Source organism: Cytobacillus depressus (assembly GCF_008923245.1).
Taxonomy (GTDB): Bacteria; Bacillota; Bacilli; order Bacillales; family Cytobacillaceae; genus Cytobacillus; species Cytobacillus depressus.
The window spans coordinates 57,672-115,342 of sequence record NZ_WBOS01000014.1; the positions used below are offsets into that span (position 1 = coordinate 57,672).

55 protein-coding genes and 2 pseudogenes (2 of these 57 cut by a window edge) are annotated in these 57,671 nt (G+C 37.1%); 49 read left to right on the forward strand and 8 right to left on the reverse strand.

Features of this window, described 5'->3' with window-relative positions; genetic code table 11:
* Nucleotides 1–153 carry the beginning of a GntR family transcriptional regulator gene (locus F7731_RS20000; protein ID WP_151536565.1) on the reverse strand. It extends 540 nt beyond the left edge of the window, so the window shows 153 of its 693 coding nt (coding positions 1–153); it begins with the start codon at nucleotides 151–153; its stop codon lies off the left edge, out of view.
* Between the two features lie 860 nt (nucleotides 154–1,013).
* Here F7731_RS20000 and F7731_RS20010 point away from each other — a divergent pair.
* The 4 genes from F7731_RS20010 (at nucleotide 1,014) to F7731_RS20025 (ending at nucleotide 5,240) form a co-directional block, all read left to right on the forward strand.
* Nucleotides 1,014–2,147 (forward strand): mandelate racemase/muconate lactonizing enzyme family protein, encoded by a 1,134-nt coding sequence (locus tag F7731_RS20010; protein WP_170289758.1) that lies wholly within the window; start codon nucleotides 1,014–1,016, stop codon nucleotides 2,145–2,147.
* 31 nt (nucleotides 2,148–2,178) lie between these two features.
* A complete protein-coding gene (locus F7731_RS20015; RefSeq protein ID WP_151536567.1) occupies nucleotides 2,179–3,204 on the forward strand; it encodes a tripartite tricarboxylate transporter substrate binding protein in 1,026 nt (341 codons plus the stop codon).
* Between the two features lie 75 nt (nucleotides 3,205–3,279).
* Nucleotides 3,280–3,699 (forward strand): tripartite tricarboxylate transporter TctB family protein, encoded by a 420-nt coding sequence (locus tag F7731_RS20020; protein WP_151536568.1) that lies wholly within the window; start codon nucleotides 3,280–3,282, stop codon nucleotides 3,697–3,699.
* A gap of 17 nt (nucleotides 3,700–3,716) precedes the next feature.
* Nucleotides 3,717–5,240, forward strand: a complete 1,524-nt coding sequence (locus tag F7731_RS20025; protein WP_151536569.1) for a tripartite tricarboxylate transporter permease — start codon at nucleotides 3,717–3,719, stop codon at nucleotides 5,238–5,240.
* 19 nt (nucleotides 5,241–5,259) lie between these two features.
* Here F7731_RS20025 and F7731_RS20030 read toward each other — a convergent pair whose 3' ends face one another.
* Together F7731_RS20030 and F7731_RS20035 are read right to left on the reverse strand one after the other, a co-directional pair.
* Nucleotides 5,260–5,928 (reverse strand): response regulator, encoded by a 669-nt coding sequence (locus F7731_RS20030; protein WP_151536570.1) that lies wholly within the window; start codon nucleotides 5,926–5,928, stop codon nucleotides 5,260–5,262.
* The gene (locus F7731_RS20035; RefSeq protein WP_151536571.1) at nucleotides 5,925–7,532 is read right to left on the reverse strand and encodes an ATP-binding protein; all 1,608 of its coding nucleotides are present in this window, start codon (nucleotides 7,530–7,532) and stop codon (nucleotides 5,925–5,927) included. The genes F7731_RS20030 and F7731_RS20035 overlap by 4 nt, the downstream gene beginning before the upstream one ends.
* A 441-nt stretch (nucleotides 7,533–7,973) precedes the next feature.
* On the opposite strand from F7731_RS20035, the gene F7731_RS20040 reads away from it, so the two are divergent.
* From F7731_RS20040 to lpdA, 12 genes are all read left to right on the forward strand, one after another.
* The gene (locus tag F7731_RS20040; RefSeq protein ID WP_151536572.1) at nucleotides 7,974–8,747 is read left to right on the forward strand and encodes an IclR family transcriptional regulator; all 774 of its coding nucleotides are present in this window, start codon (nucleotides 7,974–7,976) and stop codon (nucleotides 8,745–8,747) included.
* 97 nt (nucleotides 8,748–8,844) lie between these two features.
* Nucleotides 8,845–9,912 carry a pyruvate dehydrogenase (acetyl-transferring) E1 component subunit alpha gene (pdhA, locus tag F7731_RS20045; protein ID WP_151536573.1) on the forward strand — a complete coding sequence of 356 codons (1,068 nt, stop codon included), beginning with the start codon at nucleotides 8,845–8,847 and terminating at the stop codon, nucleotides 9,910–9,912.
* Between the two features lie 13 nt (nucleotides 9,913–9,925).
* On the forward strand, nucleotides 9,926–10,906 hold the full coding sequence (locus tag F7731_RS20050; protein WP_151536574.1) for an alpha-ketoacid dehydrogenase subunit beta: 981 nt from the start codon (nucleotides 9,926–9,928) through the stop codon (nucleotides 10,904–10,906).
* A gap of 21 nt (nucleotides 10,907–10,927) precedes the next feature.
* On the forward strand, nucleotides 10,928–12,217 hold the full coding sequence (locus F7731_RS20055; RefSeq protein ID WP_151536575.1) for a dihydrolipoamide acetyltransferase family protein: 1,290 nt from the start codon (nucleotides 10,928–10,930) through the stop codon (nucleotides 12,215–12,217).
* A gap of 40 nt (nucleotides 12,218–12,257) precedes the next feature.
* A complete protein-coding gene (locus F7731_RS20060) occupies nucleotides 12,258–13,460 on the forward strand; it encodes an ABC transporter substrate-binding protein (protein WP_151536576.1) in 1,203 nt (400 codons plus the stop codon).
* A 72-nt stretch (nucleotides 13,461–13,532) separates the two neighbouring features.
* Nucleotides 13,533–14,414, forward strand: a complete 882-nt coding sequence (locus F7731_RS20065; RefSeq protein ID WP_151536577.1) for a branched-chain amino acid ABC transporter permease — start codon at nucleotides 13,533–13,535, stop codon at nucleotides 14,412–14,414.
* A 16-nt stretch (nucleotides 14,415–14,430) separates the two neighbouring features.
* On the forward strand, nucleotides 14,431–15,468 hold the full coding sequence (locus F7731_RS20070) for a branched-chain amino acid ABC transporter permease (RefSeq protein ID WP_212031225.1): 1,038 nt from the start codon (nucleotides 14,431–14,433) through the stop codon (nucleotides 15,466–15,468).
* Nucleotides 15,449–16,228 carry an ABC transporter ATP-binding protein gene (locus tag F7731_RS20075; RefSeq protein ID WP_151536578.1) on the forward strand — a complete coding sequence of 260 codons (780 nt, stop codon included), beginning with the start codon at nucleotides 15,449–15,451 and terminating at the stop codon, nucleotides 16,226–16,228. The genes F7731_RS20070 and F7731_RS20075 overlap by 20 nt, the downstream gene beginning before the upstream one ends.
* Nucleotides 16,221–16,985, forward strand: coding sequence for an ABC transporter ATP-binding protein (locus F7731_RS20080; RefSeq protein WP_151536579.1), 765 nt, complete (start codon nucleotides 16,221–16,223; stop codon nucleotides 16,983–16,985). Before F7731_RS20075 ends, F7731_RS20080 begins: the two co-directional genes overlap by 8 nt.
* A gap of 44 nt (nucleotides 16,986–17,029) precedes the next feature.
* On the forward strand, nucleotides 17,030–17,947 hold the full coding sequence (locus tag F7731_RS20085; RefSeq protein WP_151536580.1) for a malate dehydrogenase: 918 nt from the start codon (nucleotides 17,030–17,032) through the stop codon (nucleotides 17,945–17,947).
* Nucleotides 17,944–18,915, forward strand: coding sequence for a ketopantoate reductase family protein (locus F7731_RS20090; protein ID WP_151536581.1), 972 nt, complete (start codon nucleotides 17,944–17,946; stop codon nucleotides 18,913–18,915). Before F7731_RS20085 ends, F7731_RS20090 begins: the two co-directional genes overlap by 4 nt.
* Nucleotides 18,916–18,924: 9 nt before the next feature.
* Complete coding sequence (lpdA, locus tag F7731_RS20095; protein ID WP_151536582.1) at nucleotides 18,925–20,373, forward strand: dihydrolipoyl dehydrogenase; 1,449 nt, start codon at nucleotides 18,925–18,927, stop codon at nucleotides 20,371–20,373.
* A 436-nt stretch (nucleotides 20,374–20,809) separates the two neighbouring features.
* On the opposite strand, the gene F7731_RS20100 is transcribed toward lpdA, so the two are convergent.
* Nucleotides 20,810–21,781: an MBL fold metallo-hydrolase gene (locus tag F7731_RS20100; protein ID WP_151536583.1), complete on the reverse strand. Its 972-nt coding sequence runs from the start codon at nucleotides 21,779–21,781 to the stop codon at nucleotides 20,810–20,812.
* Nucleotides 21,782–22,219: 438 nt separating this feature from the next.
* Here F7731_RS20100 and F7731_RS20105 point away from each other — a divergent pair, with 438 nt between their 5' ends.
* From F7731_RS20105 to F7731_RS20225, 26 genes and pseudogenes are all read left to right on the forward strand, one after another.
* Entirely contained in the window at nucleotides 22,220–23,014 is a 795-nt protein-coding gene (locus F7731_RS20105) for an enoyl-CoA hydratase/isomerase family protein (protein WP_151536584.1), read from the forward strand.
* A gap of 149 nt (nucleotides 23,015–23,163) precedes the next feature.
* Nucleotides 23,164–23,613: an acyl-CoA thioesterase gene (locus tag F7731_RS20110; RefSeq protein ID WP_151536585.1), complete on the forward strand. Its 450-nt coding sequence runs from the start codon at nucleotides 23,164–23,166 to the stop codon at nucleotides 23,611–23,613.
* A 69-nt stretch (nucleotides 23,614–23,682) separates the two neighbouring features.
* Nucleotides 23,683–24,561 carry a PaaX family transcriptional regulator gene (locus F7731_RS20115; protein WP_151536586.1) on the forward strand — a complete coding sequence of 293 codons (879 nt, stop codon included), beginning with the start codon at nucleotides 23,683–23,685 and terminating at the stop codon, nucleotides 24,559–24,561.
* A gap of 151 nt (nucleotides 24,562–24,712) precedes the next feature.
* Nucleotides 24,713–25,489, forward strand: a complete 777-nt coding sequence (locus F7731_RS20120) for an enoyl-CoA hydratase-related protein (RefSeq protein ID WP_151536587.1) — start codon at nucleotides 24,713–24,715, stop codon at nucleotides 25,487–25,489.
* A 76-nt stretch (nucleotides 25,490–25,565) separates the two neighbouring features.
* A complete protein-coding gene (locus F7731_RS20125) occupies nucleotides 25,566–26,519 on the forward strand; it encodes an MBL fold metallo-hydrolase (RefSeq protein WP_151536588.1) in 954 nt (317 codons plus the stop codon).
* A 223-nt stretch (nucleotides 26,520–26,742) separates the two neighbouring features.
* Nucleotides 26,743–27,681, forward strand: coding sequence for a Phenylacetic acid catabolic protein (locus tag F7731_RS20130; RefSeq protein WP_151536589.1), 939 nt, complete (start codon nucleotides 26,743–26,745; stop codon nucleotides 27,679–27,681).
* Nucleotides 27,682–27,683: 2 nt separating this feature from the next.
* A complete protein-coding gene (locus tag F7731_RS20135) occupies nucleotides 27,684–28,013 on the forward strand; it encodes a metal-sulfur cluster assembly factor (RefSeq protein WP_151536590.1) in 330 nt (109 codons plus the stop codon).
* On the forward strand, nucleotides 28,010–28,243 hold the full coding sequence (locus tag F7731_RS20140) for a hypothetical protein (protein WP_151536591.1): 234 nt from the start codon (nucleotides 28,010–28,012) through the stop codon (nucleotides 28,241–28,243). Before F7731_RS20135 ends, F7731_RS20140 begins: the two co-directional genes overlap by 4 nt.
* On the forward strand, nucleotides 28,244–28,873 hold the full coding sequence (locus F7731_RS20145) for a Phenylacetic acid catabolic protein (protein ID WP_151536592.1): 630 nt from the start codon (nucleotides 28,244–28,246) through the stop codon (nucleotides 28,871–28,873). It abuts the gene before it with no gap.
* The gene (locus F7731_RS27350) at nucleotides 28,866–29,030 is read left to right on the forward strand and encodes a PaaD-like zinc ribbon domain-containing protein (RefSeq protein WP_425482030.1); all 165 of its coding nucleotides are present in this window, start codon (nucleotides 28,866–28,868) and stop codon (nucleotides 29,028–29,030) included. The genes F7731_RS20145 and F7731_RS27350 overlap by 8 nt, the downstream gene beginning before the upstream one ends.
* Nucleotides 29,031–29,053: 23 nt before the next feature.
* Complete coding sequence (locus F7731_RS20150) at nucleotides 29,054–29,914, forward strand: 3-hydroxyacyl-CoA dehydrogenase NAD-binding domain-containing protein (protein WP_151536593.1); 861 nt, start codon at nucleotides 29,054–29,056, stop codon at nucleotides 29,912–29,914.
* A pseudogene (locus F7731_RS20155) lies at nucleotides 29,904–30,611 on the forward strand (3-hydroxyacyl-CoA dehydrogenase family protein); the annotation flags it as partial. The gene F7731_RS20150 and the pseudogene F7731_RS20155, both read left to right, overlap by 11 nt.
* A 45-nt stretch (nucleotides 30,612–30,656) precedes the next feature.
* Nucleotides 30,657–30,776 (forward strand): annotated as a pseudogene (locus tag F7731_RS20160) (hypothetical protein); the annotation flags it as partial.
* A gap of 12 nt (nucleotides 30,777–30,788) precedes the next feature.
* Entirely contained in the window at nucleotides 30,789–32,267 is a 1,479-nt protein-coding gene (locus F7731_RS20165; protein ID WP_151536595.1) for an aldehyde dehydrogenase family protein, read from the forward strand.
* 58 nt (nucleotides 32,268–32,325) lie between these two features.
* Nucleotides 32,326–33,123: an enoyl-CoA hydratase/isomerase family protein gene (locus F7731_RS20170; protein ID WP_151536596.1), complete on the forward strand. Its 798-nt coding sequence runs from the start codon at nucleotides 32,326–32,328 to the stop codon at nucleotides 33,121–33,123.
* A gap of 68 nt (nucleotides 33,124–33,191) precedes the next feature.
* Complete coding sequence (locus tag F7731_RS20175; RefSeq protein ID WP_151536597.1) at nucleotides 33,192–34,769, forward strand: benzoate-CoA ligase family protein; 1,578 nt, start codon at nucleotides 33,192–33,194, stop codon at nucleotides 34,767–34,769.
* Between the two features lie 470 nt (nucleotides 34,770–35,239).
* Nucleotides 35,240–36,463 carry an ABC transporter substrate-binding protein gene (locus F7731_RS20180; protein WP_151536598.1) on the forward strand — a complete coding sequence of 408 codons (1,224 nt, stop codon included), beginning with the start codon at nucleotides 35,240–35,242 and terminating at the stop codon, nucleotides 36,461–36,463.
* An 85-nt stretch (nucleotides 36,464–36,548) separates the two neighbouring features.
* Nucleotides 36,549–37,412: a branched-chain amino acid ABC transporter permease gene (locus F7731_RS20185; RefSeq protein ID WP_151536599.1), complete on the forward strand. Its 864-nt coding sequence runs from the start codon at nucleotides 36,549–36,551 to the stop codon at nucleotides 37,410–37,412.
* Nucleotides 37,413–38,414: a branched-chain amino acid ABC transporter permease gene (locus F7731_RS20190; protein WP_151536600.1), complete on the forward strand. Its 1,002-nt coding sequence runs from the start codon at nucleotides 37,413–37,415 to the stop codon at nucleotides 38,412–38,414.
* Nucleotides 38,415–38,424: 10 nt separating this feature from the next.
* Nucleotides 38,425–39,195, forward strand: a complete 771-nt coding sequence (locus F7731_RS20195) for an ABC transporter ATP-binding protein (protein WP_151536601.1) — start codon at nucleotides 38,425–38,427, stop codon at nucleotides 39,193–39,195.
* The gene (locus tag F7731_RS20200) at nucleotides 39,188–39,886 is read left to right on the forward strand and encodes an ABC transporter ATP-binding protein (protein ID WP_151536602.1); all 699 of its coding nucleotides are present in this window, start codon (nucleotides 39,188–39,190) and stop codon (nucleotides 39,884–39,886) included. The genes F7731_RS20195 and F7731_RS20200 overlap by 8 nt, the downstream gene beginning before the upstream one ends.
* A gap of 211 nt (nucleotides 39,887–40,097) precedes the next feature.
* Nucleotides 40,098–41,324 (forward strand): benzoate/H(+) symporter BenE family transporter, encoded by a 1,227-nt coding sequence (locus F7731_RS20205; protein WP_151536603.1) that lies wholly within the window; start codon nucleotides 40,098–40,100, stop codon nucleotides 41,322–41,324.
* Nucleotides 41,325–41,522: 198 nt separating this feature from the next.
* Nucleotides 41,523–42,203, forward strand: a complete 681-nt coding sequence (locus F7731_RS20210) for a response regulator transcription factor (protein WP_151536604.1) — start codon at nucleotides 41,523–41,525, stop codon at nucleotides 42,201–42,203.
* The gene (locus F7731_RS20215; protein ID WP_151536605.1) at nucleotides 42,187–43,608 is read left to right on the forward strand and encodes a HAMP domain-containing sensor histidine kinase; all 1,422 of its coding nucleotides are present in this window, start codon (nucleotides 42,187–42,189) and stop codon (nucleotides 43,606–43,608) included. Before F7731_RS20210 ends, F7731_RS20215 begins: the two co-directional genes overlap by 17 nt.
* Nucleotides 43,609–43,902: 294 nt before the next feature.
* Nucleotides 43,903–45,177 carry a S1C family serine protease gene (locus tag F7731_RS20220; RefSeq protein ID WP_151536606.1) on the forward strand — a complete coding sequence of 425 codons (1,275 nt, stop codon included), beginning with the start codon at nucleotides 43,903–43,905 and terminating at the stop codon, nucleotides 45,175–45,177.
* A gap of 16 nt (nucleotides 45,178–45,193) precedes the next feature.
* On the forward strand, nucleotides 45,194–46,060 hold the full coding sequence (locus F7731_RS20225; RefSeq protein WP_151536607.1) for a peptidylprolyl isomerase: 867 nt from the start codon (nucleotides 45,194–45,196) through the stop codon (nucleotides 46,058–46,060).
* A gap of 166 nt (nucleotides 46,061–46,226) precedes the next feature.
* On the opposite strand, the gene F7731_RS20230 is transcribed toward F7731_RS20225, so the two are convergent.
* Nucleotides 46,227–46,535: a winged helix-turn-helix transcriptional regulator gene (locus F7731_RS20230; RefSeq protein WP_281352573.1), complete on the reverse strand. Its 309-nt coding sequence runs from the start codon at nucleotides 46,533–46,535 to the stop codon at nucleotides 46,227–46,229.
* A 175-nt stretch (nucleotides 46,536–46,710) separates the two neighbouring features.
* Between F7731_RS20230 and F7731_RS20235 the strand changes: the two genes are divergently transcribed.
* From F7731_RS20235 to speG, 5 genes are all read left to right on the forward strand, one after another.
* Complete coding sequence (locus tag F7731_RS20235; RefSeq protein WP_151536608.1) at nucleotides 46,711–47,556, forward strand: VOC family protein; 846 nt, start codon at nucleotides 46,711–46,713, stop codon at nucleotides 47,554–47,556.
* A 26-nt stretch (nucleotides 47,557–47,582) separates the two neighbouring features.
* Complete coding sequence (locus tag F7731_RS20240; RefSeq protein WP_151536609.1) at nucleotides 47,583–48,656, forward strand: LLM class flavin-dependent oxidoreductase; 1,074 nt, start codon at nucleotides 47,583–47,585, stop codon at nucleotides 48,654–48,656.
* Between the two features lie 22 nt (nucleotides 48,657–48,678).
* Nucleotides 48,679–49,278: an NADPH-dependent FMN reductase gene (locus tag F7731_RS20245; RefSeq protein ID WP_151536610.1), complete on the forward strand. Its 600-nt coding sequence runs from the start codon at nucleotides 48,679–48,681 to the stop codon at nucleotides 49,276–49,278.
* A gap of 86 nt (nucleotides 49,279–49,364) precedes the next feature.
* On the forward strand, nucleotides 49,365–49,769 hold the full coding sequence (locus F7731_RS20250) for a DoxX family protein (RefSeq protein WP_151536611.1): 405 nt from the start codon (nucleotides 49,365–49,367) through the stop codon (nucleotides 49,767–49,769).
* A 217-nt stretch (nucleotides 49,770–49,986) separates the two neighbouring features.
* Nucleotides 49,987–50,514: a spermidine N1-acetyltransferase gene (speG, locus tag F7731_RS20255; RefSeq protein ID WP_151536612.1), complete on the forward strand. Its 528-nt coding sequence runs from the start codon at nucleotides 49,987–49,989 to the stop codon at nucleotides 50,512–50,514.
* An 82-nt stretch (nucleotides 50,515–50,596) separates the two neighbouring features.
* Here the strand turns inward: speG and F7731_RS20260 are convergent, their stop codons facing one another.
* The 3 genes from F7731_RS20260 to F7731_RS20270 all read right to left on the reverse strand — a co-directional run bounded on the left by F7731_RS20260 (nucleotide 50,597) and on the right by F7731_RS20270 (nucleotide 55,427).
* Nucleotides 50,597–52,375, reverse strand: a complete 1,779-nt coding sequence (locus F7731_RS20260; RefSeq protein WP_425482031.1) for an ABC transporter substrate-binding protein — start codon at nucleotides 52,373–52,375, stop codon at nucleotides 50,597–50,599.
* Nucleotides 52,376–52,441: 66 nt separating this feature from the next.
* Nucleotides 52,442–53,956, reverse strand: coding sequence for an ABC transporter permease (locus F7731_RS20265; protein ID WP_151536614.1), 1,515 nt, complete (start codon nucleotides 53,954–53,956; stop codon nucleotides 52,442–52,444).
* A gap of 13 nt (nucleotides 53,957–53,969) precedes the next feature.
* Nucleotides 53,970–55,427 carry an ABC transporter permease gene (locus F7731_RS20270; protein WP_151536615.1) on the reverse strand — a complete coding sequence of 486 codons (1,458 nt, stop codon included), beginning with the start codon at nucleotides 55,425–55,427 and terminating at the stop codon, nucleotides 53,970–53,972.
* 132 nt (nucleotides 55,428–55,559) lie between these two features.
* On the opposite strand from F7731_RS20270, the gene F7731_RS20275 reads away from it, so the two are divergent.
* Nucleotides 55,560–57,311 carry an ABC transporter ATP-binding protein gene (locus tag F7731_RS20275; protein WP_151536616.1) on the forward strand — a complete coding sequence of 584 codons (1,752 nt, stop codon included), beginning with the start codon at nucleotides 55,560–55,562 and terminating at the stop codon, nucleotides 57,309–57,311.
* A 144-nt stretch (nucleotides 57,312–57,455) separates the two neighbouring features.
* Nucleotides 57,456–57,671 carry the 5' portion of a phosphate-starvation-inducible protein PsiE gene (psiE, locus tag F7731_RS20280; RefSeq protein WP_151536617.1) on the forward strand. It continues 210 nt past the right edge of the window, so 216 of the gene's 426 nt are visible here — the first part of the coding sequence; it begins with the start codon at nucleotides 57,456–57,458; its stop codon lies beyond the right edge, outside the window.

Below are 57,671 nucleotides of genomic sequence, written 5' to 3' on the forward strand. Positions count from 1 at the left end.
TAGTGGAGTTCGGCTAATGTTTAATTCTTGGGAAAGCTCTTCTTCTTTTATGTGTAAAGAAGGTATAAGTACCAACTCTATTATACGTTCTTTCAATTGTTCATATGCAAAATCAGCAGTAGATAACCTTTTCATTTTATGTGGTGAATTCATATGAAAAGTCCTCTTTTCTAAAGTTCTATGAATTTATCAACTAGAATCTCTAACTTAAGTTTTTTTGAGTACAGTAATAATTGTATAAAAAAAAGATTATTCAGTCAATATGCTACCAAGTTTGCAAATCGTTTATTAACTCAGTTCGTAAAAATATCTTGACACCTCAATAATTATTGCTGAAAATGCTGAATTACCAAAAAATATTATTGGTTTTCTGCATTTTTATTTTATTGTATACAATAAGGAGCCCATCTATGTTTTTTACTTCTATAAATCCTAAAATAAAATGATAGGAGTAGGACTTGTCGCTGCCGTCCCATGTCGGAAATTCCTCAGCTTTCAAGGAAAGCCGTTTGAGTCAATTCTTCATGGATACAAATTTCTGAAGCTCAAGAGGCCGCCAAAACAATGGTGGTTGGTTTTGCCGATATGTTCTTACCAGCAGTAATTAAGAAACGGAATCGAAAATGAGCTAACTGGATTTGTTATTGCATGGCCTCGCATGATTGATTACATTGCCAATTGTAGTTGTAATTGCGCATTGGATTTTTTAATAGACTATTAATTACTCTAAATAATGATTTATAAAAAGGTGACTCTCATTTAAATTTCTTGAATGAAGGGTCGTTTTTTTTTCAATAGAACATAAAAATACCTAGTTTTCAAGTCGTTTTTAAGTATTCATTTCAATCATTTTTTATACTTTTTTAAAGTTTATGAAACAAAATTAAAGGCGATTTCTAATTTTCGGGGTTTTATAATTAGGTAACAACAATGTGGAAACGCTTTCAACATCAAAAATAATTATGGAGGAGGGGGATTTACAGAAGCGTTGATCGTCTTCTGGGAAAATTATGATGAAAATTATCGATATGAAAGTAGACAGATATGTTCGAATGGGAAAATCGGATATGGCTTTTAGCGGCCATGAGGTAGTAGTGGTGAATCTTGAAACAGATCAAGGAATTACTGGAAAGGGATTTTTAAGTACACCTATTTATCCTCATGGTGTAACTAGCGACATTGCTGCTAGATTACTAAAAAGAAATTTTAGAAATATCATCTTAGGAGAAAACCCGCTTCATACAGAAAAGCTATGGAGGAAAATGTTTGATGCACCTTGGCGCTTAGGGATGAGGGGAATGATCCGTGATTGTATTGCTGCGATTGATTTTGCATTATGGGATATTAAAGCAAAATCACTAAACGTTCCACTTGCAGATCTTTTCGGTGATAAACGTGATCAAGTATTGACATATGCAAATGTTGGTCATCAATTGTCTCCAGATGATCTTGCCAAAAAGGCGGCAGAGTATGTGGCTAAAGGACATTCAGCTATTAAAATCAGAGCTGGTTCTGTTGCTGTTTCAATTATGGAAGCGAACAAAAGAGTCCAAGCAGTAAGGGAGGCAATTGGGCCCGATGTGAAATTAATGGTGGATATAAATGGTTCATGGGATACAGAAACGGCCATTCAACAGCTAAAAGCATGGGAAAAATATGATTTATATTGGCTGGAAGAGCCAGTAGCACCTGAAGATATAACAGGTTACGCAAGAGTACGTGAATATGCAGGAAACACGTATATTGCAGGGGGCGAGCAAAATTGCGGATTAACCGAGTTCCGCCAATTTATTGAAAAGAAAGCGATTGATATTATTCAGCCTAACGCTATGGCAACAGGTGGTATTACAGATTGGCTTCGAATTTATCATTTCGCTTCAGCCTATAATATACCGATTTCTCCTTGGAATCTTCAGCAGATTCATATTCATTTAGCAGCAGGCCATTCAAATGTAAAGTGGGTGGAATACTTCTCACATGATCGTGATTACTTCCAGGATAGCTTAATTATTGGACCAACAATAAGAGAAGAAAGAGGAGAAGATGGGGTCTATTTAGTTACTCCAAAGGAACCTGGAATTGGGATCGAGTTAAATGAAGAACTTGCAGAGCAAACAATTGTGAAAGAGGAACAAACAGTCGTCTAAAAATACTAAATGTTGGTTGGGAGGATTAATATTGAAGAAACCAATCCTTTTTAGAGTAACACTATTTTGTGTATTAATGATTTTTCTTGTTGGATGTTCGAATAAAGAAAATCAAACCGAAAAAGCATCTAGTAATGCAAAGGATAAGGCTGAAGTAAAACTGGATGGTAACGTAGAACTTATCGTCCCTGCCAGTGCTGGAGGCGGAAGTGATATAAATGCAAGAATGCTTGCAGAAGTAATAAAAGAAAACAAGATTGTCGACAAAAATATCATGGTTGTTAATAAGCCAGGCGGAAGTACTGCAATTGCAAACTCCTATACTTTTAGCAAAAAAGGAGCAAATAACACCGTTTTGACATGGAACTCTAGTCAGCTGATCAGTCCTTTATTAAATAATAATGATGTAACAATAGATGATCTTACACCATTAGGCACACTTACTTTAGATAGCTACTTATTCGTTGTTAAAGCGGATAATAAATATCAAACACTTGATGATATTGTAAAAGCTGCAAAAGAAAAGCCACAGACCATTTCAATAGGAGGAACGGGACAGGGAACTGAAATTCACATCCTAAGTCATTTAATAAATAAATACGGAGATACCGAGTTTAAATATGTTCCTTTTGATAGTGACGGGGAAACGATTTCTTCATTACTTGGCGGACATATCAATGTAGTTTTATCGAACCCAAACGAAGTGTTATCACAAATCGAAGCTGGCAAACTTAAAGCATTGGCTTCCTCTTCAGAAGAACGATTAAGTGGTGTATTGAAAGATGTTCCAACTTTTGAGGAGTTAGGTTATGGGGATATAAAACTTACTTCATTCCGGGGCTATGTAGGACCACCAGGCATGTCCGAAGAGGAAATTGCATACTGGGAGGATGTGTTAAAACAAGTCCATGAAGCTGAAAAATGGCAAAAAGACTATATTGAAAAAAATGATTTGCAACCTCGTTTTATGAATGCTGAAGAAAGTAAAGAGTTTTATAAGGAAGTATTAAATCTGTATGTAGAAGCATCAAAAGAAATGGGGCTTATTAAGAAATAAATATTTGTTACGGCAGGAGGCTCAATGCAGACCTCCTGAACGATTTTAACTTTTGTATATGAGAGGAGGATTCAAATGACTAGAATAATCTCTTTATGTCTTTTCATCGCGGCTCTTTATTGCAGTTACCAAGGCTGGTTTCGTTACGATTTTTGGGAAAATAATAGTCCAGGAAGTGGCTTTATTCCTGTAATAGCTGGTGTGCTGCTAGGAATATTTAGTTTGAATGTTTTCATTAAAAACGAAAAAGCATCATTAGCCCTGAATAAAAACCATTTATATCAAGTATTAGGAAGCTTTCTATTATTAGGGTCAGTTCAGGTATTTGGAATGATTATTTCGATAGCTGCTTTTATGGTCGTTTGGTTAATTGTAATCGAAAAATTTCCGCTTTCCCGTGCATCGATTTATGGAGTTGCTACAACAACAGTTATTTATATCGTATTTAAAGTTGCTCTTAGTGTACCGCTTCCTGAAGGTGTTTTTGGAATATAAAAGGAAAGGGTGAGAAAATGGATACATTTCAAATGCTCTTATATGGCTTTTTAGAAGCCATATCCATTCAGAACTTACTTGCTGCGTTAATAGGTTCTGTTCTTGGTATTATTATTGGTGCGATACCTGGCTTAGGATCTGCATTAGGGGTTGCCTTGCTGTTACCGTTAACCTTTGGAATGGATCCAGTAACAGGTGTCATCATGTTAGCTGCCGTATACTATGGCTGTATGTATGGAGGAGCATATAGCGCTATTTTAATTAATATCCCAGGTGATTCAGCCGCGATTACTACAGCATTTGATGGATATCCATTAACTCAGAAAGGGAAAGCAGGTAAAGCATTATTTACAGCAAATTTATCTTCGTTTGTTGGTGGAACAATTGGAATTATTGCATTAACCTTTCTAGGGCCGTTGTTAGCTGATTTTGGTCTCGCTTTTGGACCAGCGGAAGTTGCTTTAGTGATATTGCTGGCACTTTGTTCCGTTGGATGGCTCCTTGGAGAAAGTCCTTCTAAGGGCATTGCAGCTACGGTGTTAGGCATTATTTTAGCAACAGTTGGTGTAGACATTATTTCTGGACAGGCACGTTTTGCATTCGGTTCGGAAAATTTACTTAGTGGTCTTGCGTTAGTTCCTATGGTTATCGGTATGTTTGGGTTCAGTCAAGTCTTAACAATGGCGGCAACAAAATTAAATGTTGGGAAAAACACAAAAAAACTCACTATAAAAGAGAGCATACCAAATAAGAAGGATATAAAAAGGTCTATCTTTCCTTGGGTACGTTCTAGTACTTTAAGTACCTTTCTAGGTGTTTTACCAGGCGCAGGTGCTACGACGGCTGGTTTGCTTTCTTATGTGCTCGAGAAAAGAATAGGCAAAAACAAAAAAGAAATGGGAAAGGGAGCGATTGAAGGAGTTGCTGCTGCGGAAGCTGGAAATAATGCAGCATCTGTAGGAGCATTTGTACCTTTGTTATCGTTAGGGATCCCAGGATCGGCAACGACGGCCATATTATTAGGTGGTTTAATCATGTGGGGGTTAGACCCAGGACCCCTTTTATTTCAAAGTAATCCTGATTTTGTGTGGGGATTAATTTCATCCATGTACATCGGAAATATATTAAGCTTAATAGCCGGTTTAGCTTTGATTCCGATTTTAATGAAAATTATTCTTGTCCCAAACTCTCTCATGGTTCCAATTATTACAGTGGTATGTATTGTCGGTTCCTATAGCGTTAACAATAATATGTTTGACGTGTGGATAATGATTTTAGCCGGCGTAATAGCTTTTATCCTGCAATCAAATAATTATCCCATTGCTCCTTTGTTATTAGCTTTTGTTCTAACGCCAAGGTTAGAAATGTCAGCACGTCAGGCATTAAATATTTCAAATGGGAATTTAGATATTTTCGTCGGAAGTACCATTTCTATCGTTACTTTGTTGCTAATTACCTTTTTTATTATGGCACCGCTTATATTAAATTTATTTAAAAGCAGAAAGAGAGACGGTGAGGACATGTCGTCTTTTAAGTCATAATTAATTTATGAAAATAATTTTATATCTTGATTGAATATAATTTTTTGGGCCGTCCCTTTTCCAGATATTCCAAATCTAATTCAATTTCATCATTTTGGTTCATATATTCAATATATTTTCTTACAGTTAGAGCAGAAATTTTTACCTTATTACTTAGTTCATGGACAGTATATGGTTTGGCCGCTTTTTTTAATTCGGTTCTAATTATACTTAAGGTAACCGGATCAATTCCTTTTGGTAATTCAATAGTGTCAATAGATAATGAAGGATACATCTGATCAAGATCTGTTTGACTGATTTTTTTCAATGAGTGGAATATTGATTGTCTTTTATCATAATAAGACATTGCACTTTGGAAGCGCTCAAATCCATAAGGTTTAAGAATGCAATCAACTACGCCATGACGCACAGCCTCTTCAATTAAATTTGGTGCGTCTGCTGCTGTTATTAAAATAACATCAATGGCCAAATTTTCAAGCCGAATTTTTCTTAGTAATTCAATCCCATTGAATTCGGGCATATAGACATCTAATAATACAAGTTGGGGTTTCAATATTTTAATTTGTTGGAGTGCATCTTTTCCGTTTTTTGCTGTGCCAATAAGAGAGTAGGAGTCCATCTTTTTTAAATATTCAGCGTTAATTTTGGCAACCATCGGGTCATCTTCCACAATAAAAGTTGTAATCATTGAAATCCCTCCATATTTTCTGAACCTTGAATATCTTTAGGGATTTGAACAGTAAAGGATGTACCATTATTTTGTGAGAAATGGACAATTCCTTTCAGAAGGTTTTCCGCATGGTGTTTAACAAGGAATAGGCCATATCCAGCAGTATCCTTAGTTGAATAACCTTTGTTGAAAATCAGATCAATTTTGTTTTCGCTAATCCCATATCCATTATCTTCGACTAAGATAGTAATCTTGCTCTCTTTGTCTAATATCGTTATGTTGATTTCACCTGACGGCTTTTCCTTAATCGCATCGATTGCATTCTGCAGGAGATTGCCAATGATCAGAGCAACACTGTCTACTGGTATATTAGGAGGAAGCTTTTTTAATCTGCTTCCTGGTGTGAATGTAATATTCACATTTAACTCAAGGCCTTGTTGGATTTTACCTAATAGAAGACCTGAAATTTTTGGTTCCTTTATATTTCTAGTTAAAAAGTCTAAAAGTTTTTGTTGCTGCAGATTAGTTATTGAAATGTACTCTTTAACTTCATCATACTGTTTCAGTTCAATTAAGCCTGATAAAGTTTGCAGTTTATTTGCAAATTCGTGAGTTTTTGCGCGTAGTCCGTCTACATACTGGTTTACACCAGTAAGATCCTCTGCTAATTTGCGAACCTCAGAAATATCACGGAACGTAATAATATGCCCCCATAATTTTTCTTGCTGAAAAATAGGGTAATAGTTAGCCAGTATTGCAGTATCATTTACGAATAATTCAAGGTTTTTATTATTTAAAGGTGACTTTAATAATGAAAAATCTTCGAGCAGTGTATAAATATTCTTACTGTCTATGTTATAAGGTAAATTAAGAATGCTCTTCGCAGCATTATTTATTAATGTAATTTTATTATTTTGATCAACAGCAATTATGCCTTCGCTTAAAGATTCTAGCATGGCCTCTCTTTCAATAAATAGTTTCGCAATTTCTCCGGGTTCATGATTATAAAGGATGCGTTTAATTTGTTTTGCAAAAATTGTGGCCGCAGTAATTCCAATAGAAAAGGCAACCATCAGCCAAAAAATAAGAGAATCAACGTTTCTTTCAGCAAAGCTGCTAATATTATCCCGTGAGTAACCAATTGCAATAATTCCAAGCTGTTCGTTTGTATCCGGGTCTGTAATTGGAACCCATGTACGTAAAGTAGGACCAGAAATACCGTTTGCATTTGAATAGTATGCCTCTCCAGAAAGTGCTCTATCAATATCATTTCCAGTAACTCGATGGCCGATTAATGAAGGATTTGGATGAGTTTGGCGAATCCCATTTTGATTAACAAGTACTAAAAATATTCCTTCGTCTGTATCTTTTAGGTACTCTTCATATACATTTTGCAATGCAATACTGTCCTCGGGATCCTTCAGCGACTCTCTAACTACAGGTAATTTTGAAAGAAATTGAGTAATTTCCAGTGCGTTTTCTCCCATAGTTGCCTTAATGGATTCAGACAGTATTTGATAAAAGGCTAATCCGGATATCATTAAGATAACCGCAATAATAGAAATTGAATATAATATGATTCGGGTCTTCAGTGGGAGTTGTTGAAAAAACTTTTTAGTCAAATTGTTTCAACCCTTTTTTTGTATAATTTTTCGAAAATTATTGTAAGATAACAAGGTTGTACAATGAAATAATTTATTGAATCTGATAATATCAGAATTCATTGAAAATATCAAAAACGTTTTTTGATTCACTATAGAATCAAGGGGTCTTTTAATAAAATAATAAATATTCAAAATATTCAATTTTAGTATTGACATTATTAGTATTATTCATGTTAATATGTTGTTATCATGAATTTTGAATTATCACGAAATAGTTTAAAAAAAAATATCCCTTTTTGGCTTTTTATTTTTAGTTCATTTTATGAACATCATGTTCATATAGTGAACAGAGTATTAGAGGTAACTCTGAAGTGTCGTTATTTTTGTTCATATATTGAACTTGGAGTTCGTTATTAGATATATTAGAGAGATAACGATTACGAAAGCGAAGTGACTTATATGGATGAGCAATACATATTAAAAACCCTTTCCAATGCAATCGATGTTTTGGAATTGTTTGATGAAGAAGCGGCACTTACCCCAAAGGAAATAGAAAATAGAATCAAAATGAACCGAACAAATTTATATCGAATTTTATACACACTTAGACATCGTGGATTACTTGATCTTGATCCACAAACTGGGGAATACAAGATTGGCTTGAAGGTTTTTCATCTGGCATCATTGTCTTTGAAAAGATTGGATGTTAAAACGATAAGTCATCCTTTTTTACAGATATTGGGGAATTTGTTGAATGAATCTATACATTTAGTTGTCAAAAATAATCAATTTGCTATTTTTGTAGACAAGATTGAAGCGAATGAAGATGTAAATATGGGTTCTTATATTGGTTGGAGTGCTCCCTTGTACTGTACTGCTTCCGGGAAACTTCTTATAAGTTATGAATCGGATGAATGGATAAAAAGTTATTTTAAAAATTTAGACCTAAAGAAATACACGGATAATACGTTAGTTCAATATGAGCAATTTATGAATAACATAACGAATATTCGTGAAAAGGGGTATTCTTCCGATGAAGAAGAAATGGTTGAAGGTTTAACATGCTTTGCAGTTCCAATCATTGGACACAGTGGAAAAATAGTAGCCGCAGTTAGTGTTTCAGGAGCAACAACGAAAATGAATAAAAAGAAAGAACTGGTTTTAGAAGAGCTAAAAAAAACGGCAACAGAAATTTCAAAAACGATCACACGAACACCACAAGGGGTTCTTTAAAGATTGTTACTGGGAACAACAGAGGTTTCATAAAAGGGACCTCTGTTTACGGCCAAAGCCGATTAATAGATTAATAATTATTAAAGGAGGATGAAATATGGTAAGTCAGACCTTTGAGTTAATTCGTAGAATTGGAGAAGATGGTGAATTAATTGGCGACAAAATATTAGAATTGTCTAATGGTGAACTTCGAGAATTATACAGCAAGATGTTGATTGCAAGGCTTTTTGATGAAAGGGCGTTCCGCTTACAGCGTCAAGGAAGAATAGGAACATATCCGCCTTATAGCGGTCAGGAGGCATCTCAAATAGGAAGTACGTTTCTTTTAGAAAAAGGGGACTGGCTCTTTCCATATGGGAGAGATTTAGCTGCTTGTTTTACATTTGGAAAGGATATGAAAAGTGCCCTGCTATATGCAATGGGACACAAGGATGGAAGCAAGGTTCCCCAAGATCTAAATATTTTTCCATTAGCTATTATGATCCCACCACAAATACCACAAGCAGTAGGAGCCGCTTGGGCTAGTAAATTAAAAAATGAAGATCGAGTGGCATTAACGACATTTGGAGATGGAGCAACATCCAAAGGGGACTTTCATGAAGGGCTTAACATGGCGGCCGTATTAGAAGCACCTGTTGTATTCTTTTGTCAAAACAATAAGTGGGCTATAAGTGTTCCTATTGAAAAGCAAATGGCTACTGAAACAATAGCCCAAAAAGCGATTGCATATGGAATGAAAGGTGTCAGGGTAGACGGAAATGATGTTTTAGCAGTCTATGATGTAACAAAAGAGGCAATAATTCGGGCTCGTAATGGTGAAGGTCCTACCTTGATTGAAGCAGTTACATATCGGGTCGGTCCTCATACTACCTCAGATGACCCAACTAGATATAGGGAAGAATCTACGGCTGAGGAATGGCGCACTACAAGAGACCCAATTCAATTGTTTAAGAACTTCCTAATAAAGCGTGGAATTTGGTCAGAGCAGGAGGAGGTTCAGGTTGTCGAAGACATGAAAAATGAAATTAATATTGCAATAAGGGAAGCTGAAGCAACAACAAAAACAACGATTTCTGATATTTTTGATCATGTTTATGAAACACCAACAGCTGATTTAGTTATGCAGAAAAGAGAAGTTGAAACTAATATTTTGGTAAAACCATAAGGGGGAATAAAGAATGGCACTGAAAACAATTGTCCAGGCAGTTAATGAGGCTATGGATCAAGTGATGCAACAAGATCCAACCGTAATGGTTCTTGGCCTTGATGTTGGCACAAATGGGGGGGTTTTTCGAGCAACTGAAAAACTTCTTGAAAAGCATGGGGAAAATAGAGTAGTGGATACGCCTCTTGCTGAATCCGCAATAGTTGGTTCAGCTATAGGGCTAGCAGTAAATGGTTTTAAACCAATAGTAGAATTGCAGTTTATGGGTTTTATTTACTCGGCTATGGATCAAATTTGTTCGCAAGCAGCAAGAACTCGTTTTCGTTCGGGAGGTCGTTTTACCGCTCCTATGGTAATTCGTGGCCCATTTGGCGGTGGTGTTCATGCACTTGAGCTACATTGTGATAGCTATGAATCTTTTTTTACCCATACCCCGGGTTTGAAAGTTGTGATTCCGAGTAATCCATATGATGCAAAAGGGCTATTAATATCAGCAGTGAAGGACCCTGATCCAGTGATCTTTTTTGAACCAATGAGAATTTATCGGTCAGTCAAAGAAGAGGTGCCTGATGAAATGTTTGAGGTCCCTCTCGGAAAAGCCAATGTAGTGCGTGAAGGAGAAGATATCACGATTATTAGTTGGGGTGCTCCAGTACAAACTGCTGTCAAATTAGCAGAGCAGCTGGAAAAAGAGAGGAATTTATCCATTGAAGTTGTTGATTTAAGAACATTAGTTCCATTTGATTCTGAAACAGTTATGAACTCGGCTCGAAAAACAGGACGTGTAATTGTTATGCATGAAGCGGTTAAAACCGGTGGATTTGGCGCTGAAGTCGCATCTCGAGTGATGGAAGAAGCTTTTACATATTTGGAATGTCCAGTTGAAAGAGTCACCGGGTTTGACACACCTTACCCGTTTCCGCAGGTTGAGCACGAATGGATGCCAAATGAGAACAGGCTGATCAAGGCCGTTGATAAAGTACTAACTTATTAATATTATAGGGGGGATATTTGGATGATTTTTGAATTTAAATTACCTGATGTTGGTGAAGGGATTGCTGAAGGTGAAATTGTAAAATGGTTTGTCAGTATTGAAGATACCATCGAGGAAGACCAGCCCATCGCGGAGATACAAACAGATAAAGCATTAATTGAAATAACCTCTCCAGTTAACGGGAAAGTAAAAGAAATCTTGTACGAAGAAGGCGAAATAGCCCAAGTAAACTCTGTCATTATCAGCTTTAGTACATCAGATAACATAGGGGCAAATTCATCAAGTGAACATAACCAAATTCATCAAGAAATAAACCAAGAAAAAAATAAGAATGAGCAAGCCTCAATCATTAGTAATAAGAAGAAAAATCGAGTGATCGCAACCCCAACTGTACGCAGAATAGCCCGTGAATTGAATATTGACCTTACACTTGTTAAGCCTAGCGGCAAAAATGGCAGGGTAATGGAAGAAGATGTTAGGCGCTTAAAAGAACAACAGGGGCAAATGGCTCAACAGGACCATATATCACAAAAGCAAATTCCAGCTACGATTGACTTCATTAATATTCCGCAAACACAGCAAATTCCACAGCAAAATGAGATCACAATCAAGCGAGTTCCTTTAAGGGGATTAAGACGCAGCATCTCTAAAAAAATGGCACAATCCACACAAATTGCAGCACAATCTACCATCCTAGAAGAAATTGACGTTAGTCAGCTAGTAGTTCTTCGGAAACAAATGTCAGCAATTGCAAAAGAAAAAGGAGTTCACCTAACATATCTACCTTTTATTACGAAAGCAGTTGTATCGGCTTTAAAGGAGTTTCCGTATTTAAATGCCTCTTTAGATGAGAAGACAGAAGAAATTTTGTTAAAGTCCGAGTATAACATTGGGATCGCTACAGACACCTCAAAAGGACTTACTGTTCCAGTAATTAGACAGTCCGACCAGAAGCAGTTAATTGAAATAGCAAAAGAAATAACAACATTGTCTGAAAAGGCAAGGGATAATAGTTTATCAATGAATGAGTTGACTGGAGGAACATTTACAATTACCAATATAGGCTCAACAGGTGTAGGAATATTTGGTACCCCTATTATTAATTATCCCGAGGCAGCGATCCTAGGAATTCATCGCATCCAGAAGAAACCCATTGTAACGGAGGAAGAGGAGATTGCTGTTCGAGACATTATGGGGGTAAGTCTAAGTTTCGACCACCGTTTAATTGATGGAGCCATGGCATCCCGCTTCTTAAAACATATTATTACTTTCTTAGAGAGCCCTAATCAATTGTTTATGGAAATGGTCTAGTAGATGACAAAATAATATTAAAAACACTAGGGGGTAAAAAATGATTAAAAAGCCATTTCAAATGATGATTTTGGTACTTATACTCTTAATGGCAGCTTGCAGTAATTCTGCAAAACCAACTGATGTAACAAATGAAGAAGGCGCTTCAGAAAACACAGAAGAAGGATCTACAGATGTTATTAAAATTGGCTTTATCTCTGATGCTACCGGTCTGGCTTCTTCTCAAGGTAAACCGGAAATGGATACTGCTGAATATTTAGAAGCAAAAATTAACGAAGATGGTGGCATTAACGGTAAAAAGGTGAAATTGATCAAATACGATTCTGAAAGTGATGAAACATCAGCGGTACTAGGAATGAAAAAACTTATTAATCAAAATGTCTCCATCGTTGTCGGTGGCACTATCACGGGAAGTAGTCTTGCAATCCTGGAAATCGCGCAAAAGGAAAAAGTTCCATATATTTCATTAGCAGCCGGCTCTGAGATTGTAAAACCAGTAAAAGAATATGTTTTTAAAGTCGTTCATAACAGTGACCTAATGATTGAACAAACTTTAAAGAGTTTAAATGAAAACAATATTCAAAAAGTGGCGTGGATGAATATAAATGATGCTTATGGCGAAGACGGATATAAACACTTCAAAGAGATGGCACCTGATTATGGGGTCGAAATCATAGCTGAGGAAATTTTTGAAGGAAGCGATACGAGTGTAATTCCACAGCTTTCAAAAATAAAGTTGAAAAAGCCTGATGCTATCGTAGTTTGGACCCGCCCGCCATCTGGTTCGGTAGTTTCTAAGGATTTTAAGCAATTAGGTTTTAATATACCTTTAGTACACAGCTATGGTATGGCAAACCAAGCGTACCTTGACCAAGCGGGAGCCATTGCAAATGGCAATTTATTAGCTAGTGGGAAAATCTTGATTTCGGAGAACCTTCCAGACAGTGACCCTCAGAAAAAGATTATAGAGGATTTTATCAAAGATCATAAGGAAAAGCTTGGATACCCTCCAACAAACTTCTCGGGATATTCTTATGACGGGATTATGCTTGGAATTGAAGCAATAAAGAATGTCGGAACAGATCGAAATGCAATAAGGGATTATATCGAGAATAACATTAAAGATTTTGTTGGTATTACAGGTGTATTTAATATTACGCCTGAGGATCATAGTGGGTTAAGTCTAGACTCAATTGTAATGATTGAAGTCAAAGATGGAAATTGGGCTTTATATAACAAATAGTTTATGAAGAAAAATTAAGTACATACGGATGGTAATTCCATCCGTATAGTCCTTTCAGAGGAGTGGAAATAATTGGAGTATACATCCTTTATTGTACAGCTTCTAATTGGTGGTTTAACAATAGGTAGTATATATGCATTGATAGCAGTCGGTTTCGTAATCACTTTTAATGTAACTGGCGTATTAAATTTATCTCAAGGTGAATTTGCTATGATCGGAGGTTTGACGGCAACGTCACTTATAGCCGCAGGTCTTTCTTATCCTTTAACTTTTATTTTGGCTATCTTAATCACAATGATTGTTGGTGCTGTTTTTGAACGAACATCTATCTACCCTGCTCGAAACGCTTCTCCTTTAACATTGATTATTATTACGATCGGTGCATCAATTGTTCTTCGTGGTATTGCATTATTAATATGGGGAACAAATCCTCATAGCATGGCACCTTTAGATCCAAGAGAACCAGTACAAATTTTTCAGGCCTTCATATTAAGACAAAGCATTTGGGCTATTGTTATTTGCTTAGCCATGGTGGTTTTAATGTATTTCTTTTTTTATAAAACTTATTGGGGAAAAACATTGCGGGCCTGCGTTATTAATCGTTTAGCTGCCAGAGTAATGGGAATTAAACCTACTAAAATGTCATTCTATACGTTATCAATCAGTGCCGGCCTTGGAGCATTGGCGGGAATTATTACAACTCCAATTACAGGCGCTACATATGAGATGGGATTAATGCTAGGACTGAAAGCATTTGTAGCTGCTGCAATTGGCGGTCTAAATAATGCACCAGCTGCGATTGCTGGTGGCTTCCTAATCGGTATCATTGAATCCCTAAGTGCGGGGTTAATCTCATCTGGATATAAAGATGCAATCATTTTCGGCATGTTAATTATCGTACTTATCTTTTTACCAAATGGCATGTTTTCAAAATCAACCGGAAAACGGGTTTAAAGGAGGGACTTAAGAAGTGAATACCTTCGGAAATAAAATGGGAAATTGGCGCATTGTAGTCTTCGTTATTGTTTTGATAGCACTGCCAGTTGTGTTTAGAAATCCATATCTTACGAGCGTCCTAGTGATTATCGGTCTTTACGGAATTGTAGCTATGGGATTAGGGTTGCTACTAGGATTTACGGGTCAAATTTCCATTTCTCAGGCAGCATTCTATGGAATTGGGGCCTATACATCAGCAATATTAACAGTTACTTACGGTGTTTCTCCTTGGGTTGCGATTATTGCTGGATGTGTCATATCAGCAATTGTTGCATTAGTAATCGGATGGCCAACATTAAAATTAGAGGAAAATTATTTGGCACTAGCTACGCTTGGATTTGGTTTTATTGTTTATATTTCTTTTATGCAGATGGTAGAACTCACCGGAGGTCCATCCGGCATAAGACATATCCCGCCATTATCTCTAGGATTCATGACTTTTGATACAGATGTAAAATACTACTACTTAGTTTGGGTTGTTGCATTAGGACTTTTGTATTTCTCTTCTAAGCTAGTTAAATCAAGAGTAGGAAGGGCACTCAGAGCAATTCGCAGCAGTGAAATTGCTGCTAAGTCTGTCGGTATTAATCCAACGAAATTCAAGGTGCAAGTATTCATGTTGAGTGCTGTATTTGCATCGATTGCAGGCAGTTTATATGCACATTATGTATCATTTATTAGTCCATCTCCTTTTTATGTAACAGCCTCAATCAATTTCGTTATCATCGCAGTAATTGGGGGATTAACGAATATTTGGGGAGGACTCGTAGGTGCAGCTGTTATTACTGGTCTGGGTGAATTGGTCCGGGAAGTAGTTCCACTATTTATACCAGATGCCGGCAGTGAATATGAACTGATTTTATTTGGAGTGATTTTAGTTGTAACGATGATTTTTATGCCACAAGGACTATCAGTTGGTGTAAAGGACGGATGGATGAAATGGGCTGGTAGAAGCAAAAGGATCAAGAACATTAAGGAGGGAGAAATGAACAATGAGAACACCGTTGCTTGAAATCTCTAACCTTACAAAACAATTTGGCGGTGTTACCGCAGTCAATAAGGTCAACTTTAATGTGTTTCCAAATGAGATTATTGCTGTTATTGGGCCTAATGGAGCAGGTAAAACAACTCTTATTAATATGATTACCTCTATTGTTCAAACAAGCCAAGGAGAAATAAAATTTTCGGGAGAATCAATTACAGGGAGAAAAACTCACGAAGTTGCCAAAAGGGGGATAACAAGAACATTTCAGAATTTACAGATCTTCAATGATATGACAGTAGTCGAAAACGTGATGGTTGGCTTTCATACTCGAACCAAAAGTGGCTTTTTCTCCGGAGGCTTCGGTTTTTCCAGCGCTAGAAAGGATAACAAAATTGCATACGAAAAAGCAATAGAGGCCTTGGGTCTAGTTGGGCTTAAAGATCGTAAGGATGAGCTTGCAATGAATCTTCCATACGGACTGCAAAGACTAGTAGAAATCGCACGTTCAATAGTAATGGAACCGAACCTTGTATTATTAGATGAACCAATGGCCGGCTTAAACCAAAAGGAATCAATTGAACTTGTTCGAATTATACTTCGGCTGAGAAAAAGAGGCTACACATTTTTATTTGTTGAACATGATATGGAAATGGTAATGGGAATATCTGATCGAATTATTGTTATTGAAAATGGAGTTAAAATAGCAGAGGGAACTCCCGAAGAGATTCAACGAGATCCTGTAGTAATTGCTGCTTATCTAGGAGAGGAGATCATTCCGCATGCTTAATGTTCGGAATCTTCACACATACCATGGTCATATTCATGTATTAAAAGGGATTAGTTTTCATGTGAATAAAGGTGAAATGCTAGCAATTATAGGAGGAAACGGTGCTGGAAAAAGTACTCTTCTTGGTACTTTAACCGGGATTTATCAGCCGCGCCAAGGTGAGATCCACTTAGAAAATAAAAATATTACTAACATTCTTATCGAAGAAACGGTACACCAAGGTATGGTTTTAGTACCCGAGCGGCGCCAAATTTTTGATGCGTTAACCGTATATGAAAACTTGATGTTAGGTGCTTTTCATAGATATAGGAAGGATAAAAAACAATTAAAAAATGATGCGGAAGAGGTATTAGAAATCTTTCCGCGGTTAAAAGAAATGCTTACTCGGTTGGGAGGGAATTTAAGCGGGGGAGAACAACAAATGCTAGCTATCGGAAGAGGTCTAATGGCAAAGCCGAAAATAATGTTATTAGATGAACCATCCCTTGGACTAGCACCTATCATTGTTCAGGATATCATGGAAGTACTGGCAAATTTGCGGAAATCTACTGATACCACCATTATCTTAGTTGAACAAAATGCGAAGGCCGCGATGAAAGTATCTGACCGTACATGTGTAATAGAGCGGGGACAGATAGCTTTAAATGGGAATTCAAAAGAAATGCTCGAAGATTCAAGGGTAGCATCATTATATTTAGGAGGAAACTCTACAGATTTTAAGGCAATAAAAGAAGAAATATTTTTAGAGCAGTTATAGGATTTCCAAGGTTTCCAAAAAAATATTAAACTGGCGGTGGGATAATGAAAAAAATAAGCATTTTAGGCGGTGCAGGTACGTTAGGAGCTACTACTGCTTTTGTACTTGCCCAGAAAAATCTTGTGGATGAAATTTGCCTGATTGATATAAAAGGAAATATAGCCGCAAGCCATAAAATGGATCTCGAACAAGCAATTGCGGAATTTTCTAATACGAAAATTACAAGCGGTGATTTCTCATTGTTAAAGGGAACCGATATTGTGATAAATACAGTTGGAATTCCCGAGAAGCAGGTTTCATCCCGTATGGATTATTTGGAAGGAAATTATAAAATTATCCAGCAGATAGCTGATTATTTGAATTTGTATACCACGAATCCAATCATCATTACAGCTACAAATCCTTTAGATATTATTAATTCACTACTCAACCACACCGTCAGTATTGACCCAAATAGAATAATTGGTTTTTCATTAAATGATACCTTCCGCGTTCGCTGGGCTCTTTCTTTAGTTCTGAATAAACCAATTAAAGCAATCGATGCAGTTGTTTTAGGAGAACATGGGGAGGATCAACTACCAATCTATAGTCATATTTATGTGGAGAAGAACCATATTACCTTAACCAAAGAGCAAAAGCATCATGTACAGCAAATTATAAAGAATTGGTTTGCAGAGTATCAGTCACTTAATTCGGGAAGAACAACAGGATGGCTTTCTTCCATTAATTTATCTCGGATTGTAAAGGCGATAGTTGAAGATACAAAGGAGTGTATACCTTGTTCTGTAATTGGATTGGATGGAATTTCGATTGGCCAGCCAGCGGTTATTGGCAGAAATGGAGTCGAATCTATTAAGGAAATTCCATTGACAATAGATGAACAAGCACAGCTTATCAGAATTAAAGAAAAGATAACTAGCGTAGTAGACCAGCTACTCCAATATCAAGGTAACCGCTTATGAGTAAAAAAATAACTTTTGCCATTATCGGTGCAGGTGCAATGGGCTGTAGATTTGGAGCCCAGCTTTTAGAAGCTGGTTTCGATGTAACTCTGTATGATGTGTGGAAAGAGCATATAGAAGCGATTCAAAATCATGGATTAATAGTAAAACGAGGCGAAGAAGAAAAGGTAATCAAAATTGAAGCCTATGTGGATCCACTAAAAGATAAAACCTATAATGTTTTAATCGTTTTTACAAAGGCTCAATATACTGAGGAGGCTCTAAACAAATATTCTGCATTAATCTCACAAGAAACATATATTTTGACATTGCAAAATGGACTTGGTAATAAAGAATCGATAGCAAATTACGTCAGTATGGATAGGATCATAGTGGGGACAACAACATATAGTAGTGATTTGTTTAAACCTGGGGTCATTGAAGTTGGCGGATCAGGAGAAACATTAATTACCAATTTAAGAGGAACTTCTTTCGTTGTTTCAAAGATAGAAGAAGCTCTTAATAAAGCCTTTCTAAATACTCGAATTTCAAAGAACACAATGATAGCAATTTGGGAAAAATTGGCATTTAACGCAGCGATCAATTCAGTAACTGCTTTAACAGGCTTGACAACAGGTCATGTCGGAAACCATCCTTTAGGTATTCATTTATTGAGGAAAATCGTAGAAGAAGTGGCCGTGGTAGCAAGGTATCTTGATATAGTAATTGATACTGAAAGTGTAGTAAATACATTGCTAGAAATATCAGCACCGGATAAAGCGGGGAATCACTATCCGTCCATGGCTCAGGATATAGTGAAGAAAAAGAAAACTGAAATTGAAGCTATCAATGGTGCCATCATTCGTGAAGCAGAAAAATGCAAAATATCTGTTCCATATAATCAATCTGTTTATAGCATGATAAAAATGATTGAGGATAATTATATGCCAAATCAAACAAATAAATTTCAACAAAAAATTTTATTCTGAGGTGAAAAGATGGTTGTTGGTGAGGTAGTAAATGAAGTAGATTTACTAATAATTGGAGGCGGTCCCGGTGGTTATACCGCTGCTATACGTGCGTCACAATTAGGAAAAACTGTAACACTTGTTGAAAAGGAAGACTTGGGCGGTGTTTGCCTTAATAAAGGCTGTATACCTTCAAAAGCATTAATATCTGCAGCTGATCGGTATCAATCCATTCGTCAGGGAGGCGAAATGGGTTTTGAGGTTGATGGTGTTACAATTAACTTTTCCAAAATCCAAAGCTGGAAGGAGAATTTAGTAAAAAAACTATCCGATGGTGTTTCCGGTCTCCTAAAGAATAATAGAGTTGACGTAATAAAAGGAGAGGCTTTCTTTATTAATGAAAATGAAGTTAGAGTACTTAATGGATATGAGAGTAATAGGTTTCGATTTAATAATTGCATAATTTCAACAGGGTCGCGACCGATTGAAATCCATGGGATTCCATTTGGTGCTCGAATCTTGTCATCAACAGAAGCACTTAATTTGCAAGCAATCCCACAGAGTTTAGCTGTTATTGGTGGAGGGTACATTGGAGTAGAGCTTAGCCAAGCTTATGCAAAACTTGGAGCAAAAGTAACCATCTTAGAAGTACAACAAACCATCTTGCCTCAATTTGAAAAACGTTCAGTTAATTTAGTTAAACGTAAAATGGAAAAAGATAATATCGATATTATAACGAACGCAAATGTTGTTGATATTGAACAATCTGAAAATGAGGTAACCATATTATATGAGATAAATGGAGAAAATTACAAGGTCGCAGCTGATTATTTATTAGTCACAGCTGGACGAAGACCAAATACAGATGAACTAGCTCTCGATGTCCTTAATATCAATGTAGACAATAAGGGATTAATCGAGGTAGATGAACAATGCAGAACAAGTATACCAAACATTTTTGCAATTGGGGATATTATTAAAGGTCCACCACTAGCACATAAGGCTTCGTACGAAGGAAAAGTTGCTGCAGAGGTGATTTGTGGATTGATAAGCGCTGTGGATTACCAGGTAATTCCATTAATTGTATTCTCCGATCCAGAAATTGCAGCGGTAGGTTTTTCTGAAGAAGAGGCAAAGAATGAACAATATAATATTGAAGTTGGAAGATTTTCTTTTTTAGCCAACGGCCGAGCTCTATCACTAGGTTCTTCAGAAGGATTTATGAGTATTATTGCTGAAAGAGAAACAGGTGTTATATTGGGAGCTGAGATCGTTGGACAAGGCGCTTCAGATTTAATTTCTGAAGTCGGATTCGCTATAGAAATGGGTGGGACAGTTCACGATATTAGTTCCACTATACATGGACACCCTACTCTATCAGAAGTAATAATGGAGACAGCCAAAATGGTTTCAGAAAATGGATCTACTCAATCGGGTAGAATGCGTTCACTCTTTGACCAATTTGAACAATTGATTTAATAAATACTTAGTGACTCAACTTTCGTAGAATAAAATCAGGAAATAAGCCTTGATAACTAGGAAGCCTTGAAATCCACTGCTCTAGTTAACCTTGAATTAACTTTTTTACTTTCTTATCTATTTTCTAGGTTTGTTAGTAGTACAGTTAAAAGGCTAGGAGGTGCAGTTAAGTCAACAAAAAGCACTTATCTTATTGGTGTGAAGTAGAATACTTTTAATAAAAACTTTATAAACGTCGACTCACATTTCAGTTTCTTGAATGTTTGATCGTCTTTATTGTCTTATCGATACTTCTATTGTAAGCCCCCTATCAAACAACGCACATGAACACGCAGTTAGTCCTTATATTGATACGTTTATCGTACCAGGAGGTGCTGCTATTTTTATTTGCGTTGTTTGAATACGGGCTTAAGAAACTCGTATGTAAGGTTTCACATTATGCAATTGAATACCCCCATACACCGTTCACTAACTCCTTCTTAATTCTTCCTTTCCCTTCTAAATAATCCAACTGGCCAATAATTTCTGACATAACGAGAGAAAATTGCTGCTTATATATATCTTTATAATAGGTTTGGGCAAGGTCGTTGCCGGTGGAAATACCAGACTCTATTAACGAGGCAATCTTATTTGATTTCCTTTCAATGCCTTCCAGCCTTTTATTAATTAATTGATGGGGCTCTTCAATTAGGTTTCCATGGCCTGGAAAGACGAGCTTGGATTGAAGTGCTAGACATCTTTTTAGTGAATGAATATGGTCATTTAACGTAAACATTCGATGGCCGAATTGATCTGGTTCCACTAGGGCATTACTTGAAATATGTTCAAGTAGTAAATCTCCTGCGAAAAGCCACCCACAGTCTCTTGCATAAAGCGCAATCTGATCTGGCGCATGCCCTGGAATATGAATTACATCGAAATTCATCCATCTGTTGTCCGTGATCTCCTTTAGATCACACTCAATTTTATTTGATCTGTTCTTTTGTAAAGCTTGTTTTAAATAGTCTACTTGCCTAACTCCCGCTTCGCCACAGTCCATCTCATTATACAAGTTTGAAAAAAATTCTACTCTCATGTTTAAAAAATCATCATCCCTCTTTAAGCGTGGGATCGAAGCTGAATGTGCATAGACAGGAATTGGGTGTTCAGAAATAATTCGGTTTACTAAGCCGACGTGGTCAATATGATGGTGGGTTAAAATGATTTGGGTTAAATCTTTTAAGGTCAAATTATTTTTTCCTAAGGTGTTTTGTAATGCTTCCCAACATTCTTCGGTATCAAATCCAGCATCGATTAGCGTAAGTGAATCTTCCTTCTTAAATAAAAAGAAGTTAATGCTTTTTAATGCAGAATGGTTCGTAACCATAATAGGGAAGACTTCATAATTATGTTCTCTAAATGTAAACATTTGTCTCACTCCTCAAAAATTACATGTAAATTAATTATTTATTCATCTATTTTGTGCGCCAGTTATAAAAAACATAATTTAGAACTATATAACTGTCAAACTATTTAATCTATTGTTTTTTAATCCTATTGCACCTTATGCTAAGTAAATTCCGTTAAATGCCCGTACTTAGAAGTTTCATATGAAATAAATAAACATCGTTAGCCCATTATTGGCTATCTATACTTGGAAGGTATCATTGCGATTTTTTTACGTTCGTTCAAAAATGATGAAATGATTAGAAAAAGGGAGAGAATATTAGTAAATGGAAGTATTCCATTTGTTTTCCTCACTAAAATGGCGAATTTTAATGTTTGATAATAGTGGGAATATTTTATATATTATGTATTAACAACGAAAGATTCAATTTCGTAATATCATATCCGGGAGGTTTTTATTTTGACAACAGCACTTGAAACAAAATCGCTAACGTTAGTAAAAAAGGATGGTGTTGCAGAGGTTCACATCCACGTCAATAAGACGAACGCTTATGATTTGGACTATTACAAAGAATTAAATGCGGCAATTGATAATATTCGGTTTGATAGTGACATTAAAGCTGTCGTCTTAATGAGTGATATGCCGAGGTTCTTCTCAGCGGGTGCTAATATTAATTTTCTAAAAGCGGCAGATCCGAAGTTTAAAACTCAATTTTGCTTATTCTGTAATGAAACTTTGGATAAAATCGCGCGTTCACCACAGATTTGGATTGCCTGTTTGGAAGGACATACAGTAGGTGGCGGATTAGAAATGGCATTAGCTTGTGACCTTCGTTTCATGGGTGACCAAGCTGGTAAAATCGGTCTTCCTGAAATTACTCTTGGTGTATTAGCAGGTACAGGTGGTACGCAGCGTCTAGCACGTCAAGTTGGTCACTCCAAGGCTTTAGATTTAAACTTAACGGGTGAAACACTTTCTCCACAAGAAGCATTAGACATCAAATTAGTTGACCGCGTATTCCCTCAAGAAGAGACAAGAGCAAAAACTTTAGAATATGCCCAAAAAATTGCTAGCAGTGCAACATATGCTGCATCAAATATTAAACTCTCAATCATGAATGGAAAAGAAATGCCGTTGAACGTAGCGATTCGATATGAAGGCGAACTTCAAAATCTTTTATTCCGCTCTCAAGATGCTCAAGAAGGATTAAGTGCATTCATTGAGAAGCGTGAAGCTAACTGGTCAGGTAATTAATAAGAAAGAAATGGCGATATCGGCTATCGATATCGCCATTTTAAACAACATGACTAGCTAGGGTAGGATGAGGTGTTATGTATATTGAAATGAGTAAGCTGACATTCTTGCTATAAATTTTAGGATAGAAAAGAAATTAGGTGTAAAAGATGAGATCAAATGAAATCGAAATACTTGTTAACTGGGGAGATACAGATAAAGCAGGAATCGTTTATTATCCAAACTATTTTAAGTGGTTTGATATTGCTGGGCATCAGTTCTTTCGAAGCTGCAACTTATCACCACAATCATTGGAATTTGAACGAAATATTATTCTTCCGCTCCTAGATGTTAGGTGTTCATTTGAGAAGCCATTATTATATGATGATTTGATCACCATTCATACAGAAGTAGAGGAGATTCGTCAAAAAACGATTAAGCTGCGGCATCAAGTGTTTAAAGGGGAAATACGCACTGGTTTTGGATATGAGCTAAGAGGCTGGGTAAAACAAACTCCTGATGGAATAAAGGCTGTTGTAATCCCTGAAGAGGTCAAAGAAATACTAAGAGAAAATGTTCATACAAACGAAAAGAGCGCAAGATCTAGGTTTAATGCATAATATTTCACAATCCTATATAATGAAAATATTGTAAGCACATTTATTTAATGACAACGGATGGTGAAATCAGTGAAACCAAGGTCTTTAATGTTCACATTATATGGAGAGTATATCCAACATTACGGAGGAGAAATCTGGGTTGGCAGTTTAATTCAGTTAATGAACCAATTCGGTGTTTCAGAATCTTCTGTACGGGGAGCCATCTTACGAATGGTGCAGAGTCATTTACTTCAAGTAAGAAAAATAGGGAATAAAAGCTATTATTCTGTTACTCCACAAGGAGGCAGAAGAGTAGATGATGGAGTTAAAAGGGTATATGCAGCCCCTAGCCAGACATGGGATGGTGAGTGGAGAATTTTGATGTATTCCTTTCCGGAAGAAAAGCGGGATTTAAGAAATGAAATTCGGAAAGAATTGAATTGGACGGGGTTTGGTATGATTTCAAACAGCACATGGGTAAGTCCTAACCCCTTGGAAAAACAAGTTCTCGACATGATTACTACTTATAAAATAGAAGATTATACAATGCTATTTAGTTCATCAACGATCGTTTCCCACGATGATCAAAGTGTGATTGACAAGGGATGGGATTTAGGGAAAATAGCTGATGAATATGGTATATTCATTGATAAATATTCGCCGAAATTTGACGAGTTACGGGAAAAAGCATTGAATAATTCGTTAACAGATTTAGAGTGTTATATAGAACGAACACAAATTGTACACGAATATCGAAAATTCCTTTTTCAAGATCCCGGATTTCCAAGAGATTTACTTCCTAAAAACTGGCCAGGTATGAAAGCAAGAGAATTATTTTGGAATATTCATCAATTAGTATCTATTCCTGCTGTTCGCTTTTTTGAATCAGTATTTGAACCCGCCCCAGATAAAGAAATTCAACCTGAACGTCATAAAGCGATTAATCCTTTTCAAGAGGTTTATGTATAATAGTTTATTGCCCTTTATTTCTGCTAATATAATCCTTGATTTTCAGAGATGTTGAAGGAACAAAGGGCTTTTGATTTTTAAACAGTTATCATCAAACAAAAAAAGAATACGTTTATAAAAAACTGAAAATTTAGATTATAATGGAGGAGCTATGAAAAAAATAGAATTACTAAGAAAAGATCAATTGGCATTTATCATTATTAATCGCCCGGAACAATTGAATTGTTTTGATTACGAATCGCTTGTTCAATTAGAAGAAATCGCAGATGAAATAAAGTTAGACAAAAGTATCCGTGCAGTTATAGTAACTGGCGCAGGAGAAAGAGCATTTAGTGCTGGGGCCGATTTAAAGGAAAGACGAACTCTAAATGAACAAGAAGTACGCCGCAATGTTAACAAAATTCGCAGTGTATTTAATATGATTGAAGAGCTTCCACAGCCGACGATCGCTGCCATTAATGGTTATGCACTTGGTGGGGGCTTTGAGCTCGCCTTAGTTTGTGATTTTCGAATTTCTGTTGAAGAAGCGCAAATGGGATTGACGGAAGTAAGCTGGGCGATTATACCTGGAGCCGGTGGAACCCAGCGATTAAGCCGCTTAATTGGAACTTCAAAAGCAAAGGAATTAATCCTCACTGCAAGAAAAATCACGGCAAAAGAGGCCATGGATATGGGTATTCTAAATAAAGTAGTTGGTCGTGACCAGTTAATCAATGCCGCTGAAGAACTGGCAGGAGAAATGATGAAAAATGGTCCTATGGCAGTTACTCAAGCAAAATATGCAATTAATTATGGAAGTAATGCTGATTTGCAAACAGGGCTGGCGATTGAATCAAAAGCATATGAAGTTATTATTCCTACAAAAGATAGAATAGAAGCTTTAGTAGCATTTAATGAAAAACGCCCACCGCAGTTTAAGGGTGAGTAGTCCACACTATTCAATATATCAATGGTTTCTTGAGAAAAACACGAACAAGTCTGAACATATTCGTAGGAGGAGAAAAATGACCATAGAGAAAATAGCTTTAAATGGTTATCGTATTGGTATTCCTATTCCTTTTCCGATGAAATTTATATATTGCTATCTATATAAAAATACGGATCATTATGTCTTAATTGATGTGGGATTCAACTATGATAAAGCAAAAGTTGCGTGGGAAGAGGCATTTAAGGAGTTAAACATTGACCCTAAAGAAATTAAGACAATTTATTTAACACATTTTCATCCGGATCATTCAGGGCTATCTGGCTGGATGCAGCAATTAACTGATGCAGATGTTTATATGCATGAAATAGATTTGCATATGCTAGAAAGAGTCTGGGGAGAAAATAGTACGCAAACGAAGAATGTGGAGGAAATGAATCTAATCCATGGTGTACCCCACCAATTAAGTAAAGATATTTCAAGTCATATGGATCTTATCATTGACAATGTGCTTCCCCTTCCTAATGTGAAGCCAATTTCTGGCGAAGTTGAGTTTGGGAACCGGATTTGGGAGGTGATTCATACTCCTGGGCACAGCAATGGCCATATTTGTTTTTACCAAAAGGACGAAAAGCTATTAATAGCAGGTGATCATATTCTTGATAAGATCACACCGAATATTAGTTTTTGGCCTGGAGCGAGCCAAACACCGTTACATGATTATATTGATTCACTACATAAAATAAGGTCACTGCAAGTGGAAAGAGCTTTACCGGGGCATGGGATTGTAATTGAAAATGTAAATGAGCGCATTAGTGAATTAATTCATCACCATGAGCAGCGTTTAGCGGAAATGGAGGATCTTGCCCAAGGACGGTCAGCATACCAAATTGCTGAAGATATTTTTGCTCATAAGGAGCTATCTGCTCACCAATGGCGCTTTGCGATCGCTGAGACAATTGCTCACTTAGAGTATTTAACACAAGAAAACCGAATCAAAAGAGTAAACTCTAGCCCAGTTGTTTATAAATAATAAATCAAAAAAGACACCTTTACATTTAATAGGTGTCTTTTTTGTTGTTGCATTTGAATTTCCAAAAATGCATTAGACCGGAACATACCAAACTAAATAATATACATAAATTAAATGTTCGTTTAAAAAACATAATAAGATCGCTTGACAGATATTTCAGAATATTTTATATTACTTAATATAGACGATAAATATAAAAACGTAATAAAAGGAGATGTAATCCATGAGTCAAGCTGAAGTTTTATTGGAAAAGGTTCAAAACGGATTTATGGTAGAACAAATCGAGGACATGAATGAAGAGTACTTAAAAGCTTTAGCTCAAACACTAGTTATAGTAGGTGATACGGAACTTTTAAGTGTTCCTCCACTTTTAACGGTATATGATGAAGCACCTAATCTAAATTATAAGATTACTGCTTTAGCGGTTATGCAAGATGAAATTGGGCATGCCCACATTGCCTATCGTTTATTAGAAGAACTAGGAGAAGACGTTGACGAGCTATTATATAACCGGCCAGCCAACCGCTGGAAAAATCCATATGCTTTTGATTTTAAACTTGATAATTGGTTTGAGCTTGGTGTCTTTAATGGATTATTTGACCGAGCAGGATATACGCTACTTGGTGATGCTTATGAACACACATCATATGGTCCTTGGAAACGAGCACTAGTGAAAGTAGATAAAGAAGAATTGTTCCACTTGCGAAACGGTGAAATTATTATGAAAGCCGGAATGAAAAATCCTGAAACCGCTAAGCAAGTTCAAAAGGCTGTTGATTGGATGTTTTTGATGTCATTAGAGTTTTTTGGAGTAGCAGACGGGCTGAAAAGTCGTTCGGCTCAGCTTGATTATAAATTAAAAGGCAGCACGAATGATGAGCTTAGACAAAAATGGTTATCAACTGCAGTGCCATTTTGTGAATCAATTGGGGTGAAAGTTCCGGCTCATTTTGATGAAGAAAGCGGTAAGTATGTGATTGATGTACCATTCCCATGTAAATTTGACGTTGAAAATAAAAAATGGTTGTATGACCAGCCAGATACTTGGGAAGGTGTCATTGCACGATTTAAAAAGCGGGGGCCTTATAACAATGAATTCGTCAATCGCATTCAAAAGGGAGCGAAAGAGTTTGAGGCAATGAGAGCAGAGGAGGTAAGTTAAACATGGTTGAACAAGTGATCGAATTTGAAACGAAAAAATATTGGGATGCATTAAAAGAAGTATCAGACCCGGAGTTTCCAATCAGTGTTGTAGATATGGGCTTAATCTATGACATTAAAAAAGAAGAAAACAAACTGGAAGTACAGATGACATATACTTCTACAGGCTGTGCTTGTATGGAATGGATTGAAAATGATATCAGAAATCGGCTCCTTAAAGAGGAAGAGATTACTGATGTAGATATTCAAGTCGTTTGGGATCCTCCATGGACAGTAAATAATTTAAGTGAGGAAGGCAAAAAGAAATTAAAACACTGGGGGGTAAGCTCATGATAAAAATAGATGATCAGAATATTGAATACCTTCTGTTTACACGAATCAAAAGAGGAGACGATTTAAAACAGGTCGGTTCATTTAAAGCAACGAATAATGAATTGGCAAAGTTATACGCTCAATATATCTATGACGAAGAGGATTGGGTAGAAATGCAAATTGTACCAAAATCATCAGTAATTACAGTCCGGCTTCCGGAAGCATTGTTTACAGAGCGAGGTGTGGTCTAAATGGCAATTACAAAGTTGATAGAAATTGCAGAAACAATTGCTGACAATAAATTTATTTTAGGAGACCGTTTAGTTGAGGTTGGAATTAGTGGCCCGAACTTAGAGGCAACACTCTCATCAATTGCTATGGCACAAGCAGAGCTTGGCCATGCCAGACTTATTTACAGATGGGCATTTGATTTGAAAGGAATAAATAGCAGTAAAGTAGATATTAAAAATCAAACAGGTAAGGCTTTTTCAAATGCAGTAGAAGTCGATAATTGGATCTCTTTAATTGCCGCGCTTTATACAGTAAGTGTTGCTGCGGAGTTAGTCATTACAGCTATCTTGGAAGCAGATCATCCGCAAATCTCACCTCCTTTTAGCAAGATGCTAAAAGAACAAAACGAGCATCTAGTCTACTCGAAAATTTGGTGTGAGCAACTGTTAATTGAAAAGGGTTCAATTCCCGGTAGATTTAGAACAGCTCTTGATAAAGCTTCACGAGAAGCAAAAAAGTGGCTAGAAACCATTGAAAATGACAAGTTATTAATTACTGAAAATATCATTATTGAAAATACAAACCTTACAAAAAAGTTTAATCATACATTGAAGGAATTAATAGCGGATGGGGTTGCAGCAAATGCATAAGGAAAATCACACTATTCAATGTTCATTTTGCTCCTCTGAAGACGTAGAAAAAATCTCATCCTTCGGAACCGCACAGTTAGTAAGGCAGTATTATTGCAGCAGTTGCAAGAGTGTCTTTGAATATATCCGCTGGCAAGAGACACATGTGAAGAAATGAATCAATGAAAGGTGCAGAATATTATGGCGGAAATTAAGACGATTGGCGTAGTCGGATCAGGGACAATGGGGGCTGGGATTGTACAGCTGATTGTTCAAAGTGGATTTACAGCCCTCCTTTTCGATATTGATAAAGATACAGTAGATCGAGCGAGTGATTCGATTAAATCCAGATTAGATAGAATAGCAGAAAAAAAGAAAGCTAGTATTGAAGAAATAGAGCAGGCAAAGAAGCGGTTATGTACAACCACTGACTTACAAGAATTTTTTAAGTGCCAATTAGTGATTGAAGCTGTTCCCGAGAAGCTAGAAATTAAACGAGCGATTTTTCAACAATTAGAGAAAATTTGTTCACGTGAAACCATATTGGCAACAAACACCTCCTCTCTATCGATTACTCAGATTTCAGGATTAATTCAAGATCCTGAACGAGTAGCTGGATTCCATTTCTTTAATCCAGCACCTATCATGCCCCTTGTTGAAGTCATCAAGGGATTGAAAACATCAATAAACACGGTTGATACATTAGTTGGATTTGCAAAAAAACTTAACAAGAGCCCGGTCATCTGTAAAGATACGCCAGGATTTATTGTGAATCGAGTGGCTCGTCCATTTTACAATGAGGCTTTGAGAATTATGAATGATCAAGTGGCGAGCGTTGAACAAATCGATCGCATTATGAAGAATGCGGGGAACTTTAAAATGGGCCCATTTGAGTTGCAGGATTTAATAGGTATTGATGTGAATTTCGCGACAACACAATCAGTTTTCAGCAGCTTTCATGGTGAAGGCAGATTTCGTCCTCATTACTATCAAGAGAGAATGGTTCAATCTGGTAGTTTAGGAAGGAAAACGGGGGGAGGGTTCTATAGCAATGAGGTCTAAGAGAATTCTAGTTTCTGGAGAAAATGCCTTGGCTAAAGAACTCTTCCGTTCTTTTAAGGACTTCGGATTTGAACATGTATTTATTAATGTTTCTTCAATCGAAGGAAATATTGATATTGCGATTGAGACCGAGAATATCGATCTAAATAGAAAGAAGCAAAACCTAAAATGTATTGAAGAACATGTAGCTTCATCAACACCGATTTTAACGACTTCACTTAGAATTACTGCTACCGAAGCAGCATCTTGGCTATTACATCCGGAAAGAATAATTGGGTTTGGAACTTTTTCAAATTTTAAGGATGGAAATCTAATCGAGGTTGCATCATCTTTACAGTCCGAGCCTCACTATTTGAATGTAGTTGAAGCTTTGTTTAGTGAAATTGGTTTGGGCATAGAAGTGGTGGAGGATGAGGTTGGTCTTGTTTTTCCGCGAATTTTATCGTTAATCATCAATGAAGCCGCTTTTGCATTAACTGAGGGTACAGCATCAGTCCAGGATATTGATGAAGCAATGAAAAAAGGGACGAATTATCCGATGGGGCCCTTAGAATGGGCAGAGAAAATTGGTTTGGAAGATGTGTACGCCGTATTAACTGGTTTGTATCACCAATATGGGGAAGAGAGATATCGACCTTCCCCTCTGATCAGAAAGTTGATACATGCCGGTTGGGCTGGTGGCGCTAATGAAAGAGGCTTTTACTATTATCAAAACTATAAAGCAAGGGAGTATTCGATATGCGGAGCTAGGATTTTAACAACATAAGTCCATGAAATGCAGGAGCGAGACTGCAGATATGGATTAGCCTTTATGTGTATCGGGGTTGGACAAGGAAATTCAACGATTATAAAGAAATTATAAGGTGGAGACAGAATGTTAAAAGATACTTATCAATTATTCATTAATGGCGAATACACAAATAGTAGCAATGAACAATTTTTTGAAACGCATAATCCAGCAACTGGTGAGGTATTAGCAAGGGTTGCAAAAGCGACAAAAGAGGATGTTGATCGAGCTGTTGCTGCTGCTAGAACAGCATTTGAATCTGGGAAATGGCCGAAGCAGCCAGCTGCCAAAAGAGCAAGGCTTCTTAATAAAATCGCTACAATTATGAGAGAACGCTTTAACGAACTTGTTGAAGCTGAGGTCCTAAATAGTGGAAAAACGGTTGCCGCTGCTCAAGGACAAATCACACAGGCCATTGAAGATTTTGAGTTTTATGCAGGTGCGATTACAACATTTGGCGGGCGTACAAATCCGATGCCAAATGGTTTCTTCAACTATACACTTAAGGAACCGGTTGGCGTATGTGCCCAAATTATTCCTTGGAACTATCCATTTATGATGGCTGCATGGAAGATTGCTCCAGCATTAGCGGCTGGATGTACGGTTATTCTTAAGCCAGCTAGTTACACACCAATTACGGCATTTATGATGGCGGATATTTGCCATGAAGCAGGGGTTCCAGAAGGGGTATTAAATGTAATTACCGGCAGTGGATCTGAAATAGGACCGTATTTAACAGAACACCCTGATGTTGATAAAGTTGCCTTTACTGGAGAAACGGAAACAGGCAAAGATATTATGGCAAAAGCCTCTGAAACATTAAAACGCGTAACACTTGAATTAGGAGGGAAATCCGCAAATATCGTCTTCGATGATTGCGATATTGACGGAGCTGTGGCCGGTTCAATTTTTGGCATTTTCTATAACACAGGTCAATCTTGTGAAGCTCGTTCAAGGCTTTTTGTTCACGAGAACATATATGATGAATTTATAGAAAAGTTTATTGAAAAATCGAAAAAACTTGTAGTAGGAGACCCATTTAATAAAGCGACACATATGGGGGCATTAATCTCTAAAAGCCATGAGGACGTTGTAGATGGCTATGTAAAAATTGCGATTGAAGAAGGTGGGGAAATCCTCTATGGAGGCAAACGCCCAGAGGGTCCAGAATTTGATAAAGGTTATTGGTACATGCCAACGATTATCGGAAACGTAACGAATGATATGAGGATTTCTCAAGAGGAAGTATTCGGACCAGTTGTCGTTGTTATGAAATTTAAAGATGAAAAGGAAGTAGTAAAACAAGCGAATGATTCTATTTTTGGACTAGGCTCAGCTGTTTGGACGAAAGATCACGGAAAGGCACATCGGGTTGCATCAAGTTTGAGAGCTGGAATCGTTATGGTAAATAACCCGATATCCGCATTCCCAGGCACTCCGTTTGGCGGATACAAACAATCCGGTTTTGGGAGAGAATTATGTATCGAAACATTGGATTTATATACAGAAACAAAGAGTGTCGTCTCTTATATTGGTGAAAGACCATTGAATATTTTCGGAATTTAGGCATTTATCACTATATTCACAATGAAAACATTTTTTTGACAAAAAGGGGAGTAAAATGATGACAACAGCCAAATTAGCAACTAAAACATTAACGGTAAAAAAAGAAAATGGAATCGCTGAGGTGCATATTCACGTTAATAAAACAAACTCCTATGATCTTGATTATTACCAGGAGTTAAATGCAGCAATTGATGATATTCGATTTGATAACGACATTAAAGTAGCTGTATTAATGAGTGACATGCCTAAATTTTTCTCAGCAGGTGCGAACATTCACTTCCTAAAAGCTGCGGATCCGCGTTTTAAAACGCAATTCTGCTTGTTCTGTAATGAAACATTAGATAAAATCGCACGCTCACCACAAGTATGGATTGCTTGTCTAGAAGGACATACAGTTGGTGGTGGTTTAGAAATGGCTTTAGCATGTGATCTACGTTTTATGGGGGATCAAGCAGGAAAAATTGGTTTACCTGAAATTACGTTAGGTGTATTGGCTGGTACTGGCGGAACACAACGATTAGCTCGCCAAGTTGGCCATTCAAAAGCGCTTGATTTAAACCTGACTGGTGAAACATTATCACCTGATGAAGCACTTAGAATTAATCTTGTAGATCGAGTTTATCCTCAGGAAGAAGTCCGTGAAAAAACGCTAGAATATGCAAGGGTAATTGCGAGCAGTGCTACATATGCTGCTTCTAATATAAAACTTTCGATCATGAATGGAAAAGAAATGCCGCTTAATGCAGCTATTCGATATGAGGGAGAGCTGCAAAACCTATTGTTCCGCTCTCAAGATGCACAAGAAGGATTAAGTGCATTTATTGAAAAACGTGAAGCGGATTGGAAAGGGATCTAATAAAAAGTGTGAGGTACGGGTTTGTTAAAGCCGGTACCTCATAAATATTAGTCTGAGGGGGCCAAATAATGATCGAAACTACCATTCAATATAAAGGATTAAAAGAACATTATAATTCTTCCTATCGCTTTATAGAAGAAATTGTTCAAAAGGGATTAGGGAACAAAGTTGCCATTTATTGTGATGATGAAAAAGTAACGTATCAAGAACTACTCTCACGTGTGAACCAGTTTGGAAACGCCCTCAAGAATATTGGTATAGAACCTGAAAACAGAATGTTGATAGTTACATATGATACCCCCGAATTTGTCGTTTCATTTTTTGGTGCGATAAAAATGGGTGCTATACCTATTCCTGTGAATACAATGATGACCCATGATGATTTTGAATATTTCCTAAACAATAGCCGTGCAAGGATACTAGTTATTCATGAAGACTTTTGGAAGAAAATAGAGAATAATAGAGATCGTTTTATATTCCTTAAACATGTTATTGTAATCGGTCAAGAAAAGAATAGTGAAAAAGAGATTGTTCATTTTCAAGATTTCATTAAGGATTCTTCGGACCAACTAGAAGCATTTAAAACAACTTTCGAAGACCCAGCCTTTTGGCTTTACAGCTCTGGAAGTACAGGAAATCCAAAAGGGGTCGTTCATCTGCAACGAAGCATGGAAAGTGCCTTTAATAACTACGCGAAACAAATTCTGAATATTAGTGAAAATGATATTGCATTTTCAGCCTCAAAGCTTTTCTTTGCCTATGGACTAGGAAATGGAATGTATTTTCCTTTAGGCGCGGGTGGGTCGACTATCCTATTAAAAGATCGACCGACTCCTGATAAAGTATTAGAAACGATTGTGAAGTACAAACCGACAATCTTTTTTGGAGTGCCTACATTATTCGGGTCGATTATTAATCAAGTTGAGAAAACAGGTGTGATTCCTGATTTGTCTTCCGTCAGAATATGTGTGTCGGCCGGGGAAGCACTCCCAGCTACCTTTATTAATAAATGGAAAGAATTATTTAATATTGATATTTTAGATGGGATTGGTTTAACTGAAGCTTTACACATATTTTTATCCAATAGGATAGGAGATATTAAGCCTGGGAGTACAGGCAAGGTTGTACCAGGCTATGAAGCAAAAATTTTAAATGAAAATCAACAGACTGTTTCGGCAAATGAAATTGGCGATTTAGTCATTAAAGGAGAAAGCCTATCCGCGGGTTATTGGTGTAATATTGCCGAAAATCACCGAAAATTCCATGGAGAATGGATGTATACAGGTGATAAATATTACCAAGATGAAGAAGGTGATTTTTGGTACTGTGGACGTTCTGACGATATGTTAAAAGTTGGAGGGATATGGGTTTCTCCTGTTGAAATTGAAGCAACATTACTCCATCATAAGCAGGTTCTTGAAGTGGCAGTTGTCGGAGCTAAAAATGAAAACGGTCTCATTTTCCCGAAAGCATTTGTTGTATTGAAAGATGGTGTTGAACCAACAGAAAGCTTAAATGAAGAGCTGAAACTTTTTGTAAAACAAAATTTAGCACCTTATAAATATCCTAGAGTAATTATCTTCATTTCGGAATTACCAAAAACCGCAACCGGTAAAATTCAACGCTTTAGATTAAAGCTAGAATAAATAACTTTTATGAATTAATCCCCAATAGCCAGTTTGACTGGCTATTTTCTTTTTTTGAAAAACGCGCTTATTAGTATCTATTAAATAAATCAGTATCAAGGTGAAAAGATACATATAAATGACGAAGGGTAAAAAAACATATTTTGTTTCGAAGAAGGCAAATAAAGCAATATAGGTTTTTCTCATCAAGCAAAAATGGAAAGTGTATATGAGTGAGCACAATATATCCTGTAATAAACGGAATATCTGTCTTTAGATATATCAATTACTTTAGAACAATATGTTTTTATTCACCTAAAATTAAATTTCTCTTGTCCAATTTTCTGTCTTATTTATTATGTTTTAGTTCCGAAAGGTTAAAATATGTATTGATAATTTACAATATTACGATTATAATAATCTTTGAAATATTCAAAAAATGTGGAGGTGTTTGTCAAGATAGCGTTTACATTAATAATAGGAGGGTTAATATGAGAAAGTTTACAAGAAACTGGTTTATTTTGATCGTTTGCATTCTTCTACTATCAGCTTGTAGTTCAGGTGCTATTAACACTGCGACAAAATCAGATGATAAGGGTAAAAAAGAAAATGATAGTGCTGATCAAACTATTAAAATAGGTGCTCTACTGCCGGCTACTGGTGTCTATGCTTCACTTGGAGAAAATGTTAACAATGGAATGGAGCTTTATTTCGAGGAACATAACTGGGAAGTAGCGGGAAAGAAAATTGAGATCGTTCATGAAGATTCAGAGGCTGATCCACAAGTCTCATTAAGAAAGCTTAGAAAGATGATTGAACAAGATAAAATCGATATTTTAACGGGACCAATTAGTACGGCAGTTGCTTATGCGATTCGCGATGACGTGGATAAAAACAAACTTCCATTTCTTGTTTCCCATGCTGGAGGAAACGATTTAACTAGAAGCAAACGCAGTGATTATATTTGGCGTTCATCCTTCAGTTCATGGCAAATCGGCCATTCTATGGGCCAATGGGCCTTTAATAACGTAGGGAAAAAAATCTATCTAACAGCAGCTGACTATGCATTTGGTCATGAAGTCGTCGAAGCATTTAAGGAAGCGTATACAAATGCTGGCGGTGAAATTGTTGATGAAGTATATCCGCCGCTAGGAAATAATGACTACTCCTCGTATCTTGGAAAAATGAACAGAGACGATATTGATGGAATCTATGCTTTCTTTGCTGGAAGTGATGCTGTCCGTTTTGTACAACAGTATGAACAATATGGATTGAAAGGGAAAATTCCATTGATAGGATCAGGATGGCTCGTTGCAGAGGATGTTCGTCCACAGCAAGGCAACGCTCCTGAAGGAATCAAATCTTCTATATTCTGGGATTACAGTTTAGAAACTGAAGAAAATAAAAAGTTTGTTGAAGCATATGAAAAGAAATTCAATAAACGACCAAGTATTGAATCCCTAGAGGGATATGATGCAGCTGCAATTATGGCAAAAGCGATTGAATCATTAAATGGAGATGTTTCCGATCCCACAAAGATCGTTGAACAAATTTCATCTGTTGAGCTTATTAGCCCGAGAGGCCTTATTAAATTTGACAAAGACACACATCATGTCATTCAGGATCTTTATATTGTAGAAACAGTAGTAGTAGATGGATCTACTGAAAATAAAGTAATTGATACGATATCTCAAGTTGTTGATCCAGGTAAATAATAAATGCTTTTGGAAAGAGGCAAATTTTGAGTTGCCTCTTTCTTATAATCTAAATGAAGATTAGTGATAAAAGGGGGGTAAAAAATTGAGTACGTTGTTCCTACAGATGATGAATGCTTTAAGCTACGGATTTCTTCTTTTTCTTATTACATGCGGAATTAGTCTAGTATTTGGCATTCTAGGTGTATTGAATTTAGCTCATGGCTCATTGTATGTATTAGGTTCGTATGTTGGGTTCTCAATCATTATGAAATCAGGATTGCCATTTTGGTTTGCTTTGCTGGTCGTTCCATTTGTGATAGCCATAATTGGATTAATAATCGAAATTATTTTACTCCGTCCGACATATAAACTGGGGCATCTGTCGCAAGTCTTGTTAACATTTGGGCTAGCTTATATTTTTCACGATCTTTTTTCAATTATTTGGGGGAAGAATATTTTGGCCGTGAGTCCTCCTGAGATCTTAAACCATTCGGTAGAAATGATGGGGTATATGATTCCCGCATATCGTCTTGCATTAATAGCAATCGGCTGTGTCATTGCCATTTTACTATGGTATACACAAGAAAAAACAAAATGGGGAGCTGTTATTCGGGCGGGGCTATCCGATAAAGAAATGGTTGGCGGATTAGGAGTGAATATTCACTTAGTCTTTACATTAGTCTTTTTCTTTGGCAGTTTACTGGCTGGTTTAGGAGGAGTCCTTGGATCACCAGTGCTTGGAATGTATCCAGGAATGGAGTTTCAAATTCTTATTCTCTCGCTAGTTGTTCTCGTAGTAGGGGGGCTTGGATCAGTTACTGGAACGTTTGTTGCAAGTTTGCTTGTAGGCTTTGTTGAAACATTCAGCCGCTTTTTTGTTCCTGAGCTTAGTTTAATTATTACATTTGCACTAATGGCAGTCGTATTAGTAGTCCGCCCGCAAGGTTTAGTAGGGAGGAGAATATAAATGAGAAAAAAACTGATTCAGGGAATCCTATTATTTTTGATAATGGTGTTCGTACCATTTTTCTTATCCCTTTACTATGTCAATATTTTAACTGAAATATTAATTCTAGGTGTCTTTGCAGTAAGCTTAAATATACTTGTTGGACAGACAGGCCTTGTATCACTAGGGCATGCTGCTTTCTTTGGCGCCGGTGCATATGCAACAGGATTAGCCGCGACAAATATTAGTTCGAATGTTTTTTTTACACTTGCAATTGGCATGAGTCTAGCATTTCTACTAGCGATTGTGATTGGTTTTGTTTCAACGAAAGCACATGGTTTTTACTTTTTAATGCTCACACTTGCATGTTCGCAAATGATTTATTCTATCGTTTATCAATGGACTAAAGTAACAGGTGGCTCGAATGGACTATCAGGTATCCCATCCCCAATATTATTTGGAAGTTTCGAACTTTCTAATCAAGTGTTTATTTACTATTTTATCCTTGTTGTTTTCACTATAGTCATCTTTATTATAAGCAGATTGCTTCATTCCCCTTTAGGCTATGTGTTCATCGGAATTAAAGAAAATGAGGAAAGAATGAAATCAATCGGTTATAACACGGCGTTTTATAAAAATTTAAGTTTTTTAATTGCTGGTACACTTGGCGGACTAGCAGGTAGTTTATATGTTATTTTTAACGGATTTATCTCTCCATCCGATGTGTACTGGACAGTATCTGGTTCCGTATTAATTATGGTTTTAATCGGAGGGGCTGGTACTTTATGGGGACCGGTTATTGGGGCAGCGTTCATCGTTATTTTGGAAACCATTATTAGTTCTTACACGGAAAACTGGATGATGATTATCGGTATCACTTTCATCCTCTTTGTTATCTTTGCGCCTAATGGAATTGCTGGAATTTTCACTAGTATACAACAGGTTTTATTTAACCGTAATAAAGTTGAGGTTGAAAAATCTATCATAAAACCTATAAAGCAGCAAACAAAAATGGATGGATAGGTGGATGGAAATGGAAAAGGAAATAATTCTTTCGCTTCGAGGACTTTCCAAAGCTTTTGGCGGTTTAAAGGTTATTGAAGATATTACATTAGAAGTAAAGGTAGGAGAAAAAATTGGACTAATCGGTCCCAACGGTGCTGGAAAAACAACGTTGTTTAATATGATCGCAGGAGACCTTGCACCTTCAGGGGGAACGATAAGCTATTTTGGTGAATTGATTAATAGTTCGCCAAACTATAAAAGAACACAAGAAGGAATTGTTCGCACCTTCCAAAAAAATAATTTAATGCTTGGGTTAACGGTGAAAGAAAACTTGCTGCTTGTACTGCAGCGGATGAGTAAGGAACATACACAATGGTGGAAACAAGCGAAAAAGGGGAATTATTCTACCTTATTTGAAACAGCGAATAAAATACTTCAAGAATGGGGTTTAAGTGAATATAGCGAAAGTAAAGTTCAAGATTTATCTTATGGAGTACAGAGACAAATAGAAATCATTATGGCAGTAGCCGGGAAGCCAAAACTTCTATTATTAGATGAACCAACAGCAGGGATGTCTCAAGTGGAAACAGACCAGATTATCGGTTTAATCAATAAATTACCATCAGAAGTAACAATTATTATGATTGAGCACGATATCGATGTGTTATTTGGGAACTCGGATCGGGTCATTGTCCTTCATACAGGGAGATTAATTGCTGATGATCATCCTGAAGCGGTGAGAGAAAACCCTGAAGTTAAGGAAATTTATATGGGAAGGGAGGGAGCCGTTCATGCTTAGTTTAAAAGAGGTTAATAGTTATTATGGTGCAAGCCATGTTCTTCACGGAGTAGATTTAGAAGTGAAAAAAGGCGAAGTTGTCGCTCTTCTCGGTAGAAATGGGATGGGGAAAACAACGATGATTCATTCGATCATTGGATTTGTAAAAAAAGTCCAAGGAGAAGTATTGTTCGAAGGTCAGAATATGGCAGGGCTTCAAAGTCACCAAATTGCACGAAAAGGCATTGGTATCGTCCCTCAAGGAAGACGAATTTTTCCTAACTTGACGGTAACTGAAAATTTAACCGTTTTCGCAAATATGAAAGGTGGAGAGTGGGATTTAGAGCGAATCTTTACTTGCTTCCCCCGCCTGAAAGAAAGAGAAAAATCCCACGCCGGCAACTTGAGTGGTGGGGAACAATCAATGCTTTCGATTGGGAGGGCGTTAATGCGGAATCCTAAAATCCTTCTATTAGATGAGCCGACAGAGGGACTTTCACCTTTAATGGTCGGAGAAGTGATGGATGTTCTCTTAATGTTAAAAGAAACGGGAATGTCGATGCTTTTAGTGGAGCAAAACATATCTACTGCTTTAAGTGTTGCTGATGATGTGTACATTATCAGTAAGGGAAAGGTAGTCTATCATGATCACCCCGAAAAATTAAAAAATAATATGGATATAGCATATCAGCATTTGGCCTTAAGTAGCTAGCATTCTTATTGATCAGTTGTATTGATTCCGGTAGTAAAAGTTGAATAGCACGAGTAAATATATAAATTTTTCTAAGATTAATATATTTCTAGTAGGCCAATTCATAAAAACCTGTGGATTGGTCTGTTTTTGAATAAGAAATAAAAAGTGCATTTATACATAAAGACATTCCACTTAAAAATGAGGCTTTAAATTAATCTAGGAGGTAGTAATGAGTAGTAACAAAATATATTTAGGAGTAAAAAGTCTTTCGAAGCATATACAATTAAAGACAATTAGTTCGGGTATTGTTGCAGCTATTTTTGGTTGTACAGGACCAGCATTGATTATTATCGGCGGAGCAGAGGCCGGAGGGTTATCTGATGTACAGACAATATCATGGTTATTTGCGGTTTATTTCTTCGGAGGACTGCTTGGTATATTTTTGGCATTAAAATACCGTCAACCAATTGCTGGTGCATATACAATTGCAGGTGCTGTTTTAGTTGCGGGTTCATTGACGCAATTTTCAATAAATGAAGCTGTAGGGGCTTATCTAGTATCAAGTATTATCGTCTTAATTCTTGGTATAACAGGACTGATTGAAAAGGTAATGCATAGAATTCCAGTACCGATTATCATGGGTATGATAGTAGGAGTAATGATAAGGTTTGCGACGGAATTGATTACAGCAGTAAAAATATCTCCATTAATAGCTGGATCAGCAATTGCTGTTTACCTTTTATCTATTAGGTTTATAAAAGGTTTCCCTCCCGTTTTATCTGCTTTAGTTGTATCAGTTTTACTAGCTGTCTTAACGAAGCAATTTCACTTTCATGATATTAAAAGCGTATTGATTTTCCCTCAAATAGTGATTCCATCATTCAGTTTTAAATCAATTATTTCTATTTCCATTCCTCTTTCAATTCTAGTAATATGCACTGAAAATGCACAAGCAATTGGGGTACTAATGGCTCAGAAGTATAGACCCCCGATTAATCCAATGACCATTTGGAGTGGAATTGGCAGTATTTTTGCTTCTTTTTTTGGTGGTCATGCAATCAATATAGCAGGATCAATGACTGCTATTTGCGCATCAGAAGATTCGGGTACAAAAGAAGGGAGGTATGCAGCAGTTTTTGTGAATGGAACTTTATTTTCAACGTTTGGAATTTTTGCTAGTATCATAGTTCCGTTTATTATTGCAATGCCGGGGGTTATTGTTAGTTCTATTGCTGGTCTTGCAATGATTGGGGTTCTTGCAAGTTCTTTAAAACTTGCCTTTTCCGATAGTAAATTTCAAATGGGAGCTTTATTTGCATTAATTATTGGTATGTCAGGTGTTAACTTTTTTAATATAAGCTCTCCTTTTTGGGCAATTATAGGAAGTTTGATTATTTCAATCATTATTGAAAGTGATCATTTTAAGATAAAACAATCTGAGGAATTGAATGAATGAGTTTTCTATTCCAAAGATCTAGTCCTTATGGGACGGAAGGATGTTAAAGATCCCCTCTACCACAATACAAGCACCTTGACACATTCCCGACTCATTCCCATGATACTTATAAAGAGCAAAATGAAATTGAAAGAAACTATTGTGTATAATGAAAATAAATTATTAAATTGAATGGCTTTCGTTTCTGGAGATGAGATCATGAAAACAATATTAATAGTGGAAGACGAATATCCAATTAATCAAGTATTAAAGGTTTATTTGCAAAAAGCAAATTTCAAGGTGGAACAAGTTTTTCACGGGGATGAGGCAATGGATAGGTTTGAAGCTGTAAATCCCGCTCTTGTCTTACTCGATGTCATGTTGCCGGGGAAGGATGGCTGGACGATTTTGAAAGAAATTCGGGAAAAAAGTTCTTCTCCGGTTATTATGCTTACGGCTCTTGGCGATGTGAATTACCGATTAACTGGCTTGAATGGCGGGGCAGATGATTATATTCCGAAGCCGTTTATTGCAGATGAAGTGGTTGCCAGAGTCCATGCAGTGTTAAGAAGATCCGAAATAAATGGTGGGCCAAAGAAGACTTTTGGTCAGTTACAAATAGATCTTAAATCTCATCGTGTAACAATTGCAGAGGAAGAGATTGAACTTACGCCACGAGACTTATCACTGCTCATGTTCCTTGCCGAGAACCCGAACCAAACTTTTACACGAGAGCAGCTCATTGAGCAAGTTTGGGGTTGGGACTACGAAGGCAGCGATCGGGCTGTCGATTTAGCGATCAAAAGGTTGAGAAAATCGCTGCAAAATTGGCCGGAATCAGAAGGAGAAATAAAAACTTTACGTGGATTGGGGTATCAATTCAGTGTTTACAAAAAGTAATGAGAAAATTTCCTTACTCCGCTATTGGACGAGCCGTTATTTAATTACCTTATGCATCGGCTTGATTGTGGTCGCCATCGTTTCCGCTTTGTGGATAAGGCATACGACATTAGAACATCGATTAAACTTGACGAAGCTTATGGCTCAAGAACTAGCCGACCAAATGGTTTATATAAGTGAAGGCAGGCCTATTCCGAGGGAGAAGATCCCAGGTCTTATAACCAATCGCGGTAAGTTTATGGATATTAAAAGTGACCCATCCATATATGTTGTCGATAATTTTGGAACCGTGCTGGCAACTAATCGAGCTTCCAGTCGAATGTTTCTTCAGTTTCCCCAACAAATACTGGGCTATGAAAAAGATATTCAAAAGTTAAAGCTTCAAGATGAACGTACATTTTATGTTGTAAAAGCGCCAATTAAGTCTGATTACGCTTTATTAGGCTGGGTTTTCATTATTGAAACAGAGGGAAATTTAACGAGAGTCGATCAGGAATATCGGCAATTGGCGATTATGATCATTAGCCTTGCTATTTTGGGGTGGGCAGCGATTTATTTCTTATCGCGACGTTTAGCAACTCCCATTAAAGATGTGGCAAAAGCAGCCAAGCAGGTACAAGAAGGGGATTACAATATTCATCTGCCAGAAGATATTAAGGAGCAGGAAGTATATGAGCTTGTTCATTCCTTTAAGGAAATGTCGAATCGTCTTCAAAAATTAGAAGCGCTGCGTACTGAACTTTTAGCAGGTGTTACCCATGAATTAAAAACCCCGGTTACTTCGATTAGCGGCTTGCTGCAAGCACTAAATGATGAAGTAGTAACAGGTGAAGAAGCGAAGGAATTTTTGTCCTTATCCTTAGTAGAAACGGCAAAAATGAAAAAGTTAGTGGAGGATCTGTTAACCTTTAATACATTTGCAGCCAATGCAGTGCCAGTCACTAAAGAAAAATGCCATATTAATCGGCTCATATCGGAATTAACCCATCAGTGGGAGCTTGTTCAGGAAGATCAGACGATTGAATTATCGGTATCACTGCTTGATATAAGCATTGAGATCGATGTCGATCCCATCCGTCTTCAGCAAATAATAACCAATCTACTAAACAATGCAAAACATGCAATTGAGGGGCATGGAAAGATAAACGTCCAATTATCTGAAACAGTGGATCAAATTCTCATTGATATAAAAGATACGGGTTCCGGCATTCCGGCAGAGGAACAAGACCTCATATTTGAACGTTTTTTCAGAGGCGAAGAGAAAAAGTATAAAGTGAGAGGTCTCGGTCTTGGCTTGCCATTCAGTAAAATGATTGCCCAATCCCTTGGTGGTGATCTCATATTATTAGCTAGCTCACCTGCAGGGACGACCTTCAGAATTATTTTACCGAAAAATGAATATTAAAACGAAAAACTACTGATCCGGTCAGTAGTTTTTTTGTCTAGCTCCAGCGTCTCCCCCCTCGAGGTCACAAGCCAATCCTCCCTGAAAGGTTGAGCTCACCTTTCCGAGAGGCCCGTCTTGTGCTTGTCGGGGGTGAACACTAAGGAAAGCCTCCTAGAATAGTCACAGCAGGAACAATTTGAACTGTAATTGTTCCGAAGACGTTCCGCATTTCTATTCTTGACATCTTCCTGACACATTGAGGATTTAAATTAAGGTTTATAAGGAAGATTTTAAAAGAAAGAAGTGAAACTTATGTACGAAGAAAATAAAAATATAGAACAAGAGCAAACCAATGAATCATACGCAACTAATGAAACCCCTCAGCTTGAGGAATTCACACAAATAAACAAGCAAAGCCGAATTGAAAATAAACCTCCGAAAAGTTCAAAACTAAAAAGCTTTTTCATGACTGTTACGGCTGGTGTCATCGGGTCGGCGGTCACATTGACGGCTGTTCCGTATTTGCCAAACTATCATGAAACGCCAAATGCAGTCGTTTCTCAAAGTAATTCAAATACACAATCATCCAATGTGGATGTGAAGCATGTTTCAGCACCTGTGAATTCACTAGCAGATACAATTGAACAAGCATCAAAAGCTATAGTAGGAATTGATAATTTTCAGCAGCGTGGGAATCGTTTTCAACCGTCCAATGAAGATGTTAAGACTGGTTCTGGATCGGGTGTTATTTTCAAAAAGACGGATGATGCCGCCTATATCGTGACAAATAATCACGTCATTGAAAACGCAGATAAAGTGGAAGTCACATTGAGTAATGGTGAAAAGTTATCGGCTGAGTTAATTGGAACTGACCCTTTATCAGATATTGCTGTCATTAAAATTTCCGGAAAAATAGATGCTGAGCCCTTAAACTTCGGGGATTCATCACAGCTTCGTGCAGGAGATCAAGTGCTAGCTATTGGGAATCCACTTGGACTTGATCTCTCAAGAACAGTCACTCAAGGCATTGTGAGTGCAGTGAACCGAACAATTCCTGTTTCAACCTCAGCCGGAGAATGGGATGTCGAAGTCATTCAAACAGATGCAGCCATAAACCCTGGGAATAGTGGAGGAGCACTTATTAACACATCAGGTCAATTAGTCGGTATTAACAGCATGAAGATTGCCGAAAGCGGTGTGGAAGGATTAGGCTTTGCGATTCCAAGCAATGAGGTGCAAATGATTATAAATGAATTAATCGAAAATGGGCAGGTTGTACGTCCTTATGTCGGAGTCGGCCTAGCCAATCTTGAAGAAATTCCAAGATTTTATGTGCCAAACCTTCCAGATTCCATTACTAAAGGAGCAGTTGTAACAAATATTGATCCAAATTCAGCAGCTGCAAAAGCTGGTATTCAAGTACAAGATATCATTGTTGCCATTAACGGAACTGAAGTTAATAATTCCAATGATTTCCGCAAAACGTTATACAGCAAATACAAAATTGGCGATCAAGTGAAAATCAAATTGTACAGACAAGGAGAATTGAAGACTGTTGAAGTGACTTTAACAAGTAACAAAAAATAAATCTAAAGAGGTACAAATGAATAATAAAAAAGTGATCTATTTAAGTTTAGGGCTGGCTTTTCTTATTGTCCTATCGGTTGTGCTTAAACAAGAAAAAAGTGTTGCCAGTGTCAATGGTGAAAAAATCAGTGAAAAACATCTCCATGAGCTTCTCGTCTCTCAATACGGTTCCGATGGAGTCAATAAACTGATTACGGACAAAATTATCGAACAAGAAATGAAAAAGAAAAAACTTAACGTGAGTGATGAGGAGCTTGCTGAGGAAATGGCAGATTATGTCGATACTTATGGCGGTGAGGAGGCTTTCCAGGAAATTCTTAATTCAAGTGGAGTGGACCTTTCATCGATCGAAAAAAACATGAAAACCTATCTTGCGACGAAAAAGCTGATAGAGCCTCGAATAACAATTACAGAAGATGAAATGAAGGACTATTTTGAAGAAAATAAAGACAGCTACGGACAGGAAGAGCAGGTTCAGGCAAGTCATATTTTGGTAGGAGATGAGGCAACCGCAAAGGAAGTTATAAAAAAGCTCAATGCTGGGGAAGATTTCGCTACGTTAGCAAAATCATATTCGTCAGATGAATCGAGCAGTCCTTCTGGAGGAGAATTAGGCTATTTCGGGCGCGGGGAAATGGTTCAAGAATTTGAAGATGCTGCATTCTCGCTTGATGTTGGAAAAATTAGTGATCCAATCAAGTCTGAATATGGCTATCACGTCATTAAAGTAACGGATAAAAAAGCAGGAAAAGCAGCTAATTTTGATGATGTTAAAGAAGAAATAAAAGCAGCCATTTTGGATTCAAAGCTTGAATCTGAATACGCGTCATGGCTGGATGAGAAATACAAGGAATACGAAATTAAGAATTATTTTAATAGTTAAGATTTAGATAGTGAGTCGGACCTTTCTTAACAATAATGTGAGAACTATTGAAGTTTCAATGGTTCTCTTTTATTTACAGCTAGTTTCAATAAATATAGGATACAAAAGGGAATCACCTCACCTAGTTGTATCCTATAAAAAATAATATCATCTTTGATGTCGACCATCATGCTTCTAACCAGTTCTGTGACCATTTTTCAATCTCATGCATAAGGGGTTCTAAAGATCTCCCTTTATCAGTTAAGGAATATTCAATTCGAACTGGAGTCTCCGGAAAAATTTCTCTTTTAACAACTCCCTCGTTCTCCAAATCCTTTAACCTCTCAGATAAAACTCTACCACTTACCCCTATTGAAGATTCAATACTACAAAAACGCTGTGGACCAGATAATAGCTGGTAAATAATTAAACCTGTCCATTTTTGGCTTATTAACCCCATAGCTTTTTCAAATCTAGGACAAATCGACTTATCCAATAAAATCAACTCCTTACTAAATATTATAAACAATATTCATAGGTAATTAAATTATTTAAATTACAATATGTAAATTAATTACTTGACTATTGTTAGTTGCGAACATATACTAACTTACATAAAGTAAGTAACTAACAAATAATTTGTACCTAAACTTTTTAAGGGGGTAACTGAATTGAATTTTCATCGTGAACCTATTACATTCGTTGGTCAAGTAAACTTAAAAGTACAAAATTTAGAACGTGCATTAGCATTTTATCAAGAAGTAATCGGCTTTAAAGTGTTGGAACAAACTGAACGAAAAGCTAATTTGACTGCAGATGGAAAGACCGTTTTGTTGTCAATAGAACAACCAGATCATGTTGTTCCAAAGCAAGCAAGAACGACGGGACTTTATCACTTTGCACTTCTTCTGCCTAAACGATCTGATTTAGCTAAAATAGTGCACCATTTTATAGAAATTGGAATGCGATTCGGATCATCGGACCATCTTGTCAGTGAAGCTCTTTATTTATCAGATCCAGATGGAAATGGAATTGAAATCTATATAGACCGTGATCCATCAGAATGGGATTGGAATAACGGAGAAGTTGAAATGGCAGTTGATCCATTAAATTTTCCAGATCTCCTTTCTGAAAAACAACAGTCTTGGAAGGGTCTACCGGATGAAACTGTCATGGGGCATATCCACTTACATGTGTCCGAATTAGAAAAGACTGAAGAATTTTATATCAAGGGATTAGGATTTGAAGTAGTAAACCGATATGGCACTCAAGCACTTTTTATTTCAGATGCAAAATATCATCATCATATTGCTTTAAATACTTGGAATGGTGTAGGAGCACCTATACCTTCTTCTAATAGTGTTGGACTTGAATCATTTACATTAATCCTTCCAAGTGAAGAAAAGAAAAATCAAATTATTGCTCAGTTAAAGAATATTGGTGCTTCCGTCACCGAAGAAAATGGTTCTACCGTTGCTACAGATCCTTCTGGAAATCGTATTCATTTAAGAGTCTAAGGTATAGCTGGGGGATAGATACTATTATGCGTGAAAAAGCAGGATTTGAAAATTCAGGAATTGAAATCGGTCTATATACTCTTGGAGATATTGGACCAGATCCTCTTATTGGCAAAACAATTAGTGCAAGGCAAAGGATGAAGGAGATTATTGAAGCAGCTACACTTGCTGATGAGGCTGGATTGGATGTTTTTGGAGTAGGTGAACATCATCGATTAGACTATGCCACTTCCTCACCTCCTGTTGTCTTAGCTGCCATAGCGCAAATGACTAAACGAATTAAATTAACAAGTGCGACTACAGTGTTAAGTACTGTTGACCCAGTTCGTTTGTTTGAAGATTTTGCAACCTTGGATTTGCTTTCAGATGGACGGGCAGAAATTATCGCAGGTCGTGGTGCGTTCGTGGAATCCTTCCCTCTTTTCGGTTATGACTTAAATGATTATGATTCATTGTTCTCTGAAAATATCGATTTATTTTTAAAGCTTAATGAAAGCGAGAGAATTACATGGGATGGTCATTTTCGCCCGCCATTAAGGAATTCTGAAATTTCACCTAGACCTTTACAGAATCAGATACCAATTTGGGTCGGTGTTGGGGGAACTCCCGAAAGTGCGATCCGTGCTGGCAGGTTAGGTGTTGGGATGGCTTTAGCAATACTTGGAGGCAATCCAATTCAATTTAAGCCACTCGTTGATTTGTACCGTAAAACTGGCACCGAGGCTGGACATGATTTGGAAAATCTCAAGATAGGTGTAACGGGTCATGGGTATTTTTCAGAGACAACCCAACAAGCGAAGGATGAATTTTATCCATATTATTCAAATTACTGGTCATATGTAAACCGTCAGCGAGGGATGACTAGCAGAAGGATGTCTAAAACGGATTTTGAACAATTAGCAAGTCAGGATACAGCTTTGTTTGTGGGCAGTCCACAACAGATCATCGAGAAAATCCTTCGACAATACGAACTCTTTGGACATCAACGTTTCATAGCTCAGATAGATATAGGTGGTTTACCGTTTAAAAAAGTAGCCGAGGGCATTGAATTGTTAGCGACGAAGATAGCTCCAATTGTTCGGAAAGAAACAAGTAAGTGAAAAAGTACAGGTGGTGTAAAAAATGGGTTTATTAGATAAATTATTTGGAAAATCAAGCAAGGAGGAAGGATCAATGACAACAGAAAAGTTAAATATTGGGATCATTTTAGGTAGCACACGCCAAGGACGTGTTAGCCCACAAGTAGGAGAATGGGTAAAAGATATTGCTGACAAACGTGGAGATGCAAAGTATGAAATTGTAGATATTTCTGACTACAATCTTCCGTTTTTAGGAACAACCGACGGTACAGAGCCTGGAATTGCAGCTTGGAATGAAAAACTAGCCAATTTGGATGGATTCGTGTTCATCGTTCAAGAATACAATCACAGTATTACAGGCGCATTAAAAAATGCACTTGATTTTGCTCGTGAAGCATGGAATAACAAAGCAGCTGGTATCGTCAGTTATGGGTCAACTGGTGGAGCTCGTGCAGCGGAACATTTACGTGGCATCTGTGGCGAATTAAAAATTGCTGATGTTCGCACACATCCAACACTATCTTTATTTACAGATTTTGAAAATGGAACTGACTTTAAACCACAATCAATCCACCTTGATAATGTGAATGCAATGCTTAGTGAAGTAGTTGAATGGAGTCGTGCATTAAAAACAGTGAGATAAAAACAAAGATTTGACGGGATAAGGCTTATTAGCTGAAATCCTTCCTAATAGAAAATTAAAATTCATTTAAAAGAGGAGAATAATTTATGGTACAAAAATATGAATGGGGTTTGTTGATTCTTCGAGTAGTTTTAGGGATCACGTTCCTAATCCACGGTATTGCAAAATTTCAAATGGGTCTTGGTAATGTAGCAGGTTGGTTTGAAAGTATTGGTATTATGGGATTCTTAGGTTATGCTGTTGCTTTCATTGAACTTATTGGAGGAATTGCCTTACTTTTAGGACTTGGAACTAGAATCATCTCGGCATTAATTGCTATCGTGATGTTTGTGGCTATCTTTGCAGTAAAATTATCTGTTGGTTTCATGGGAACTGAAGGAGCAGGGTATGAATTAGATCTAGCTTTATTGGCTATGGCGATTGTACTTTTTATTAGTGGGAGCCAGAAATTTTCATTGGATAATAAGCTTTTCGGATCTACAGAAGAATAACTCATAATATGAGTAGTGCTTAAAGCACTAGATATGGAAGTAGGTACAGCCTGATTTTCTCACATATAACACTGAGAAAATTAGGCTTTTTTATATTCGGATTTCCTTACGTTGTAAAGTTCATTTCCAGAAGCTACACCTAAATGGATGATTATTTGGGGAAGTTGGTCATAATAATAAAAATTAATCAAGGAAGACGAACTCGGAGGATGAAAGCATGAGTGACGCGGTAAAGCTAAGACCACTGGAAAGAGTGGACTTAGGATTCGTCCATAAATTAAATATTAATGCCAACATCATGTCTTATTGGTTTGAAGAACCGTATGAGGCTTTCGTTGAACTGCAGGATTTGTATGATAAGCATATCCATGATCAAGGTGAACGGCGATTTATTGTGGAAAAGAGCGGGGAGATGGTTGGTCTAGTAGAGTTGGTAGAAATTGATTATATCCATCGGAGAGCAGAATTCCAAATCATTATAGATCCGACACATCAAGGGCAAGGATATGCAAAGGCCGCAACGCATCTAGCTATGGATTATGCATTTTCCGTTTTAAATCTATACAAACTCTATTTAATCGTCGACAAAAACAACGAAAAGGCCATTCATATTTATAAAAAGCTTGGCTTTCATTTTGAAGGCGAATTAATTGATGAGTTTTTTGTCGATGGCGAATATCATAATGCGATCAGAATGTGTCTGTTTCAGCATCAATATTTAGGTGGGGATCCGATGGAGCCTTAGTCCTTTTTAGAATTGAAAAAGCATGCCCCTCAAACATTACGGGGGCATGCTTTTTTACAATCTTTGTCAAAGAAAGATACTATTATTTAGATTGATATTTTCCTAAAAACTCTTTTACCTTAGCTGGATCTGCTTTCAGCTCGTTTCCAGTATTCACGAGAGGGCTTACTGTTGAAACGGCTTTGATTTTCTTACCTTGGTAGTAGCTAAGAATTTCGTCTTGGTTGATGGAATATAGTACAGCTTTTCTTAGATCTTCACTCTTAGCCACTTCACGATTTGCCGTATTGAAGAGTAAATAAGTTACTCCGTTGCTTTCCATGCTTTGCAGTTTTAATTTGGCGTCACCTTCTACAACATCATGTTTATTTTCTGGAACACCATATAATACATAGATTTCACCGTTACGTAATGCAGAAAGTGAACTATCCATATCTTTAATGAAACGAAGCTTTACGTTAGAGATTTTTGGCTCGTGTTCTGTTCCTTTCATATAGCCAGGGTTTTTGTAGAAGATGGCTTCGTAATCATTTTTGTGAGCTAGAATGTATGGGCCACTAGCATACAATGTATTATTGTACTTATCGCCCTCAGTCACTGTATTTTGGTCACCGTATGGTATGTCTTTGTTTACATCAAAAGAAGCAACATCATACGTGTTAATGCTCTCTACTTGCTTTTTAGAAACAATCCCAGCTGATTGGTGAGCTAAATAGTTAAGCACTTGTGGGAATGGTTCTGTAGTTGTTACTTTAACTACTTGATATTTACCTTCTTTATTATTTGCATCGTTTTTATCGGCTACCAGCTCAGAAATTTTCGTATCTAAGCCTTTTTCAAGAGCTTCTCTTATTGATTCGTCACTGTTAGATAGCTTCACTTTTTCAAGTGCGCTTAAATCAGTGACGACTTCTGCCGTTTTAATATGCTCATGCAAGCTGTATGTGCGGTGATCGGGCACGGAGTTTTTATCTTTTGCACGATCTAATGAGAAGATGACATCATCCGCTCCAACACGCTCTCCAGTATCAACTGCTTTTTTATCTGTGATCTTGGCAAAATTAATATCATCTCTTAAAAGGAAATAATACTCTGAGTTTCCATCTGCAATGCTATAGTTATGAGATAGAGATCCATCTGCTGTAATCTTATCATCATCCGTTAAGTTAATTAATCGAACATATATATTTGTATTAATCATATTAATTGAACCATCGTTCCCCTTAATTGGGTCAAGAGATGTTAAAGTTGGATTTGTTTGTGACAAAATAAACGGATCTGCTTCACGCTTGGCTGTATCATTAAAATCAATCGTCTCCCAAGCAAGGGAACGAGATTTTGAAAGTCTAACTGAATCTGGATTCAATACGTCCTTGTTAATAGCTTGGGTTTTTAAGGAAATATACAACGGTGCAATATATGCCTTATCAAATACAAGAAGCTGTTCTAATTCCTTGTATGTTTCTGCATATTCCTCAGCAGTCTGAGTACTTGCTTTATCAATTAGCTTATCAATTTCAGGATCAGCCATGATGCTGTAATCCCCGCCGCTCTTGAAAAGTGAACGGACAGCATAGTCAGGGTTACCTGTTACTGTAGTCCAGCCAGATAATGCCACATCAAAATTTCCTGCCTCTTGTTGAGCTTTAAAGCTGCCATAATCCGGCTGAATATTCAGCTTCACTTTAAAGCCGTTTTTAACTAATTGATCTCGAACGATATTCATATCTTCCTCGCCACTGCTCATTCCTAGAACTTCAATCTCAACTTGCTCGTTTTGAGCGCCACCTGATTTTTCGTTGGAGACCGGTTTTTCAGCCACGTCTGATTTAGTTTTTACACATCCAGCCAACAATAACATGAAGGCGAGTAATAGGGGTAAAATAGTTTTTTTCACAATTGTTTCCTCCTTTTAAATATGAAAATATTAATCTAATTTTGGATCTAGTGCATCTCTTAGTCCATCTCCCAAGAAGTTAAAGGATAGGACGAGTGCAATAATCGCAAGTCCTGGATAGATGGCAAGGTAAGAATGAGACTCAAGATATGTGCTTCCAATCTTTAAGATGTTTCCCCATTCCGGAATATGCGGTTCTATCCCAAGTCCTAAATAGCTTAAACTGCTCGTTGCAATAACGGCGCCACCAATTGTCAAGGTTGCTTTAACAATCATTGGAGCAAGTGAGTTCGGAACAACCTGTTGAAAAATAATTGCTAGATTGCTAGCCCCAAGTGCTCGCGCGGAGTCAACATATTCATAATTTGAAACCATAAGTACATTTGCGCGCATTGTTCTTGCATAAGTAGGAATAGAACCAACGCTTAATGCAAGGACAAGTGTTACCGTGTTAGACCCAAAAGCAGCAATAATAACAATTGCTAAAAGAATGCCTGGAATGGCGTAGAGAATATCGAGCAATCTCATAATGATGTTATCTGTCCGCTTGCCGTAGTAGCCGGAAAGGGCACCAAGTACACCGCCGATAATAAATGGAATCGCAGTCGATAAAAAACCAACAATAAGAGAAATTCTTGCGCCAAACACAATTCGTGAAAACAAATCTCTCCCAAAATTGTCTGTTCCGAGCGGATAAGCAAGGCTCGGTGTTTGTAAAATAGCCCCGTAATTGTTCTCAATAGCCATCCCATAGTCAAAGGTAAAGTAGCTGCATATGGAAATAGCAAAGACAAATACGATAAAAAATAAGCCAAGCATTGCCGTCATATTACTCGTGATTTTCTCCCAAACCTTACGCCATTTTCCTATGCTTGGATTATTAATATTTCGTTTGTGCATGAGCATATTCCAGCCAAGCACTAGCGCAAAGAGATTACCTGTTAGCGCTGTAAGCATGAGAGGGACGGATAAAAATATCTTCCATCGTGTTTCTTTCGTATCTTTTCCACCCTTCGCTATGAGAAAAAGTGCCACAAGCTGAATAATGGCAATTATGAATAAAGCAAACATCGCAGGAAGAAATGTGTCTGCGACATACGGCTTAAACAAATTGAGAGCGGATACTGCCATGATAAAGATATGAGTAAGTAACATGTATCCAGCAAAAGTATATTCAGGTGTTTTTTTCTCTTTAATCAATTGAAAAGCAAAGGTTACAATAAAAATATTACCTGTTAGAATACTTAGCAGTTGAATGATCCCAAGTTTTCTAGTTGATGTACGTAAGTAGCCAAAACGCTGTAGATCTTTTTTGATCATGAAGGTGATAAGGACCTGAATACATGTAAACAAAGCATATGCAACAAACACACTAAACACAAAAGGTTTAATCGCTTTTGCTGAAAAATCAATGCTGCTAATTAGAAAGATCATTGTGAGCGCAAGTGAAGTAATCCAAGTGAAGCTTGCCTGTGTATATTCTGGTGATAATTTCAGCGCGTGCTTCTTTATATACCCTTTATTTTCCTTTAAGATAGTAGCCATCATTGCACCTGCTTTAATATTGTTTCATTTTCGAACGGATTCGCGGATCAAAAAAAGCATATAAAATGTCGATAAGCAAATTGACTAGCGAAATGGTAATGGCGATATAAACAACCCCGCCCATAATGCTAGGAATGTCAGGGATAAACTGCTTATCAACAATAAAGCTCCCGATCCCGCTAATGTTAAAAACCTTTTCTGTCACTGCGGCCCCGCCAAGCATTCCTCCAAACATTAAACCGATAACAGTGATGACTGGAATCATGGCATTTCCAACTGCATGCTTCCAGAGCACTTGTCGTTTTGGAAGCCCTTTTGCTTTCGCCGTAATAATATAATCTTCATTTATTACCTCAAGCGTTGATGAACGCATCATACGAGCGATTGAAGCGGTAAGTCCAGTTCCTAATACAACCGCAGGCATAATGATGGATAGCCAGTTTTCCGGGCTGAAAGTTGCTGGCAGCCATTGTAGTTTAATAGAAAAATTTAAGATAAAGATAAGCCCTTGCCAAAAATTCGGAATAGATAACCCGATTAGCGCAATAAACATAAATGTATAATCAAAAAAAGAATTAGGCTTTGTAGCAGAGATGATTCCAATTGGAATCGCAATCACAATCGCCATAATTAAAGAAATGACTGTGAGTATGAGAGTGATTGGGAATTTTCTTGCTATACTCGCCGTCACTTCTTCATTACCAGAGTAAGATGAGCCAAGGTCAAATGTAAAAATTCCTTTCATCGCATTCCATAACTGTGCGAGATATGATTGATCAAGGCCGTATAAGTGATTAAATGCCGCAATTTGTTCCTTCGTTGCTGTTTCACCGAGAATATTTGCTGCTGGATCTAAAGGCGACAAATAAAGAATAGTAAATACGAAAAAGGCAACCCCGAAAATAACAAATATACTCATGACCAGTCTTTCAAAAATATACTTTAAATAGGGGTTACTATATAATAGTATGAAAATATACATTAGCAAGCCTGGTATGAAAGATAAAACTAAGAAAAGAGGTTGGGCGATCAGAGATTCAAAGGTATTTTCAAAATTAATTCTTTTTTTACCTTGAAGCTTTAAAGCTGCTTCCGTTTTTTCAAGTAGAGTTTTTTGGAATTGTTCCTCTGCCCATTTCTCTAATTGTTTATCGGTTTCATGTTGGGATACCGTTTGGCCAAAAAAGGCTTGCTTTCTTAGTAACTGTTCCTTAAACTCTAGCAACAACTCTTCCTTATATCCGTATGCTAATAATGTTTGCCTATTTTCTTTTAAAAGAGAAGAGTATGTATCTTGTTTTCTTCTCTTCAAATAAATGAAATAAACAACTAGATGAACGGGAAAGCCGAGTAAAAGGATCAACCACTTGTAAGTAGAATGCACCTGCATTTTTGAATAGGTACGTCTAATGATTTCGGAAGATTTAGATAAAAGGACTTGATCTGCTTTACTAATTCTGGCTGTTTCCATAGATTGAACCTCCCTTCATGTTAAATTGCATTATTCCGATCTATATAGTATATTTTAATTCGAATAATAAAAAAGTCAATTACTTATTATTTTATAAGTTTAGAATATATAAGATTACTGGCAGGTGAGAATTTGGAATCAATTTTAAAGGTAAATAATTTAAAAGTATCATTTCTGTCCCGCGGTGAAGAATTTGAGGCTGTTCGCGGTGTAAGCTTTGAAGTGAAAAAGGGAGAAACATTAGGGATTGTTGGAGAATCAGGCAGTGGAAAAAGTGTAACGGCTCGCACCATTATGCGTCTTCTGCCGTCTCCGCCATCCATTATGAAAGAGGGGGAAATAACCTTTTTAGGGGAAAATCTCGCTCACAAAACAGAGAAGGAGATGGAAAGCATCCGTGGCAAAGAGATCGGAATGATTTTCCAAGATCCGATGACATCTCTGAACCCAACAATTAGAATTGGAAAACAAATTGCTGAGAGCCTAATCAAACATCAGAAGCTATCAAAGAAAGAGGGCAAGGAAAAAGCCATAGAATTGCTAAGGCTCGTTGGCATTCGCAATAGTGAGGAGCGTTATCATCAATATCCCCATGAGTTTTCTGGCGGAATGAGGCAAAGGGTAATGATTGCTATTGCACTTGCCTGCAGGCCTACACTCCTAATTGCAGACGAACCAACGACGGCTCTAGACGTGACGATTCAGGCGCAGATTTTAAATTTGATGAAGGATATACAGGAAAGGTTTGGTACTTCAATCATTTTAATTACACATGATCTTGGTGTTGTTGCCGGCATGTGTGACAGAGTTGTCGTTATGAAGGATGGAGAGATTGTTGAGACGGGAACAACGGAAGAAATTTTTGAATGTCCGAAGCATCCTTATACTTTGAAGCTCTTAAATGCATTACCCCGTTTAGATGAGAAAAAGAAGCCAAAGCCTGCTCCGCTGATTTTGCCAAGTAAGAATAATAACATGCCATTAATTGATGTTCGATCATTAAAGCAATATTTTGATATGGGAAAAGGAAATGTTTTAAAGGCGGTCGATAATATTAGCTTTCAGATTAAGCCAGGTGAAACGCTAGGGCTTGTTGGTGAATCTGGTTCTGGAAAGTCCACAACTGGACGGGCCATTTTGCGTCTTCATGAACCGACGGGTGGAGAGGTGCTTTATCAAGGTATACCAGTAAATAAGCTTTCCCTGAGCGAAATGAAAGTAATGCGCCGGCATATGCAGATGATTTTTCAGGATCCTTATGCCTCACTTAACCCAAGATTTAAAGTTCTGGATATTATCGGACAAGCATTGGATATTCATAAACTTAGCAGCAGTAAAGAAGCGCGAAAGAAAAGGGTAGAAGAGTTGCTTGATATGGTAGGACTTGAGCCTTCACATGCACTGCGCTATCCCCATGAATTTTCCGGCGGGCAGCGTCAGCGCATTGGAATTGCGCGTGCTCTTGCAGTTGAACCTAAATTCATAGTGTGTGATGAGCCACTATCTGCTCTTGATGTTTCTATTCAATCACAGGTAGTCAAGCTGTTAGAAGATCTACAGCATCGTCTCGGTTTGACTTATTTATTCATTGCCCATGACTTGTCTATGGTGAAGCACATTAGTGATCGCGTAGCGGTAATGTATGCAGGAAAGATTGTAGAGCTTGCTGAAAGTGAAGAACTTTATTCAAATCCTCAGCATGCATATACAAAGTCCTTGCTATCTGCTATTCCAATTCCCGATCCGAAGATCGAAGCGAAGAAGAAGAGAGTGTTAATGGAAGAACAAACAGAGGCAGACAAATATCAATTAAATCAATCAGAACTTGTCGAGGTTTCGGAGGGGCATTGGGTTGCCATGCCTAGAGCAGCTGTTCATACATGATATACAATGAGCCGTTTTCTGTTTTTTGGAAAGCGGCTTTTTTGTATTAAATATGATCATTTTTACATGGAATTAATATTTAATAAAAATCCTTATGATATGTTATGAATAGAAAGTTCAATGGAAACGAAAAGGAGTGTATGAATGGTCACAAAAAAAGAAATTGTTCCAAAAAGCATTTTGAATATGATCCCCAAAATTCTGCAAATCATTTTGAATACTTCACTTGTCATCTTAGCTATGATTCTATCTTGTTTATTAATTAAGGAGTTAATCATCTTTTTCGGTTTATTAATTGAAAATGACAGCAATGATTACAAGCTTTTCCTCGCAAATATATTAATTTTCTTTCTGTATTTT

What these genes read in the sequence shown, in the direction of transcription:
- F7731_RS20010 (WP_170289758.1), top strand. Translation starts at nt 1,014, where the DNA reads ATGAAAATTATCGATATGAAAGTAGACAGATATGTTCGAATGGGAAAA.
- F7731_RS20020 (WP_151536568.1), top strand. Translation starts at nt 3,280, where the DNA reads ATGACTAGAATAATCTCTTTATGTCTTTTCATCGCGGCTCTTTATTGC.
- F7731_RS20025 (WP_151536569.1), top strand. Translation starts at nt 3,717, where the DNA reads ATGGATACATTTCAAATGCTCTTATATGGCTTTTTAGAAGCCATATCC.
- F7731_RS20030 (WP_151536570.1), bottom strand. Translation starts at nt 5,928, where the DNA reads ATGATTACAACTTTTATTGTGGAAGATGACCCGATGGTTGCCAAAATT.
- F7731_RS20040 (WP_151536572.1), top strand. Translation starts at nt 7,974, where the DNA reads ATGGATGAGCAATACATATTAAAAACCCTTTCCAATGCAATCGATGTT.
- pdhA (WP_151536573.1), top strand. Translation starts at nt 8,845, where the DNA reads ATGGTAAGTCAGACCTTTGAGTTAATTCGTAGAATTGGAGAAGATGGT.
- F7731_RS20050 (WP_151536574.1), top strand. Translation starts at nt 9,926, where the DNA reads ATGGCACTGAAAACAATTGTCCAGGCAGTTAATGAGGCTATGGATCAA.
- F7731_RS20055 (WP_151536575.1), top strand. Translation starts at nt 10,928, where the DNA reads ATGATTTTTGAATTTAAATTACCTGATGTTGGTGAAGGGATTGCTGAA.
- F7731_RS20060 (WP_151536576.1), top strand. Translation starts at nt 12,258, where the DNA reads ATGATTAAAAAGCCATTTCAAATGATGATTTTGGTACTTATACTCTTA.
- F7731_RS20075 (WP_151536578.1), top strand. Translation starts at nt 15,449, where the DNA reads ATGAGAACACCGTTGCTTGAAATCTCTAACCTTACAAAACAATTTGGC.
- F7731_RS20080 (WP_151536579.1), top strand. Translation starts at nt 16,221, where the DNA reads ATGCTTAATGTTCGGAATCTTCACACATACCATGGTCATATTCATGTA.
- F7731_RS20085 (WP_151536580.1), top strand. Translation starts at nt 17,030, where the DNA reads ATGAAAAAAATAAGCATTTTAGGCGGTGCAGGTACGTTAGGAGCTACT.
- F7731_RS20090 (WP_151536581.1), top strand. Translation starts at nt 17,944, where the DNA reads ATGAGTAAAAAAATAACTTTTGCCATTATCGGTGCAGGTGCAATGGGC.
- lpdA (WP_151536582.1), top strand. Translation starts at nt 18,925, where the DNA reads ATGGTTGTTGGTGAGGTAGTAAATGAAGTAGATTTACTAATAATTGGA.
- F7731_RS20100 (WP_151536583.1), bottom strand. Translation starts at nt 21,781, where the DNA reads ATGTTTACATTTAGAGAACATAATTATGAAGTCTTCCCTATTATGGTT.
- F7731_RS20110 (WP_151536585.1), top strand. Translation starts at nt 23,164, where the DNA reads ATGAGATCAAATGAAATCGAAATACTTGTTAACTGGGGAGATACAGAT.
- F7731_RS20120 (WP_151536587.1), top strand. Translation starts at nt 24,713, where the DNA reads ATGAAAAAAATAGAATTACTAAGAAAAGATCAATTGGCATTTATCATT.
- F7731_RS20125 (WP_151536588.1), top strand. Translation starts at nt 25,566, where the DNA reads ATGACCATAGAGAAAATAGCTTTAAATGGTTATCGTATTGGTATTCCT.
- F7731_RS20130 (WP_151536589.1), top strand. Translation starts at nt 26,743, where the DNA reads ATGAGTCAAGCTGAAGTTTTATTGGAAAAGGTTCAAAACGGATTTATG.
- F7731_RS20135 (WP_151536590.1), top strand. Translation starts at nt 27,684, where the DNA reads ATGGTTGAACAAGTGATCGAATTTGAAACGAAAAAATATTGGGATGCA.
- F7731_RS20140 (WP_151536591.1), top strand. Translation starts at nt 28,010, where the DNA reads ATGATAAAAATAGATGATCAGAATATTGAATACCTTCTGTTTACACGA.
- F7731_RS20145 (WP_151536592.1), top strand. Translation starts at nt 28,244, where the DNA reads ATGGCAATTACAAAGTTGATAGAAATTGCAGAAACAATTGCTGACAAT.
- F7731_RS27350 (WP_425482030.1), top strand. Translation starts at nt 28,866, where the DNA reads ATGCATAAGGAAAATCACACTATTCAATGTTCATTTTGCTCCTCTGAA.
- F7731_RS20150 (WP_151536593.1), top strand. Translation starts at nt 29,054, where the DNA reads ATGGCGGAAATTAAGACGATTGGCGTAGTCGGATCAGGGACAATGGGG.
- F7731_RS20165 (WP_151536595.1), top strand. Translation starts at nt 30,789, where the DNA reads ATGTTAAAAGATACTTATCAATTATTCATTAATGGCGAATACACAAAT.
- F7731_RS20170 (WP_151536596.1), top strand. Translation starts at nt 32,326, where the DNA reads ATGACAACAGCCAAATTAGCAACTAAAACATTAACGGTAAAAAAAGAA.
- F7731_RS20175 (WP_151536597.1), top strand. Translation starts at nt 33,192, where the DNA reads ATGATCGAAACTACCATTCAATATAAAGGATTAAAAGAACATTATAAT.
- F7731_RS20180 (WP_151536598.1), top strand. Translation starts at nt 35,240, where the DNA reads ATGAGAAAGTTTACAAGAAACTGGTTTATTTTGATCGTTTGCATTCTT.
- F7731_RS20190 (WP_151536600.1), top strand. Translation starts at nt 37,413, where the DNA reads ATGAGAAAAAAACTGATTCAGGGAATCCTATTATTTTTGATAATGGTG.
- F7731_RS20195 (WP_151536601.1), top strand. Translation starts at nt 38,425, where the DNA reads ATGGAAAAGGAAATAATTCTTTCGCTTCGAGGACTTTCCAAAGCTTTT.
- F7731_RS20200 (WP_151536602.1), top strand. Translation starts at nt 39,188, where the DNA reads ATGCTTAGTTTAAAAGAGGTTAATAGTTATTATGGTGCAAGCCATGTT.
- F7731_RS20205 (WP_151536603.1), top strand. Translation starts at nt 40,098, where the DNA reads ATGAGTAGTAACAAAATATATTTAGGAGTAAAAAGTCTTTCGAAGCAT.
- F7731_RS20210 (WP_151536604.1), top strand. Translation starts at nt 41,523, where the DNA reads ATGAAAACAATATTAATAGTGGAAGACGAATATCCAATTAATCAAGTA.
- F7731_RS20220 (WP_151536606.1), top strand. Translation starts at nt 43,903, where the DNA reads ATGTACGAAGAAAATAAAAATATAGAACAAGAGCAAACCAATGAATCA.
- F7731_RS20225 (WP_151536607.1), top strand. Translation starts at nt 45,194, where the DNA reads ATGAATAATAAAAAAGTGATCTATTTAAGTTTAGGGCTGGCTTTTCTT.
- F7731_RS20240 (WP_151536609.1), top strand. Translation starts at nt 47,583, where the DNA reads ATGCGTGAAAAAGCAGGATTTGAAAATTCAGGAATTGAAATCGGTCTA.
- F7731_RS20245 (WP_151536610.1), top strand. Translation starts at nt 48,679, where the DNA reads ATGGGTTTATTAGATAAATTATTTGGAAAATCAAGCAAGGAGGAAGGA.
- F7731_RS20250 (WP_151536611.1), top strand. Translation starts at nt 49,365, where the DNA reads ATGGTACAAAAATATGAATGGGGTTTGTTGATTCTTCGAGTAGTTTTA.
- speG (WP_151536612.1), top strand. Translation starts at nt 49,987, where the DNA reads ATGAGTGACGCGGTAAAGCTAAGACCACTGGAAAGAGTGGACTTAGGA.
- F7731_RS20260 (WP_425482031.1), bottom strand. Translation starts at nt 52,375, where the DNA reads ATGTTATTGTTGGCTGGATGTGTAAAAACTAAATCAGACGTGGCTGAA.
- F7731_RS20265 (WP_151536614.1), bottom strand. Translation starts at nt 53,956, where the DNA reads ATGGCTACTATCTTAAAGGAAAATAAAGGGTATATAAAGAAGCACGCG.
- F7731_RS20270 (WP_151536615.1), bottom strand. Translation starts at nt 55,427, where the DNA reads ATGGAAACAGCCAGAATTAGTAAAGCAGATCAAGTCCTTTTATCTAAA.